This window comes from Streptomyces sp. NPDC048696, assembly GCF_043198895.1.
Taxonomy (GTDB): Bacteria; Actinomycetota; Actinomycetes; order Streptomycetales; family Streptomycetaceae; genus Streptomyces.
In genome coordinates this window covers 56,773-112,565 of the sequence record NZ_JBICVJ010000020.1, presented here as the reverse complement: position 1 = coordinate 112,565, position 55,793 = coordinate 56,773, and the positions used below count along the sequence as shown (strand labels likewise).

General features: G+C 70.0%; 53 protein-coding genes and 1 CRISPR repeat array (2 of these 54 only partly in view). Of the genes, 12 read left to right on the top strand and 41 right to left on the bottom strand.

Annotation, left to right across the window (positions count from 1 at the left end; genetic code table 11):
- A protein-coding gene (gene fahA, locus ACGFRG_RS31850) for a fumarylacetoacetase (protein WP_393269527.1) crosses the window boundary here: on the top strand, window positions 1–863 show its 3' portion. 361 nt of this gene lie to the left of the window's left edge; the window shows 863 of its 1,224 coding nt (coding positions 362–1,224); the start codon falls outside the window, past its left edge; it ends in the stop codon at window positions 861–863.
- 56 nt (window positions 864–919) lie between these two features.
- Here fahA and recQ read toward each other — a convergent pair whose 3' ends face one another.
- The 15 genes from recQ to ACGFRG_RS31775 all read right to left on the bottom strand — a co-directional run bounded on the left by recQ (window position 920) and on the right by ACGFRG_RS31775 (window position 19,247).
- On the bottom strand, window positions 920–2,827 hold the full coding sequence (gene recQ / locus ACGFRG_RS31845) for a DNA helicase RecQ (RefSeq protein ID WP_393269525.1): 1,908 nt from the start codon (window positions 2,825–2,827) through the stop codon (window positions 920–922).
- Between the two features lie 255 nt (window positions 2,828–3,082).
- A complete protein-coding gene (gene nuoN, locus ACGFRG_RS31840; RefSeq protein WP_361430911.1) occupies window positions 3,083–4,738 on the bottom strand; it encodes an NADH-quinone oxidoreductase subunit NuoN in 1,656 nt (551 codons plus the stop codon).
- The gene (locus tag ACGFRG_RS31835; RefSeq protein ID WP_361430912.1) at window positions 4,735–6,306 is read right to left on the bottom strand and encodes an NADH-quinone oxidoreductase subunit M; all 1,572 of its coding nucleotides are present in this window, start codon (window positions 6,304–6,306) and stop codon (window positions 4,735–4,737) included. The genes nuoN and ACGFRG_RS31835 overlap by 4 nt, the downstream gene beginning before the upstream one ends.
- 3 nt (window positions 6,307–6,309) lie before the next feature.
- Window positions 6,310–8,193, bottom strand: a complete 1,884-nt coding sequence (gene nuoL / locus ACGFRG_RS31830) for an NADH-quinone oxidoreductase subunit L (protein WP_393269520.1) — start codon at window positions 8,191–8,193, stop codon at window positions 6,310–6,312.
- Between the two features lie 14 nt (window positions 8,194–8,207).
- Complete coding sequence (gene nuoK / locus ACGFRG_RS31825; protein ID WP_361430914.1) at window positions 8,208–8,507, bottom strand: NADH-quinone oxidoreductase subunit NuoK; 300 nt, start codon at window positions 8,505–8,507, stop codon at window positions 8,208–8,210.
- On the bottom strand, window positions 8,504–9,316 hold the full coding sequence (locus ACGFRG_RS31820) for an NADH-quinone oxidoreductase subunit J (protein WP_393269559.1): 813 nt from the start codon (window positions 9,314–9,316) through the stop codon (window positions 8,504–8,506). The genes nuoK and ACGFRG_RS31820 overlap by 4 nt, the downstream gene beginning before the upstream one ends.
- Window positions 9,316–9,978: an NADH-quinone oxidoreductase subunit NuoI gene (gene nuoI, locus ACGFRG_RS31815; RefSeq protein WP_393269517.1), complete on the bottom strand. Its 663-nt coding sequence runs from the start codon at window positions 9,976–9,978 to the stop codon at window positions 9,316–9,318. Before nuoI ends, ACGFRG_RS31820 begins: the two co-directional genes overlap by 1 nt.
- Window positions 9,971–11,290 carry an NADH-quinone oxidoreductase subunit NuoH gene (nuoH, locus tag ACGFRG_RS31810; protein ID WP_393269556.1) on the bottom strand — a complete coding sequence of 440 codons (1,320 nt, stop codon included), beginning with the start codon at window positions 11,288–11,290 and terminating at the stop codon, window positions 9,971–9,973. Before nuoH ends, nuoI begins: the two co-directional genes overlap by 8 nt.
- 97 nt (window positions 11,291–11,387) lie before the next feature.
- Window positions 11,388–13,940: an NADH-quinone oxidoreductase subunit G gene (locus tag ACGFRG_RS31805; RefSeq protein ID WP_393269513.1), complete on the bottom strand. Its 2,553-nt coding sequence runs from the start codon at window positions 13,938–13,940 to the stop codon at window positions 11,388–11,390.
- Window positions 13,937–15,307, bottom strand: a complete 1,371-nt coding sequence (gene nuoF, locus ACGFRG_RS31800) for an NADH-quinone oxidoreductase subunit NuoF (protein WP_393269510.1) — start codon at window positions 15,305–15,307, stop codon at window positions 13,937–13,939. The genes ACGFRG_RS31805 and nuoF overlap by 4 nt, the downstream gene beginning before the upstream one ends.
- Window positions 15,307–16,200, bottom strand: a complete 894-nt coding sequence (gene nuoE, locus ACGFRG_RS31795; RefSeq protein WP_393269554.1) for an NADH-quinone oxidoreductase subunit NuoE — start codon at window positions 16,198–16,200, stop codon at window positions 15,307–15,309. Before nuoE ends, nuoF begins: the two co-directional genes overlap by 1 nt.
- Before the next feature lie 26 nt (window positions 16,201–16,226).
- Window positions 16,227–17,570: an NADH-quinone oxidoreductase subunit D gene (locus ACGFRG_RS31790; protein ID WP_361430920.1), complete on the bottom strand. Its 1,344-nt coding sequence runs from the start codon at window positions 17,568–17,570 to the stop codon at window positions 16,227–16,229.
- Window positions 17,570–18,319: an NADH-quinone oxidoreductase subunit C gene (locus ACGFRG_RS31785; RefSeq protein ID WP_393269506.1), complete on the bottom strand. Its 750-nt coding sequence runs from the start codon at window positions 18,317–18,319 to the stop codon at window positions 17,570–17,572. Before ACGFRG_RS31785 ends, ACGFRG_RS31790 begins: the two co-directional genes overlap by 1 nt.
- On the bottom strand, window positions 18,316–18,870 hold the full coding sequence (locus ACGFRG_RS31780; RefSeq protein WP_006382209.1) for an NADH-quinone oxidoreductase subunit B family protein: 555 nt from the start codon (window positions 18,868–18,870) through the stop codon (window positions 18,316–18,318). Before ACGFRG_RS31780 ends, ACGFRG_RS31785 begins: the two co-directional genes overlap by 4 nt.
- A gap of 17 nt (window positions 18,871–18,887) precedes the next feature.
- Window positions 18,888–19,247: an NADH-quinone oxidoreductase subunit A gene (locus ACGFRG_RS31775; RefSeq protein ID WP_007383963.1), complete on the bottom strand. Its 360-nt coding sequence runs from the start codon at window positions 19,245–19,247 to the stop codon at window positions 18,888–18,890.
- Window positions 19,248–20,075: 828 nt separating this feature from the next.
- On the opposite strand from ACGFRG_RS31775, the gene ACGFRG_RS31770 reads away from it, so the two are divergent.
- Window positions 20,076–20,894: a C40 family peptidase gene (locus ACGFRG_RS31770; protein ID WP_361430924.1), complete on the top strand. Its 819-nt coding sequence runs from the start codon at window positions 20,076–20,078 to the stop codon at window positions 20,892–20,894.
- 106 nt (window positions 20,895–21,000) lie between these two features.
- Here ACGFRG_RS31770 and ACGFRG_RS31765 read toward each other — a convergent pair whose 3' ends face one another.
- Entirely contained in the window at window positions 21,001–22,287 is a 1,287-nt protein-coding gene (locus ACGFRG_RS31765; RefSeq protein ID WP_361430926.1) for a geranylgeranyl reductase family protein, read from the bottom strand.
- Between the two features lie 100 nt (window positions 22,288–22,387).
- Between ACGFRG_RS31765 and ACGFRG_RS31760 the strand changes: the two genes are divergently transcribed.
- Complete coding sequence (locus ACGFRG_RS31760; RefSeq protein WP_361430927.1) at window positions 22,388–22,927, top strand: GNAT family N-acetyltransferase; 540 nt, start codon at window positions 22,388–22,390, stop codon at window positions 22,925–22,927.
- Between the two features lie 287 nt (window positions 22,928–23,214).
- Here ACGFRG_RS31760 and ACGFRG_RS31755 read toward each other — a convergent pair whose 3' ends face one another.
- From ACGFRG_RS31755 to ACGFRG_RS31735, 5 genes are all read right to left on the bottom strand, one after another.
- A complete protein-coding gene (locus ACGFRG_RS31755) occupies window positions 23,215–24,126 on the bottom strand; it encodes a glutaminase (RefSeq protein WP_361430928.1) in 912 nt (303 codons plus the stop codon).
- 19 nt (window positions 24,127–24,145) lie between these two features.
- Window positions 24,146–24,841, bottom strand: a complete 696-nt coding sequence (locus tag ACGFRG_RS31750; RefSeq protein ID WP_361430930.1) for a demethylmenaquinone methyltransferase — start codon at window positions 24,839–24,841, stop codon at window positions 24,146–24,148.
- A 134-nt stretch (window positions 24,842–24,975) separates the two neighbouring features.
- A complete protein-coding gene (locus ACGFRG_RS31745; RefSeq protein WP_361430931.1) occupies window positions 24,976–25,521 on the bottom strand; it encodes a hypothetical protein in 546 nt (181 codons plus the stop codon).
- 14 nt (window positions 25,522–25,535) lie between these two features.
- Complete coding sequence (mqnC, locus tag ACGFRG_RS31740) at window positions 25,536–26,735, bottom strand: cyclic dehypoxanthinyl futalosine synthase (protein ID WP_361430932.1); 1,200 nt, start codon at window positions 26,733–26,735, stop codon at window positions 25,536–25,538.
- Window positions 26,736–26,862: 127 nt separating this feature from the next.
- Window positions 26,863–28,596 (bottom strand): serine/threonine-protein kinase, encoded by a 1,734-nt coding sequence (locus ACGFRG_RS31735; RefSeq protein WP_393269499.1) that lies wholly within the window; start codon window positions 28,594–28,596, stop codon window positions 26,863–26,865.
- A gap of 220 nt (window positions 28,597–28,816) precedes the next feature.
- On the opposite strand from ACGFRG_RS31735, the gene ACGFRG_RS31730 reads away from it, so the two are divergent.
- Window positions 28,817–29,863 (top strand): alpha/beta hydrolase-fold protein, encoded by a 1,047-nt coding sequence (locus tag ACGFRG_RS31730; RefSeq protein ID WP_361430934.1) that lies wholly within the window; start codon window positions 28,817–28,819, stop codon window positions 29,861–29,863.
- A gap of 45 nt (window positions 29,864–29,908) precedes the next feature.
- On the opposite strand, the gene ACGFRG_RS31725 is transcribed toward ACGFRG_RS31730, so the two are convergent.
- On the bottom strand, window positions 29,909–30,757 hold the full coding sequence (locus ACGFRG_RS31725; protein ID WP_361430935.1) for a menaquinone biosynthesis protein: 849 nt from the start codon (window positions 30,755–30,757) through the stop codon (window positions 29,909–29,911).
- Between the two features lie 283 nt (window positions 30,758–31,040).
- Between ACGFRG_RS31725 and ACGFRG_RS31720 the strand changes: the two genes are divergently transcribed.
- Window positions 31,041–31,244: a cold-shock protein gene (locus ACGFRG_RS31720; RefSeq protein WP_003967102.1), complete on the top strand. Its 204-nt coding sequence runs from the start codon at window positions 31,041–31,043 to the stop codon at window positions 31,242–31,244.
- Between the two features lie 115 nt (window positions 31,245–31,359).
- On the opposite strand, the gene ACGFRG_RS31715 is transcribed toward ACGFRG_RS31720, so the two are convergent.
- Complete coding sequence (locus ACGFRG_RS31715; protein ID WP_393269495.1) at window positions 31,360–33,156, bottom strand: AMP-dependent synthetase/ligase; 1,797 nt, start codon at window positions 33,154–33,156, stop codon at window positions 31,360–31,362.
- A 95-nt stretch (window positions 33,157–33,251) separates the two neighbouring features.
- Here ACGFRG_RS31715 and ACGFRG_RS31710 point away from each other — a divergent pair, with 95 nt between their 5' ends.
- From ACGFRG_RS31710 to ACGFRG_RS31700, 3 genes are all read left to right on the top strand, one after another.
- Window positions 33,252–34,262 carry an AraC family transcriptional regulator gene (locus ACGFRG_RS31710; RefSeq protein ID WP_393269493.1) on the top strand — a complete coding sequence of 337 codons (1,011 nt, stop codon included), beginning with the start codon at window positions 33,252–33,254 and terminating at the stop codon, window positions 34,260–34,262.
- Between the two features lie 175 nt (window positions 34,263–34,437).
- On the top strand, window positions 34,438–35,592 hold the full coding sequence (locus tag ACGFRG_RS31705) for a lipase family protein (RefSeq protein WP_393269490.1): 1,155 nt from the start codon (window positions 34,438–34,440) through the stop codon (window positions 35,590–35,592).
- 260 nt (window positions 35,593–35,852) lie between these two features.
- Entirely contained in the window at window positions 35,853–36,788 is a 936-nt protein-coding gene (locus ACGFRG_RS31700) for an alpha/beta hydrolase (RefSeq protein WP_393269487.1), read from the top strand.
- A gap of 58 nt (window positions 36,789–36,846) precedes the next feature.
- Window positions 36,847–38,033: a CRISPR direct-repeat array (repeat unit 29 nt; unit sequence GGGACCACCCCCGCACGCGCGGGGACCAC).
- A gap of 228 nt (window positions 38,034–38,261) precedes the next feature.
- Here ACGFRG_RS31700 and ACGFRG_RS31695 read toward each other — a convergent pair.
- Window positions 38,262–38,681 (bottom strand): ATP-binding protein, encoded by a 420-nt coding sequence (locus tag ACGFRG_RS31695; protein ID WP_393269485.1) that lies wholly within the window; start codon window positions 38,679–38,681, stop codon window positions 38,262–38,264.
- Between the two features lie 120 nt (window positions 38,682–38,801).
- On the opposite strand from ACGFRG_RS31695, the gene ACGFRG_RS31690 reads away from it, so the two are divergent.
- On the top strand, window positions 38,802–39,659 hold the full coding sequence (locus ACGFRG_RS31690) for a helix-turn-helix domain-containing protein (RefSeq protein WP_393269482.1): 858 nt from the start codon (window positions 38,802–38,804) through the stop codon (window positions 39,657–39,659).
- Window positions 39,656–39,898, top strand: a complete 243-nt coding sequence (locus ACGFRG_RS31685) for a DUF397 domain-containing protein (protein WP_393269479.1) — start codon at window positions 39,656–39,658, stop codon at window positions 39,896–39,898. Before ACGFRG_RS31690 ends, ACGFRG_RS31685 begins: the two co-directional genes overlap by 4 nt.
- A gap of 62 nt (window positions 39,899–39,960) precedes the next feature.
- Here the strand turns inward: ACGFRG_RS31685 and ACGFRG_RS31680 are convergent, their stop codons facing one another.
- From ACGFRG_RS31680 to ACGFRG_RS31655, 6 genes are all read right to left on the bottom strand, one after another.
- Window positions 39,961–40,404: an RICIN domain-containing protein gene (locus ACGFRG_RS31680; protein WP_361430945.1), complete on the bottom strand. Its 444-nt coding sequence runs from the start codon at window positions 40,402–40,404 to the stop codon at window positions 39,961–39,963.
- 297 nt (window positions 40,405–40,701) lie between these two features.
- Window positions 40,702–41,370: a TetR/AcrR family transcriptional regulator gene (locus tag ACGFRG_RS31675; RefSeq protein WP_393269475.1), complete on the bottom strand. Its 669-nt coding sequence runs from the start codon at window positions 41,368–41,370 to the stop codon at window positions 40,702–40,704.
- A 133-nt stretch (window positions 41,371–41,503) separates the two neighbouring features.
- Complete coding sequence (locus tag ACGFRG_RS31670; protein WP_361430946.1) at window positions 41,504–41,800, bottom strand: DUF4229 domain-containing protein; 297 nt, start codon at window positions 41,798–41,800, stop codon at window positions 41,504–41,506.
- 64 nt (window positions 41,801–41,864) lie between these two features.
- Entirely contained in the window at window positions 41,865–42,389 is a 525-nt protein-coding gene (locus tag ACGFRG_RS31665; protein ID WP_361430948.1) for a GNAT family N-acetyltransferase, read from the bottom strand.
- A gap of 13 nt (window positions 42,390–42,402) precedes the next feature.
- On the bottom strand, window positions 42,403–43,581 hold the full coding sequence (mqnE, locus tag ACGFRG_RS31660) for an aminofutalosine synthase MqnE (protein WP_361430950.1): 1,179 nt from the start codon (window positions 43,579–43,581) through the stop codon (window positions 42,403–42,405).
- A gap of 54 nt (window positions 43,582–43,635) precedes the next feature.
- Window positions 43,636–44,085: an Lrp/AsnC family transcriptional regulator gene (locus ACGFRG_RS31655; protein WP_067160265.1), complete on the bottom strand. Its 450-nt coding sequence runs from the start codon at window positions 44,083–44,085 to the stop codon at window positions 43,636–43,638.
- Window positions 44,086–44,229: 144 nt separating this feature from the next.
- Between ACGFRG_RS31655 and ACGFRG_RS31650 the strand changes: the two genes are divergently transcribed.
- Window positions 44,230–44,355 (top strand): hypothetical protein, encoded by a 126-nt coding sequence (locus ACGFRG_RS31650; RefSeq protein WP_361430974.1) that lies wholly within the window; start codon window positions 44,230–44,232, stop codon window positions 44,353–44,355.
- On the opposite strand, the gene ACGFRG_RS31645 is transcribed toward ACGFRG_RS31650, so the two are convergent.
- The 3 genes from ACGFRG_RS31645 to ACGFRG_RS31635 are packed head-to-tail and all read right to left on the bottom strand — an operon-like array spanning window position 44,352 to window position 47,454.
- Window positions 44,352–45,059 carry a UbiX family flavin prenyltransferase gene (locus ACGFRG_RS31645; RefSeq protein WP_393269469.1) on the bottom strand — a complete coding sequence of 236 codons (708 nt, stop codon included), beginning with the start codon at window positions 45,057–45,059 and terminating at the stop codon, window positions 44,352–44,354. The two genes, ACGFRG_RS31650 and ACGFRG_RS31645, sit on opposite strands and share 4 nt — an antisense overlap.
- 38 nt (window positions 45,060–45,097) lie before the next feature.
- The gene (mqnP, locus tag ACGFRG_RS31640) at window positions 45,098–46,000 is read right to left on the bottom strand and encodes a menaquinone biosynthesis prenyltransferase MqnP (protein WP_393269467.1); all 903 of its coding nucleotides are present in this window, start codon (window positions 45,998–46,000) and stop codon (window positions 45,098–45,100) included.
- Complete coding sequence (locus ACGFRG_RS31635; protein ID WP_393269464.1) at window positions 46,000–47,454, bottom strand: menaquinone biosynthesis decarboxylase; 1,455 nt, start codon at window positions 47,452–47,454, stop codon at window positions 46,000–46,002. Before ACGFRG_RS31635 ends, mqnP begins: the two co-directional genes overlap by 1 nt.
- Window positions 47,455–47,543: 89 nt before the next feature.
- Here ACGFRG_RS31635 and ACGFRG_RS31630 point away from each other — a divergent pair, with 89 nt between their 5' ends.
- Window positions 47,544–47,828, top strand: coding sequence for a PLD nuclease N-terminal domain-containing protein (locus ACGFRG_RS31630; RefSeq protein WP_361430956.1), 285 nt, complete (start codon window positions 47,544–47,546; stop codon window positions 47,826–47,828).
- A 7-nt stretch (window positions 47,829–47,835) separates the two neighbouring features.
- Here ACGFRG_RS31630 and ACGFRG_RS31625 read toward each other — a convergent pair whose 3' ends face one another.
- The 8 genes from ACGFRG_RS31625 to hemL all read right to left on the bottom strand — a co-directional run.
- The gene (locus ACGFRG_RS31625; protein WP_361430972.1) at window positions 47,836–48,357 is read right to left on the bottom strand and encodes an SRPBCC domain-containing protein; all 522 of its coding nucleotides are present in this window, start codon (window positions 48,355–48,357) and stop codon (window positions 47,836–47,838) included.
- A gap of 84 nt (window positions 48,358–48,441) precedes the next feature.
- A complete protein-coding gene (gene ccsB, locus ACGFRG_RS31620) occupies window positions 48,442–49,536 on the bottom strand; it encodes a c-type cytochrome biogenesis protein CcsB (RefSeq protein WP_393269462.1) in 1,095 nt (364 codons plus the stop codon).
- Window positions 49,533–51,302, bottom strand: a complete 1,770-nt coding sequence (locus ACGFRG_RS31615) for a cytochrome c biogenesis protein ResB (RefSeq protein WP_361430958.1) — start codon at window positions 51,300–51,302, stop codon at window positions 49,533–49,535. Before ACGFRG_RS31615 ends, ccsB begins: the two co-directional genes overlap by 4 nt.
- 3 nt (window positions 51,303–51,305) lie before the next feature.
- The gene (locus tag ACGFRG_RS31610; protein ID WP_361430973.1) at window positions 51,306–52,043 is read right to left on the bottom strand and encodes a cytochrome c biogenesis protein CcdA; all 738 of its coding nucleotides are present in this window, start codon (window positions 52,041–52,043) and stop codon (window positions 51,306–51,308) included.
- 49 nt (window positions 52,044–52,092) lie between these two features.
- Complete coding sequence (locus tag ACGFRG_RS31605; RefSeq protein WP_393269459.1) at window positions 52,093–52,701, bottom strand: TlpA family protein disulfide reductase; 609 nt, start codon at window positions 52,699–52,701, stop codon at window positions 52,093–52,095.
- Window positions 52,702–52,846: 145 nt separating this feature from the next.
- Complete coding sequence (locus ACGFRG_RS31600; protein ID WP_361430962.1) at window positions 52,847–54,061, bottom strand: hypothetical protein; 1,215 nt, start codon at window positions 54,059–54,061, stop codon at window positions 52,847–52,849.
- Between the two features lie 367 nt (window positions 54,062–54,428).
- Window positions 54,429–55,121 (bottom strand): histidine phosphatase family protein, encoded by a 693-nt coding sequence (locus ACGFRG_RS31595; protein ID WP_393269456.1) that lies wholly within the window; start codon window positions 55,119–55,121, stop codon window positions 54,429–54,431.
- A protein-coding gene (gene hemL / locus ACGFRG_RS31590) for a glutamate-1-semialdehyde 2,1-aminomutase (RefSeq protein ID WP_361433955.1) crosses the window boundary here: on the bottom strand, window positions 55,118–55,793 show its 3' portion. 647 nt of this gene lie beyond the right edge of the window; 676 of the gene's 1,323 nt are visible here — the last part of the coding sequence; its start codon lies off the right edge, out of view; the stop codon is at window positions 55,118–55,120. The genes ACGFRG_RS31595 and hemL overlap by 4 nt, the downstream gene beginning before the upstream one ends.

Sequence of the window (55,793 nt, the reverse complement as noted above, 5' to 3'; positions counted from 1 at the left end):
ACTTCTACGCGAGCGAGCACCACGCCACCAACGTGGGCCGCATCTTCCGTCCGGACGGGGACGCGCTCACCCCCAACTGGAAGCATCTGCCCATCGGTTACCACGGCCGGTCGGGCACGATCGTGGTCTCCGGGACCGACGTCGTGCGTCCGCACGGCCAGCGCAAGGCGCCGAGCGACCCCGCGCCGGTCTTCGGGCCGTCGGTGAAGCTGGACATCGAGGCCGAGGTAGGCTTCGTGGTCGGCACCCCGTCCGAGCTCGGCCGGCCGGTGGAGCTCGGCGCCTTCGACGACCACGTCTTCGGCCTCTTCCTGCTGAACGACTGGTCGGCGCGGGACATCCAAGCGTGGGAGTACGTGCCGCTGGGCCCGTTCCTGGGCAAGTCGTTCGCCACCTCCGTATCGGCGTGGGTCACCCCGCTGGAGGCCCTGTCGGCGGCCCGGGTGGCGCCGCCGGCGCGTGACTTCCCGCTCCTGCCCTACCTCGACGACGCGGACGCCGAGGTGCCGGGCGGCTTCGACATCCGCATCGCCGTCGCGATCAACGGGCAGCTGGTGGCCGAGCCGCCGTTCGCGGGCATGTACTGGACCGCCGCCCAGCAACTCGCCCACATGACGGTGAACGGGGCGTCGCTGCGCACAGGCGACGTGTTCGGCTCGGGCACGGTCAGCGGCCCCGAGCGCGACCAGCGCGGCTCGCTGCTCGAACTCACCTGGAACGGTACGGAGCCGGTGGAACTGGCCGACGGCAAGCGCGCGTTCCTGGAGGACGGCGACGTCGTCACGATGACGGCGTGGGCACCGGGCGCGGACGGGGTGCGCGTGGGCCTCGGAGAGGTGACGGGCCGCATCGTGCAGGCCTAGCCGCATCGCCCAGGCTCAAGAGCCGCACGAGGGGGGCGCCGACCGGCGCCCCCCTGCTACTCCTGCTCCCCCAGCACCTCCAGCACGCCCTCCCCGTACGTCGCCAGCTTCTTCTCGCCCACTCCGGCGATCGTGCCCAGCTCCTCCACCGAGCCGGGGCGGGCGACCGCGATCTCCCGCAGGGTCGCGTCGTGGAAGATCACATACGCCGGGACGCCCTGCTCGCGGGCCTGCGCGGCCCGCCAGGCGCGCAGCGCCTCGAAAAGCGGGGCCGCCTCCTGCGGGAAGTCGGCCGGGGCCGCCTTCGCCTTGACGGCGCCCCGTGCGCGGGGCGCGCGCTCCGGCTTCGCCGGTTCCGAGCGCAACCTGACCTCGCGCTGGCGCCCCAGGACCTCCCCGCTCGTCTCCGTCAGGACCAGCGTCCCGTACTCCCCCTCCACCGCGACCAGCCCCTGGGCCAGCAACTGCCGCACCACGCCCCGCCATTGGGCCTCGGAGAGCTCTTCACCGATGCCGAAGACGGACAGCGCGTCATGGTCGAACTGGATGACCTTGGCCGTCTTGCGGCCGAGCAGGATGTCGATGACCTGGCCCGCCCCGAACTTCTGGCGCCGCTCGCGCTCCAGGCGGACGATCGTGGACAGCAGCTTCTGCGCCGCGACCGTGCCGTCCCATGTCTCCGGCGGGTTCAGGCAGGTGTCGCAGTTGCCGCAGTGCTCGGCGGTCGCCTCCTGGCCGAAGTAGCCGAGCAGCTGGGCGCGGCGGCAGTCGGCCGTCTCGCAGAGCGCCAGCATCGCGTCGAGGTGGGAGGCGGCCCGGCGCCGGAACGCCTCGTCGCCCTCGCCGCCCTGGATCAGCTTGCGCTGCTGGACCACGTCCTGCAGCCCGTACGCCATCCACGCCGTGGACGGCAGCCCGTCACGGCCCGCGCGGCCGGTCTCCTGGTAGTAGCCCTCGACGGACTTGGGCAGGTCGAGGTGGGCCACGAACCGTACGTCCGGCTTGTCGATGCCCATGCCGAACGCGATGGTCGCCACCACGACGAGGCCGTCCTCCCGCAGGAAGCGCGACTGGTGCACCGCGCGCGTCCCCGAGTCCAGACCGGCGTGGTACGGCACCGCCGCCACCCCGTTGTCGCACAGGTACTGGGCGGTCTTCTCCACCGACGCCCGGGACAGGCAGTACACGATGCCCGCGTCGCCCTCGTGCTCCTCCTTCAGGAAGGTGAGCAGCTGCTTCTTGGGGTCGTTCTTCGGCACGATCCGGTACTGGATGTTCGGCCGGTCGAAGCTCGCCTCGAAGTGGCGCGCGTGCGGCATGACGAGCCGGTCGGTGATCTCCCGGTGGGTGACCCGCGTGGCCGTCGCCGTCAGCGCGATGCGCGGCACGTCCGGCCAGCGCTCGCCCAGCAGCGAGAGCGCCAGGTAGTCGGGGCGGAAGTCGTGGCCCCACTGCGCCACGCAGTGCGCCTCGTCGATCGCGAAGACCGAGATCTTGGCCCGGGAGAGCAGATCGAGGGTGGCTTCCACGCGCAGCCGCTCGGGGGCGAGGTAGAGCAGGTCGAGCTCGCCCGCGAGCAGCTCCGCCTCCACCGTGCGGCGCTCGTCGAAGTCCTGCGTGGAGTTGATGAACCCGGCGCGCACGCCCAGCGCGCGCAGCGCGTCCACCTGGTCCTGCATAAGCGCGATCAGCGGCGAGACCACGACTCCCGTACCGGGTCTGACCAGGGCCGGGATCTGGTAGCAGAGCGACTTTCCGGCACCGGTCGGCATGAGCACCACGGCGTCCCCGCCGGCCACCACGTGCTCGATGACCGCGCCCTGGTCACCACGGAAGCTCTCGTACCCGAAAACCCGCCGCAGCGTCCGCAGCGCGTCGCTCTCGACCACCGCCGGGCCCGCCTGGGCCCCCGCTCCGGCCGCCGCCTCGCCCGCCATCTCGACCGTCCCGTCCGTCCCGTTCATCGCGCTCTCCCCCACCGTCGTCCTCGTAACTCCGCCACCCCTGCCACGATAGGGGCCCGGGCCGACACCCCCTGCCGCCGTCGCGTCAGATCACCCCCGATCGGGCACAAAACACCAGGTCAGAGTGGATGCAAAGTTATCCACAGGCAGTGCGGCACCGCGTCAACACCAGCGCGGGCCGCGACACGGGCCACGACACGGAAAGGCCCCGGCGCCGCACACCCGCGCCGGGGCCTTTCCGTACCGCTCGACCGGTTACCGCACGAAGACCCCCGCCTGGCTCGCCAGGTCCAGGAAGTACTGCGGCGCCACACCGAGGACCAGCGTCACCGCGACGCCGACCCCGATCGCCGTCGTCGTCAGCACCGACGGCACCGCCACGGTCGGCCCGTCCGCCTTCGGCTCGCTGAAGAACATCAGCACGATCACCCGGATGTAGAAGAACGCGGCGACCGCCGACGAGACCACACCGACCACGACCAGCGCGCCCGCGCCGCCCTCCGCAGCCGCCTTGAAGACGGCGAACTTCCCGGAGAACCCGGAGGTCAGCGGGATGCCCGCGAAGGCCAGCAGGAAGACCGCGAACGCCGCCGCCACCAGCGGTGACCGCCGCCCGAGCCCCGCCCACTTGGACAGGTGCGTCGCCTCGCCGCCCGCGTCCCGTACCAGCGTGACGACCGCGAAGGCACCGATCGTCACGAACGAGTACGCGCCCAGGTAGAACAGCACCGACGAGATGCCGTCCGCGTTGGTCGCGATCACACCGGCCAGGATGAACCCGGCGTGCGCGATCGAGGAGTACGCGAGGAGGCGCTTGATGTCGGTCTGGGTGATCGCGACGACCGCGCCGCCCAGCATGGTGATGATCGCGACGCCCCACATCACCGGCCGCCAGTCCCAGCGCATCCCGGGCAGCACCACATACAGCAGCCGCAGCAGCGCGCCGAAGGCCGCGACCTTGGTGGCGGCCGCCATGAAGCCGGTCACCGGGGTCGGCGCGCCCTGGTAGACGTCGGGCGTCCACATGTGGAACGGCACCGCGCCGACCTTGAAGAGCAGCCCCATGAGGATCATCGCGCCGCCGATGAGCAGCAGCGCGTCATTGCCCATGGTGCCCGCCAGCGCCGGGTCCACCGTCCGGACCGTGCCGTCGACGACGTCGGCGATCGTCGCGTACTGCACGGATCCCGCGTAGCCGTACAGGAGCGCGATGCCGAACAGCAGGAACGCCGACGAGAACGCGCCGAGCAGGAAGTACTTCACCGCCGCTTCCTGCGACATCAGCCGCTTGCGGCGGGCCAGCGCGCACAGCAGGTACAGCGGGAGAGAGAAGACCTCAAGCGCCACGAAGAGCGTCAGCAGGTCGTTCGCCGCCGGGAAGACCAGCATCCCGGAGATCGCGAAGAGCGCGAGCGGGAAGACCTCGGTGGTCGTGAACCCGGCTTTCACCGCGGCCTGTTCGCTGTCGCTGCCCGGTACGGAGGCGGCCTGCGCGGCGAACGAGTCCACCCGGTTGCCGTGCGCCTCGGGGTCGAGGCGGCGCTCGGCGAAGGTGAAGATCGCGACGATCGAGGCGAGGAGAATGGTGCCCTGGAGGAAGAGCGCCGGGCCGTCGACCGCGATCGCGCCCATCGCCGCGATGTGCGCCTTGGTCGTGCCGTATCCGCCGGCCGCCAGCGCCACGACCGCGGCGAAGGCGGCGGCGAGAGCGACGACGGCGAGGAACACCTGGACGTAGTAACGGCTCTTGCGCGGGACGAACGCCTCGACCAGTACGCCGAGGACGGCCGCGCCGACCACAATGAGCGTGGGCGCCAGCTGCGCGTACTCGATGTGCGGCGCCGGGATCTTGTGCACCTTGCCGTCGGCCGCCGTCGTCCACAGGCTGTGGACAGCTGTTGCTGTGCTCACTGGGCCGCCTCCACCACGGGCTTGGGGTCCTTCTTGTGTACGTCGGACATGGTGTGGCCCACCGCCGGGTTGACGATGTCGGTGAGCGGCTTCGGGTAGACGCCCAGGAAGACCAGGAGCGCGATCAGCGGGGCGACCACCAGGAGTTCACGGACCTTCAGGTCCGGCATGCCCTGCACCTCGGCCTTGACCGGGCCCGTCATCGTCCGCTGGTAGAGGACCAGGACGTACAGCGCGGCCAGCACGATGCCCAGGGTGGCGATGACGCCGATCGCCGGATAGCGGCTGAACGTGCCCACCAGGACCAGGAATTCACTGACGAAGGGCGCGAGCCCCGGCAGCGAGAGGGTGGCCAGACCGCCCACCAGGAACGTGCCCGCGAGCAGTGGCGCCACCTTCTGCACCCCGCCGTAGTCCGAGATCAGACGCGAACCGCGGCGCGAGATCAGGAAGCCCGCCACCAGCATCAGCGCGGCTGTCGAGATCCCGTGGTTGACCATGTAGAGCGTGGCGCCCGACTGGCCCTGGGTGGTCATCGCGAAGATGCCCATGACGATGAACCCGAAGTGCGAGATCGACGCGTACGCCACCAGGCGCTTGATGTCCCGCTGGCCGACCGCGAGCAGCGCCCCGTAGATGATGCTGATCACGGCGAGGACCAGGATCACCGGCGTCGCCCACTTCGACGCGTCGGGGAAGAGCTGGAGGCAGAAGCGGAGCATCGCGAAGGTGCCGACCTTGTCGACGACCGCCGTGATCAGCACGGCGACCGGGGCGGTCGCCTCGCCCATCGCGTTCGGCAGCCAGGTGTGCAGCGGCCACAGCGGGGCCTTCACCGCGAAGGCGAAGAAGAAGCCGAGGAACAGCAGCCGCTCGGTGTTGGTCGCCATGTCGAGCGAGCCGTTCGCGCGCGCTGCCGCGATCTCGTCCAGCGAGAACGTCCCGGCGACCACATAGAGGCCGATCACCGCCGCCAGCATGATCAGACCGCCGACCAGGTTGTACAGCAGGAACTTGACCGCCGCGTACGACCGTTGGGTGGCCGCCGCCTCGTCGCCGTGCTGATGGGCGCGGTCGCCGAAGCCGCCGATGAGGAAGTACATCGGGATCAGCATGGCTTCGAACAGGATGTAGAAGAGGAAGACGTCGGTGGCCTCGAAGGAGAGGATCACCATCGCCTCGACGGCGAGGATCAGGGCGAAGAAGCCCTGGGTGGGCCGCCAGCGGCTGCTGTGCGTCTCCAGGGGGTCGGCGTCGTGCCAGCCCGCCGCGATGATGAACGGGATCAGCAGTGCGGTGAGCGCGATCAGCGCCACCCCGATGCCGTCCACGCCCAGTTCGTAGCGGACTCCGAAGTCCTTGATCCAGGCGTGCGACTCGGTCAGCTGGTACCGGTCGCCGCCCGGCTCGAACCGTACGAGCTGGGCCGCGCCCAGCGCGAGCGTGCCGACCGAGACCAGCAGCGCCAGCCACTTGGCCGCGGTGCGCCGCTCGGCCGGGACGGCGGCGGTGGCGATCGCGCCGACCGCCGGCAGCGCCGCCGTCGCGGTAAGGAGGGGGAACGACATGTCTTACACCGCCCTCATCAGCAGGGTCGCGGCGATGAGCACCGCCGCACCTCCGAACATGGAGACCGCGTAACTGCGGGCGAAGCCGTTCTGCAGCCTGCGCAGCCGGCCCGAAAGACCGCCGACCCCCGCGGCGGTTCCGTTGACCACTCCGTCGACCAGGGTGTGGTCGACGTACACCAGCGAGCGCGTCAGGTGCTCGCCACCGCGGACCAGGACCACATGGTTGAAGTCGTCCTGGAGGAGGTCGCGGCGGGCGGCCCGGGTGAGCAGCGAGCCGCGCGGGGCGACGGCCGGGACCGGCCTGCGGCCGTACTGCGCGTACGCGATGCCGACGCCGATCAAAAGCACCACCGTCGTCGCCGCGGTGACCACGCCGGCGCTGACGGGCGAGTCGCCGTGGGAGAGGCTGGTGACCGGCTCCAGCCACTTCACGAACGACTCGTTGATGCTGAACAGGCCGCCCGCGAAGACCGATCCGAAGGCCAGCACGATCATCGGCAGCGTCATGGTGCGCGGCGACTCGTGCGGATGCACCTCGTCCTCGTTCCAGCGCTTCTCGCCGAAGAAGGTCATCAGCATCACGCGCGTCATGTAGTACGCGGTGATGGCCGCGCCGAGCAGGGTCACCGCGCCGAGGATCCAGCCCTCGGTGCCGCCCTTGGCGAACGCCGCCTCGATGATCTTGTCCTTGGACCAGAAGCCGGACAGGCCCGGGAAGCCGATGATGGCGAGGTAGCCGAGACCGAAGGTCACGAAGGTGACCGGCATGTACTTACGGAGGCCGCCGTACTTGCGCATGTCGACCTCGTCGTTCATGCCGTGCATCACGGAGCCCGCGCCGAGGAAGAGCCCGGCCTTGAAGAAGCCGTGGGTGACCAGGTGCATGATCGCGAAGGCGTAGCCGATGGGGCCGAGGCCGGTGGCGAGGATCATGTAGCCGATCTGCGACATGGTCGAGCCGGCCAACGCCTTCTTGATGTCGTCCTTCGCGCAACCGACGATCGCACCGAACAGGAGCGTGACCGCGCCGACGATCACCACCACCGTCTGGGTGTTCGGCACCGCGTTGAAGATCACGCCGGACCGGGTGATGAGGTAGACGCCCGCGGTCACCATCGTCGCCGCGTGGATCAGGGCCGAGACGGGGGTCGGGCCCTCCATCGCGTCGCCGAGCCAGGACTGCAGCGGCACCTGCGCCGACTTGCCGCACGCGGCCAGCAGCAGCATCACCCCGACGGCGGTGTTGCGGCCCCAGCCGGTCTCGCCGACCTGGTTGAAGACGGTCGAGAAGGCGAAGGAGCCCCAGGTGGTGAACATGACCATGATGGCGATCGAGAGGCCCATGTCGCCGACCCGGTTGACCAGGAACGCCTTCTTGGCGGCCGTCGCCGCGCTCGGCTTGTGCTGCCAGAAGCCGATGAGCAGGTAGGACGCCAGACCGACGCCCTCCCAACCGACGTACAGAAGGAGGTAGTTGTCGGCCAGGACCAGCAGCAGCATCGCCGCGAGGAACAGGTTGAGATAGCCGAAGAAGCGGCGGCGGTTCTCGTCGTGCTCCATGTAGCCGACCGAGTACAGGTGGATCAGCGTGCCCACACCCGTGATCAGCAGGACGAACGTCATCGACAGCTGGTCGAGCTGGAAGCCGACGTCGGCCTGGAAGCCCTCCACCGGGACCCAGCTGAACAGGTGCTTGTGCACCGCCCGGCTGTCGGTGGAGCGGCCGAGCATGTCGACGAAGAGCGCGACGCCGAGGCCGAACGACACGGCCGCGAGCAGCGTGCCCAGCCAGTGCCCCACGGCGTCGAGCCGACGCCCGCCGCACAGCAGTACGGCCGCTCCGAGCAGAGGCGCCGCGATGAGCAGCGCAATCAGGTTCTCCACGATTCAGCGACCCCTTACAGCTTCATCAGGCTGGCGTCGTCGACCGAGGCCGAGTGGCGGGAACGGAAGAGCGACACGATGATCGCGAGCCCGACGACGACTTCCGCGGCGGCGACGACCATCGTGAAGAACGCGATGATCTGGCCGTCGAGGTTGCCGTGCAGCCGGGAGAAGACCACGAACGCGAGGTTGCAGGCGTTGAGCATCAGCTCGACGCACATGAAGACCACGATCGCGTTCCGCCTGATCAGCACCCCGGCCGCGCCGATGGTGAACAACAGGGCGGACAGATAGAGGTAGTTGACGGGGTTCACTTCGTGGCCTCCTCTTCCCGGCCAAGACGCTCGGCGGAGCGCTGCTCCAGCGCCTTGAGGTCGCTCAGCGCCTCGCTGGACACATCGCGGATCTGGCCCCGGCCGCGCAGCGTCTGGTTGACGGTGAGCTCGGAGGTGCTGCCGTCGGGCAGCAGGCCCGCGACGTCCACCGCGTTGTGCCGGGCGTAGACGCCAGGGGCGGGCAGCGGCGGCAGGTGCCTGCCCTCGCGCACGCGCTGCTCGGAGCGCTCACGCTGGGTCTTGGCGCGCTCGGTGCGCTCGCGGTGCGTGAGCACCATCGCGCCGACCGCCGAGGTGATCAGCAGGGCGCCGGTGATCTCGAAGGCGAACACGTACTTGGTGAAGATGAGGGTGGCCAGACCCTCCACGTTGCCGCCCGAGTTGGCCTGGGAGAGGCCGTCGAAGTGCTTCAGGGAGGCGTTGGCGAGGCCCGAGATCAGGAGGACGCCGAAGCCGAGCCCGCAGACCGCGGCCCAGATCCGCTGCCCCTTGATGGTCTCCTTCAGCGAGTCGGCGGCGGTGACGCCGACCAGCATGACGACGAAGAGGAAGAGCATCATGATCGCGCCGGTGTAGACGACGACCTGGACGATGCCCAGGAAGTACGCCCCGTTGGCCAGGTAGAAGACCGCCAGGACGATCATCGTCCCGGCCAGCGACAGCGCGCTGTGCACGGCCTTCTTCATCAGTACGGTGCCCAGCGCGCCGATGACGGCGACCGTGCCCAGCACCCAGAACTGGAAGGCCTCCCCGGTGGAGGTGGTGGTGGCGGAGACGGCGAGCTGCATCACGCGTCCACCTCCTCGGGCTGCTCCCCGTTCGCGGGGTGCTCGGCGGTGGGCGGCTGCTCGCCCCTGGAGACGGCGACCTGGCGGACCGTGCCGGGCGCGGCCTCGGTGACCAGGCCCCGGTAGTAGTCGCCCTCCGTCATGCCCGGGTAGATGGCGTGCGGCGAGTCGACCATGCCCTCTTCGAGCCCGGCGAGCAGCTGCTCCTTGGTGTAGATCAGGTTCGCGCGGCTGGTGTCGGCCAGTTCGAACTCGTTGGTCATCGTCAGCGCGCGCGTGGGGCACGCCTCGATACACAGCCCGCACAGGATGCAGCGGGCGTAGTTGATCTGGTAGACGATGCCGTACCGCTCGCCCGGCGAGTAGCGCTCCTCGTCCTTGTTGTCCGCGCCCTCCACATAGATCGCGTCGGCCGGACAGGCCCAGGCGCACAACTCGCAGCCGACACACTTCTCCAGGCCGTCCGGATGCCGGTTCAGCTGGTGGCGCCCGTGGAAGCGGGGGGCCGTGGTCTTCTGCTGTTCCGGGTACTGCTCGGTCAGCCGCTTCCTGAACATGGCCTTGAAGGTCACGCCGAAGCCGGCCACCGGGTTCAGGAACTTGCCCTCGGACGAAGCCCCGGGCTCCCCCGAAGTCTCCGCCGGTTCCGATGACTTAGACACCCTCGTCCTCCCTTCCGTCACGGTCACTCTCAGTATCCGACCCACCACTGACAACGAGCTCCCGCTGATGGCGCGGGCGTCGCCTCGGCACCGGCGGAAGGGTCTGTCCGGGCAGTGGTGGCACCGGGAATCCGCCCGCCATCGGGTCGAAGGCGGCGGGCTCCTCCGCCGGTTCCTCGGCCTTGCGGCCCCGGAAGACATCGGCGACCAGGGAGATCAGCAGGACGGCGACGACCGCGCCCCCGACGTACAGCACGATCTTGGAGAAGTCGTGGCCTTCGTTGCGCAGCGCCCGCACGGTCGCGACCAGCATCAGCCAGACGACCGAGACCGGGATGAGGACCTTCCAGCCGAGCTTCATCAGCTGGTCGTAGCGGACACGGGGCAGCGTGCCGCGCAGCCAGATGAAGAAGAAGAGCAGCAGCTGGACCTTGATGACGAACCAGAGCATCGGCCACCAGCCGTGGTTGGCGCCCTCCCAGAAGGTGCTGATGGGCCACGGGGCCCGCCAGCCGCCCAGGAAGAGGGTGGTCGACACCGCCGAGACGGTGACCATGTTGACGTACTCGGCCAGCATGAAGAGCGCGAACTTGATCGACGAGTACTCGGTGTTGAAACCGCCGACCAGGTCGCCCTCGGACTCCGGCATGTCGAACGGGGCGCGGTTGGTCTCGCCCACCATGGTGACGACGTAGATGATGAAGGAGACCGGCAGCAGGATGATGTACCAGCGGTCGTGCTGCTGGGCGACGATCTCCGAGGTCGACATCGAGCCCGAGTAGAGGAAGACCGAGGCGAAGGCCGCGCCCATCGCGATCTCGTAAGAGATCATCTGCGCGCATGAGCGGAGCCCGCCGAGCAGCGGGTACGTCGAGCCGGACGACCAGCCCGCGAGCACGATCCCGTAGATGCCGACCGAGGCGCACGCGAGGATGTAGAGCATCGCGATCGGCAGGTCGGTCAGCTGCATCGTGGTGCGGTGCCCGAAGATCGACACCTCGTTGCCGGCCGGCCCGAAGGGGATCACGGCGATGGCCATGAAGGCCGGGATCGCGGCGACGATCGGGGCCAGGACGTAGACCACCTTGTCGGCCCGCTTGACGACGACGTCTTCCTTCAGCATCAGCTTGATGCCGTCGGCGAGCGACTGGAGCATGCCCCACGGCCCATGCCGGTTGGGGCCGATGCGCAACTGCATCCAGGCGACGACCTTGCGCTCCCACACGATCGAGAACAGCACGGTCACCATCAGGAACGCGAAGCAGAACACGGCCTTGAGGGCGATGAGCCACCAGGGGTCGCGGCCGAACATCGAGAGGTCCTCGGCCGCGAGGAAGGTCGGGGTCACGCTCGCACCTCCGGTACGTGGACGGCGGCGCCCGGTGCCGCGGGGCGGACGGGGAAGTCGGTCACGGCTGCACCTCCGGTGCGGCGGTGGCGGCGTCCTGCGCCGCCGGGCCGATACGGACGACCTGGCCCGGGACCGCGCCCGTGTCCGCGAGGACGCCGGCGCCGGTCGAGTTGAGCGGCAGCCACACCACCCGGTCGGGCATCTCGGTGACCTTCAGCGGCAGCCGGAGCGCGCCCGCGCCGCCGCTCACCTCAAGGAGGTCGCCGTCCTTGACGCCGGTCTCGGCCGCCGTCGCCGCCGAGAGCCGGGCGACGGCCGCGTGCCGGGTCCCGGCCAGCGCCTCGTCGCCCTCCTGGAGGGTGCCCCGGTCGAGCAGCAGCCGGTGGCCCGCGAGGACCGCCTCGCCCTCGGCGGGCCGGGGAAGGGACGGTTGTTGGGGCCAGGCGAAGCCTGTCGACGAGGGGTGGTGCCCGGGTGACGGGCGGGCCTCCAGAGGTTCGGTGGCGCGCGGCCCGTCCCAGTGGCCCAGGCGCTGCAGCTCCGCGCGCGCGGAGCGGTTGTCCGGGAGCGCGAAGTGCACGTCCATGGCGTCCGCCAGCATGTGCAGCACGCGCGCGTCGGTGGGCGCCAGGCGCCGGGTCATCTGCTCGGGCTTGAGCGCGGCCTCGAACATCCGGGCCCGGCCCTCCCAGTTGAGGAAGAAGCCGGACTTCTCGGCGACGGCCGCGACCGGGAAGACCACGTCCGCGTGCTCGGTGACCGCGCTCGGGCGCAGCTCCAGGGAGACCACGAACGCCCCGGCGAGCGCTTCACGCGCGCGTGCCGCGTCCGGCAGATCGGCCGGGTCGACGCCCGCGACGAGCAGCGCCCCGAGCTCCCCGGTGGCCGCGGCCTCCACGATCTGGCTGGTGTCCCGGCCGAAGCGGTGCGGGAGTTCGCGTACGCCCCAGACGGCGGCGACCTCCTCACGCGCGCGTGGATCGGTCGCCGGGCGCCCGCCCGGCAGCAGCGCCGCGAGCGCGCCCGCCTCGATCGCGCCCCGCTCACCGGCCCGGCGCGGGATCCACGCCAGCTCCGCGCCGGTCGCGGCCGCCGTGCGGACGGCGGCGGTCAGCGCGCCGGGAACGGCCGCGAGCCGTTCGCCGACGACGATGACGGAGCCGGTGGCGCGCAGCGCCTCGGCGGCGGCCGAGCCGTCCCCGTCCAGGCCGACCCCGCCCGCCAGCGCGTCCAGCCACTCGGTCTCGGTGCCGGGGGCCGCGGGCAGCAGCGTGCCGCCCGCCTTCTCCAGGCCCCGGGTGAGGTGGGTGGCGAGCGAGTAGGTGCGCTGGCCGTGCTTGCGCCAGGCCTTGCGCAGCCGCAGGAAGACGCCCGGCGCCTCCTCCTCGGCCTCGAATCCGACGAGCAGCACCGCCGGCGCCTTCTCCAGCGCGGTGTACGTGACGCCCTCGCCGGTGAGGTGGCCGCGCCCGGCGACCCTGGCCGCCAGGAAGTCGGCCTCCTCGGCGGAGTGCACGCGCGCGCGGAAGTCGATGTCGTTGGTGTCGAGGGCGATCCGCGCGAACTTGGCGTACGCGTAGGAGTCCTCGACGGTCAGCCGCCCGCCCGTGAGCACCCCGGCCCGGCCCCGGGCCGCCATCAGCCCGGCCGCGGCCGCCTCCAGCGCCTCGGGCCAGGAGGCGGGCCTCAGCTCACCGTCGGCCTCGCGGATCAGAGGTGTCGTCAGACGGTTGGGCTGCTGGGCGTACCGGAAGGCGAACCGGCCCTTGTCGCACAGCCATTCCTCGTTGACCTCGGGATCGTTGGCCGCGAGCCGCCGCATCACCTTGCCGCGCCGGTGGTCGGTACGGGTCGCGCAGCCGCCCGCGCAGTGCTCGCACACCGACGGCGAGGACACCAGGTCGAACGGGCGGGAGCGGAACCGGTAGGCCGCCGAGGTCAGCGCGCCGACCGGGCAGATCTGGATGGTGTTCCCGGAGAAGTACGACTCGAACGGGTCGCCCTCGCCGGTGCCGACCTGCTGGAGCGCGCCGCGCTCCAGGAGCTCGATCATCGGGTCGCCCGCGATCTGCTCGGAGAACCGGGTGCACCGCGCGCACAGCACGCACCGCTCGCGGTCGAGCAGCACCTGTGTGGAGATCGGCACCGGCTTCTCGTAGGTGCGCTTGTGGCCCTCGAAGCGTGTGTCCGGGTCGCCGACCTGCATCGACTGGTTCTGCAGCGGGCACTCGCCGCCCTTGTCGCAGACCGGGCAGTCCAGCGGGTGGTTGATGAGCAGCAGCTCCATCACCCCGCGCTGGGACTTCTCGGCGACCGGCGAGGTCAGCTGCGACTTCACCACCATGCCGTCGGTGCAGGTGATGGTGCAGGACGCCATCGGCTTGCGCTGGCCCTCCACCTCCACGATGCACTGGCGGCAGGCGCCGACCGGGTCGAGCAGCGGGTGGTCGCAGAACCGGGGGATCTCGATGCCCAGCTTCTCGGCGGCCCGGATCACCAGCGTGCCCTTGGGGACGCTGATCTCGATGCCGTCGATGGTCAGCGAGACCAGGTCCTCGGGCGGCACCGCCGCCTCTGAGCCGCCGGAGGGAGCGCCAGTGGTCACCGTCATGCGTTCACCTCCGTGGTGCGGTGGGGGCCGTCGGCCCACAGGGTCGACCTGGCCGGGTCGAAGGGGCAGCCCTTGCCGTTGATGTGCTGCTCGTACTCCTCGCGGAAGTACTTGAGCGAGGAGAAGATAGGGGCGGCCGCGCCGTCGCCGAGCGCGCAGAACGACTTGCCGTTGATGTTGTCGGCGATGTCGTTGAGCTTGTCGAGGTCGCCCATCGCGCCCTTGCCCGCCTCGATGTCGCGCAGCAACTGCACCAGCCAGTACGTGCCTTCGCGGCACGGCGTGCACTTGCCGCAGGACTCGTGGGCGTAGAACTCGGTCCAGCGGGTGACCGCCCGCACCACGCAGGTCGTCTCGTCGAAGCACTGCAGCGCCTTGGTGCCCAGCATCGAGCCGGCCGCGCCGACGCCCTCGTAGTCCAGCGGCACGTCCAGGTGCTCGTCGGTGAACATCGGGGTCGAAGAGCCGCCCGGGGTCCAGAACTTGAGCCGGTGGCCCGGGCGCATCCCGCCGCTCATGTCGAGGAGCTGGCGCAGCGTGATGCCGAGCGGGGCCTCGAACTGGCCGGGGTTGGCGACGTGCCCGCTGAGCGAATACAGCGTGAAGCCCGGGGACTTCTCGCTTCCCATCGACTTGAACCAGTCTTTTCCGCGATTCAGGATCGCGGGAACGCTGGCGATGGACTCGACGTTGTTGACAACAGTGGGGCACGCGTAGAGACCGGCGACCGCGGGGAAAGGGGGACGCAGCCGGGGCTGACCGCGACGGCCTTCCAAGGAGTCCAGCAGGGCGGTCTCCTCACCACAGATGTACGCGCCCGCGCCCGCGTGCACCGTGATGTCGAGGTCGACGCCGCTGCCGAGGATGTCCTTGCCGAGGTAGCCCGCCGCGTAGGCCTCCCGCACGGCCTCGTGCAGCCTCCGCAGTACGGGGACGACTTCCCCGCGCAGATAGATGAACGCATGCGACGACCTGATCGCGTAACAGGCGATCACCATGCCCTCGATGAGGCTATGCGGGTTGGCGAACAGGAGCGGGATGTCCTTGCAGGTCCCGGGCTCCGACTCGTCGGCGTTGACAACTAGATAGTGCGGCTTGCCATCGCCCTGCGGGATGAACTGCCACTTCATGCCCGTGGGGAACCCCGCGCCGCCCCGGCCGCGCAGACCGGAGTCCTTCACATACGCGATGAGGTCGTCCGGTGACATGGCCAGCGCCTTGCGCAGCCCCTCATAGCCGTCGTGCCGACGGTAGGTCTCCAGGGTCCAGGATTCGGGCTGGTCCCAGAAGGCCGACAGCACGGGTGCCAGCAGCTTCTCGGAGCTGCTTCCGTTCCCGTTCCCACTCAGTTCGGCTGCCAAGGTCATCACTCCCCCTCCTCGTCGACCGGGCCCGCCGGGTGCGCGGGGTCGGACGCAGAGGTCTGGTGCGAGGTGTTCGGTGTCCCGGAGGGACTCGTTGAGGGGCGGTGGTCGGGTGACGGGGGGGCATGCGAGCTCAAGTGCTGGGAACCGGGCTGGGGTTCATCGCGCGGGGCTGCTTTACCGGTGCCTTCCTCGCGGGGCCCCTCGCCACGGGGGTGGACCACGCGCGCGTGCGGGGCCTCGCCACGGGCCAGGCGCAGCCCCACCAGCGAGGCCGGGCCCGCGCCCCCGCTCGCCGCGACGGCGCCGGGACGCTCGTCGGGGAAGCCGGCCAGGATCCGGGCCGTCTCCTTGTAGGTGCACAGGGGCGCGCCCCGGGTCGGCTCCACCGGCCTGCCCGCGCGCAGGTCGTCGACGAGGCGCTTGGCCGACTCGGGGGTCTGGTTGTCGAAGAACTCCCAGTTGACCATCACCACGGGCGCGAAGTCGCAGGCGGCGTTGCACTCGATGTGTTCGAGGGTGACCTTGCCGTCGGCGGTCGTCTCGTCGTTGCCGACGCCGAGATGGCGCTTGAGCTCGTCGAAGATGGCGTCCCCGCCCATCACCGCGCACAGGGTGTTGGTGCAGACGCCGACCTGGTAGTCGCCGGAGGGCTTGCGCCGGTACATCGTGTAGAAGGTGGCCACCGCTGTGACCTCGGCCGTGGTCAGGTCCAGCATCTCGGCGCAGAAGCGCATCCCGGTGCGGGTGACGTGTCCTTCTTCCGACTGCACGAGGTGCAGCAGCGGCAGCAGCGCGGAGCGGCTGTCGGGGTAGCGGGAGATGACGTCCTTGGCGTCCGCCTCCAGCCGGGCCCGGACGTCGGCCGGGAAGTCGGGCGCGGGCAGCTGGGGCATGCCCAGGCTCGTCGGGGTGCTCTCGGTCACCGGTCGACGCCTCCCATCACGGGGTCGATGGACGCCACGGCCACGATGACGTCGGCGACCTGGCCGCCCTCGCACATCGCCGCCATGGCCTGGAGATTGGTGAAGGACGGGTCGCGGAAGTGGACCCGGTAGGGGCGGGTGCCCCCGTCGCTGACGACATGCACCCCGAGCTCGCCCTTGGGCGACTCGACGGCCGCGTACGCCTGGCCGACGGGGACCCGGAAGCCCTCGGTGACCAGCTTGAAGTGGTGGATCAGGGACTCCATGGAGGTGCCCATGATCTTCTTGATGTGGTCCAGGGAGTTGCCGAGCCCGTCCGGGCCGAGGGCGAGCTGGGCGGGCCAGGCGATCTTCTTGTCGGCGACCATGACCGGCCCGGGCTCCAGCCGGTCCAGGCACTGCTCCACGACCCTGAGCGACTGGCGCATCTCCTCCAGGCGGACCAGGAAGCGGCCGTAGGCGTCGCAGGAGTCGGCGGTGGGGACGTCGAAGTCGTAGGTCTCGTAGCCGCAGTACGGGTCGGTCCTGCGCAGGTCGTGGGGCAGGCCCGCGGCGCGGAGAATCGGTCCTGTCGCGCCGAGCGCCATGCAGCCGGTCAGGTCGAGGTAACCGACGTCCTGCATACGGGCCTTGAAGATCGGGTTGCCGGTGGCGAGCTTGTCGTACTCCGGCAGGTTCCGCTTCATCGTCTTCAGGAACTCGCGGAGCTGGTCCATCGCGCCCGGGGGCAGGTCCTGGGCGAGGCCGCCGGGCCGGATGAACGCGTGGTTCATCCGCAGACCGGTGATCAGCTCGTAGATGTCGAGGATGAGTTCACGATCACGGAAGCCGTAGATCATGATCGTGGTGGCGCCGAGCTCCATGCCGCCGGTGGCGATGCAGACCAGGTGCGAGGAGAGCCGGTTCAGCTCCATCAGCAGGACGCGGATGACCGAGGCCCGGTCCGGGATCTGGTCGGTGATGCCGAGTAGCCGCTCCACGCCCAGGCAGTACGCCGTCTCGTTGAAGAACGACGTCAGATAGTCCATGCGCGTGACGAAGGTGGTGCCCTGCGTCCAGGTGCGGAACTCCAGGTTCTTCTCGATGCCGGTGTGCAGATAGCCGATGCCGCAGCGGGCCTCGGTGACCGTCTCGCCGTCGATCTCCAGGATGAGGCGGAGCACGCCGTGGGTGGAGGGGTGCTGGGGGCCCATGTTGACGACGATGCGCTCGTCGTCGGCGCGGGCCGCGGTCCGTACGACCTCGTCCCAGTCGCCGCCGGTGACTGTATATACAGTCCCCTCGGTGGTCTCCCGGCCGGATGCGGCCGAGGCGCGGGGGGCTTCGCTGGACGTGTTCATCAGCTGTACGACCTCCGCTGGTCCGGAGCCGGGATCTGGGCGCCCTTGTACTCGACGGGGATGCCGCCGAGGGGGTAGTCCTTGCGCTGCGGGAAGCCCTGCCAGTCGTCCGGCATCATGATCCGGGTGAGGGCGGGGTGGCCGTCGAAGACCAGACCGAAGAAGTCGTAGGTCTCGCGCTCATGCCAGTCGTTGGTCGGATAGACCGCGACCAGGGACGGCACGTGCGGGTCGCTGTCCGGGGCGGTGACCTCAAGCCGGATCAGCCGGCCGTGGGTGAGCGAGCGCAGATGGTAGACGGCGTGCAGCTCGCGGCCCTTGTCGCCCGGGAAGTGGACGCCGCTGACGCCCGTACAGAGCTCGAAGCGCAGGGCCGGGTCGTCGCGCAGGGTGCGGGCCACCTGGACGAGGTGCTCGCGCGCGATGTGGAAGGTGAGCTCGCCGCGGTCGACGACGGTCTTCTCGATGGCGTTGCCGGGGAGCAGGTCCTGCTCCTCCAGAGCGCCTTCGAGTTCGTCGGCCACCTCGTCGAACCAGCCGCCGTAGGGGCGGGAGGCGGCGCCGGGCATGGCCACGGTGCGCACCAGGCCGCCGTAGCCGCTGGTGTCGCCGCCGTTGGCCGCGCCGAACATGCCCTTGCGTACGCCGATGACGTCGCCGGTGTCCTCGCGCTGGGCCGGCAGTCCCCCGTTCTGGCCCGGGGTTTCGGGAGTGCCCGGTGTCCCGGGGGTCTTGGGAGTGTCGCTCACCGCAGCAGCCCCTTCATCTCGATGGTGGGGAGTGCCTTGAGGGCGGCTTCCTCGGCCTCGCGGGCCGCTTCCTCCGCGTTCACACCGAGCTTGGAGCTCTGGATCTTCTGGTGGAGCTTGAGGATCGCGTCGATCAGCATCTCGGGCCGGGGCGGGCAACCGGGCAAATAGATGTCGACCGGAACAATGTGGTCGACACCCTGCACAATCGCGTAATTGTTGAACATTCCGCCCGACGAGGCGCACACGCCCATGGAGATGACCCACTTGGGGTTCGGCATCTGGTCGTAGACCTGCCGCAGGACCGGCGCCATCTTCTGGCTGACCCGGCCCGCCACGATCATCAGGTCGGCCTGGCGCGGCGAGCCGCGGAAGACCTCCATACCGAAGCGGGCCAGGTCGTACCGGCCCGCTCCGGTCGTCATCATCTCGATGGCACAGCAGGCCAGACCGAAGGTGGCGGGGAAGACGGACGCCTTGCGCACCCAGCCCGCGGCCTGTTCGACGGTGGTCAGCAGAAACCCGCTCGGCAGTTTCTCTTCGAGTCCCATAGGTGCCCCTCAGCCCCTCAGTCCCATTCCAGGCCGCCGCGCCGCCACACATACGCGTAGGCGACGAACACGGTGAGCACGAAGAGCAGCATCTCCACGAGCCCGAAAACCCCCAGGGCGTCGAAGGTGACGGCCCAGGGGTAGAGGAAGACGATCTCGATGTCGAAGACGATGAAGAGCATCGCCGTCAGGTAGTACTTGATGGGGAAGCGGCCGCCTCCGGCCGGCGTGGGAGTCGGTTCGATGCCGCACTCGTACGCCTCAAGTTTCGCCCGGTTATACCTTTTTGGGCCGATAAGCGTGGCCATGACCACGGAGAAGATCGCAAACCCTGCCCCGAGGGCGCCGAGCACAAGGATGGGCGCGTAGGCATTCACGCTCCTCGCTCCTTCCAGTCGTCCTTGACCGTTGGACCGCACAGCGGGCGCCGCTGCCACCCCCCTCGCCACGCGAAGCTCGCGTCGCTACGCGAAGATCGCGCACATGTGAGGCAGTTCACAAGCCCGACTGCACCGCATCCTATGCCCGGCGGTCTGTGATCTGCGACACGGGGTACGCCAACGGCTTTGTGATCTCCACCACCTGACGAAGGATCATGAAGTCGGATGAGCAGTGATCTTCACACCTGAAGCGCCCGAGTGATCACAAGGCGTAGCATCCGCGCTTGTTACCGCTGGTCACAAGGGGTGGGGCACTATCAAGACATGAGCCCTACAGGCAAATTGGCGATGGACTCGTTCGAGTGGTAAGGGATCGCGGCTCACTCATGCGGGTGAAGTGTTCGCCGGAGGGTGGACCTGTGCACGCGTTCACGAACTCCGGATCGGCTTGAACCAACTCCGGGATCGGTCGGCCCGTCACGCCATCGGCTCCCCATCGCTCCCCCATCACCCCACATCGATCCCCCCGTCGATCACGGACCGATTACGGGACGGCCGAGGGGCGGATACGAAGTGACCTGCGTCACACCATTTGGTCACCGGATAAACCGGGCTTGGCCAATGGTGTGAACGGATGGTAGGCGACGGGCAATTCGGACCTTTTATAAAAACCACATGATCACAGCCATGATCGCGTCTGCCCGGATTGCCCGTTACGGCGTCAATAAAGGCGCAGAGGAAGCGGATTCAGCCGTTCCCGGCGCAACTGTGGCGCAGCACACGTTTCTTGAAGGGAACCGCGAACCCCTGATAGCGGTTGTTCTCATGTCCCACACCGCTCACATACCCAGCCACCGGAAGCCCCGCCGAAGCGCCTCGAAGCTCGCGCTCCGGGCCGGAGTTGCCGGTGGCGTCCTCAGCACCCTCGCGGTGGCCGGTGCCACTGGACCGGCGCAGGCCGCCGAGCCGGTGACCGAGACCATCGAGATGCCCACGCTCACGTCCGGGCTCGCCACCACCGCCGCCGCGTCCGCCGAGGCCACCCAGCAGGTCGCCAACGACCTCCAGCTGCGGGCCCAGCAGAACGAGGCCGCCTCCAGCGCCGCCAAGGTCGCCAAGAAGGCCAAGGCCGACGCTGACGCCAAGGCCGAGGCGGAGAAGAAGGCGAAGGCCGAGGCCGACGCCAAGGCGAAGGCGGACGCCGCCGATCGCGCCTCCCGCTCCTCGGAGCGCACCACGCTCAGCGCGTCGACCGGCAGCAGCAGCTCCACCGTGTCCTCGACCGCCACGGGCTCCGCCGCCTCCATCGTGAACTTCGCGCTCGCCCAGGTCGGCAAGGCGTACGTCTCGGGTGCCACGGGCTCCAGCGCGTACGACTGCTCCGGCCTCGTGCAGGCCGCGTACCGCCAGGTGGGCGTCGACCTCCCGCGCGTCTCGCAGGACCAGTCGGCCACCGGCCGCCAGGTCTCGCTGTCCAACCTGCAGCCCGGCGACGTCCTCTACTGGGGCAGCTCGGGCTCGGCGTACCACGTGGCGATCTACGTGGGCGGCGGCAAGTTCGTGGGCGCGCAGAACTCTTCGACCGGTGTGGTCGAGCGCAGCCTGGACTGGGACCAGCCCACGGGCGCGGTCCGCATTCTCTGACGCGTACGCATATAGCAGGCGTAACAGGCAGAAACAGACATACAGCTGAGGGGCCGTCACCCGCTCGGGGGGTGACGGCCCTCAGCTACTGCCGGTTGCAGGCGGGTCAGGCCTTCGGGGCCACCTTGGAGAGGCCGTTGATGATGCGGTCCATCGCGTCGCCGCCCGTGGGGTCGGTGAGGTTGGCGAGCATCTTCAGGGTGAACTTCATCAGGACCGGGTGCGTGAGGCCGCGCTGGGTGGCGATCTTCATGACCTTCGGGTTGCCGATGAGCTTCACGAAGGCACGGCCGAGCGTGTAGTAGCCGCCGTACGTGTCCTTGAGGATCTTCGGGTAGTTGTGCAGCGCCAGTTCGCGCTGGGCCGGGGTCGCGCGGGCGTGGGCCTGGACGATGACGTCCGCGGCGATCTGGCCCGACTCCATGGCGTACGCGATGCCCTCGCCGTTGAACGGGTTGACCAGGCCGCCCGCGTCACCGACGAGCAGCAGGCCCTTGGTGTAGTGCGGCTGGCGGTTGAAGGCCATGGGGAGGGCGGCGCCGCGGATGGGGCCGGTCATGTTCTCCTCCGTGTAGCCCCAGTCGGCGGGCATGGAGGCGCACCAGGCCTTCAGGACCTCGCGCCAGTCGAGCTCCTTGAAGGAGGCGGAGGTGTTGAGGACGCCGAGGCCGACGTTGGAGGTGCCGTCGCCCATGCCGAAGATCCAGCCGTAGCCGGGCAGCAGCCGGTCCTCGCCCGGGCCGCGCCGGTCCCACAGCTCCAGCCAGGACTCCAGGTAGTCGTCGTCGTGGCGGGGCGAGTGGAAGTACGTCCGCACGGCGACGCCCATCGGGCGGTCCTCGCGGCGGTGCAGGCCCATGGCGAGGGAGAGCCGGGTGGAGTTGCCGTCGGCGGCGACCACCAGGGGGGCGTGGAAGGTGACTTCGCGCTTCTCCTCGCCGAGCTTGGCGTGGACGCCGGTGATACGGCCCGTGCGGTCGTCGATGATGGGCGCGCCGACGTTGCAGCGCTCGTGCAGGCGCGCGCCCGCCTTCTGGGCCTGGCGGGCCAGCTGCTCGTCGAAGTCGTCGCGCTTGCGGACGAGTCCGTAGTCGGGATAGCTGGCGAGGTCCGGCCAGTCCAGCTGGAGGCGGACGCCGCCGCCGATGATCCGCAGGCCCTTGTTGCGCAGCCAGCCGGCCTCTTCGGAGATGTCGATGCCCATCGCCACCAGCTGCTTGGTGGCACGCGGGGTCAGCCCGTCGCCGCACACCTTCTCGCGCGGGAAGGCGGTCTTCTCCAGCAGCAGTACGTCGAGTCCGGCCTTGGCCAGGTAGTACGCGGTGGTCGACCCGGCGGGGCCGGCCCCGACGACGATCACATCCGCGGTGTGTTCGGAGAGGGGCTCGGTCACAGCGGGTTCTCCCGAAGACTCGATTTTGCGTGCCGGAAAGCACAGGACATGTGCAGTCTATGGGTGGTTGTTGATCGACTTCGCGAAGGGTTGCCCCGCCATGAGCTCCACTGACTCCACCGCTGGTTCCGCCGAGGAGAAGTCCCTGCCCGTCGTACGGCTGCGGGTGCCGACCGAGGAGGACGCGTACGCGTGGCACGAGGTGTTCGACGATCCGGAGGTCATGGAGTTCCACGGGGGCGCGTCCGCGGAGCTTTCGGTGTACGACGAGCTGACGGCGCGCCAGCGCAAGCACGACGCGGAGCGGGGGTTCTGTCTGTGGACCCTCCTCGACGAGGACGACCGGGTGATCGGCTTCACCGGGGCGCAGCCGTGGCCGCACGCGTGGGGGCCGGTGGGGGAGGTCGAGATCGGCTGGCGGCTCGCCCGTTCGGCCTGGGGCCGGGGGTACGCGACGACCGCGGCGAGACTTGCCGTCGAACGTGTACGGGCTGCCGGGGTCGACCATGTCGTGGCCATGGTCGACTCCCGGAACGCGCGGTCCGTGGCCGTGACGCGGCGGTTGGGGATGACGCTGGCGGAGACGTTCACGACGCCGGTGGGTGGGCGGGAGGGGTACTGCTTCCGGCTGTCGCTGTAAGCGGCGTTGATGCTCACCTGCGGGCCGGTGGGGGCGGAGCCCCGGGGGGCGTGCGGTTCGTCTGCGGACCGGTGGGGGCTGGTCGCGCAGTTCCCCGCGCCCCTAAACACCGGGGGGTGGACGTGTTCCAGCCAACCTGACGCCCGGCCCCCCAGGGGCGCGAGGCTGTGTCGATTTGCGGCTCCGCCGCGGTGGGGGTCCCCCCTGTTCGAGCGGAGTCGAGAACTTGGGGGAGCGATCAGCCCCCACCGGCCCGCAGACCAATGGCCCCCAGGACGGGCGCGCCGTCAGAAGACCGACAAGCCGGTCAGGGTGGTGAAACGATCCAGCGCCGCCACACCCGCCACCGAGTTGCCCCGCGCGTCCAGGCCCGGGCACCACACGCACAGCGTGCAGTGGCCCGGGACGACCGCGACGATGCCGCCGCCCACGCCGCTCTTGCCGGGCAGGCCCACCCGGTACGCGAAGTCACCGGCGGCGTCGTACGTCCCGCACGTCATCATCACCGCGTTGATCTGCTTCGCCTCGCTCCGGGTCAGCAGCCGGGAGCCGTCGGCGCGCAGCCCGTGGCGGGCCAGGAAGCGCGCCGCGAGCGCCAGGTCCTCGCAGCTCATCTCGATCGCGCACTGCCAGAAGTAGTGGTCGAGGAGCGTGGGGACGTCGTTGGCGATGTTGCCGTACGAGGCCATGAAGTGGGCGAGCGCCGCGTTGCGGTCGCCGTGCGCGGACTCGGACTCGGCCACGTCCGCGTCGAAGGCGAGGTCCGGGTTGCCGGTCTCCTCCTTCAGGAACTCCAGGATCTCGCTGCTCGCGTCCCCGGTCAGCGTCTGGAGCCGGTCGGTGACGACGAGCGCGCCCGCGTTGATGAACGGATTGCGCGGAATGCCGTTCTCGTACTCCAACTGCACGAGGGAGTTGAACGGGTTGCCCGAGGGCTCGCGGCCGACGTGGTCCCAGAGGCTGTCGCCGCCGCGCGCGAGCGCGAGGGCGAGCGTGAAGACCTTGGTGATCGACTGCGCGGAGAACGGCCGCTGCCAGTCCCCCACTCCGTACACCTTGCCGTCGAGGTCGGCGACGGCCATGCCGAAGCGCGACGGGTCGACGTCGGCGAGGGCGGGGATGTACGCGGCGGGGGTGCCGCTGCCGACGAGGGGCGCGACGTCCTCGGCGATGCGTTCCAGGACGGCCTGGTAGTCCACGGTGCTGCTGCCCGCCCGGCTACTGGGGCTTGTAGCCGCGGTGCAGGGCCACGACGCCGCCGGTGAGATTGCGCCAGGCGACCTTCGACCAGCCGGCCCGCTGGAGCTTCGCGGCGAGTTCGCTCTGGTCGGGCCAGGCGCGGATGGACTCGGCGAGATAGACGTACGCGTCGGGGTTCGACGAGACGGCCGTCGCGACCGGGGGCAGCGCGCGCATCAGGTACTCGGTGTAGACCGTACGGAACGGCTTCCAGGTCGGGTGCGAGAACTCGCAGATGACGACGCGGCCGCCGGGGCGGGTGACGCGGAGGAGCTCGCGCAGGGCGGCGTCCGTGTCCTGCACGTTGCGCAGGCCGAAGGAGATGGTGACGGCGTCGAAGGTGTCGTCCTTGAACGGCAGCTTCGTGGCGTCGCCGGCGGTGAGGGGGAGGTGCGGGTGGCGCGCCTTGCCGACCTTCAGCATCCCGATGGAGAAGTCGCAGGGGACGACGTACGCGCCGGTCGCGGCGAACGGGAGCGACGACGTGGCCGTTCCCGCCGCGAGGTCGAGGACCTTCTGCGCCGGGCGCGCGTCGACCGCCTTCGCGACCTCCTTGCGCCAGAGGCGGGCCTGGCCGAGGGAGAGCACGTCGTTGGTGAGGTCGTAGTTCGCGGCGACGTCGTCGAACATCGAGGCGACTTCGTGCGGCTGCTTGTCCAGGGATGCGCGGGTCACTCCCTCATTGTGCCCCCGGGGCTCCGCCCCGCCGCCCACGCCCCCCGTGTTGCCCTGCGGGCGTGCTGTTTCGCCTGCGGACCGTGCTGGGTTGCTCGCGCAGTTCCCCACCGGACCGCAGACGCACAAACACCTCAACGCGCCCGGTACACCAGCCGACCGTCCAGCACCGCCACCACGCACATCCCCCCGTCGAAGACCGCGAACCGGGCCGGCCCGCCCACCCGCAGGGGTGGCAAGGGGCTGCCCGCGTCCAGGGACGGCACCCCGGACGGGGCGGGCTCAGACGGGGGCAGCACCGCCAGCCCCGACCGCCGCACCGCCTCCACCACAGAACGCGACCGCAACTCCCCCGCCACCGCCAAAACCCCCCGCGCCAGCAACCGCTGCACCCCGCGCCGAGCGCTCCCGCCCCGCCGCGCCTCGTCGAGGGGGAAGTCCGGGTCGAGGATCGGCGAGGTACCGAGCTCGTCGGCCTCGCGCGGGTCCGGGTGATAGGCGCGTTCGAGCAGCTCGGGCCCGTACGGATTGACCAGGCCGGGGCGGAGCGCCCCGGGCCAGCGCCGCACCCGCGCGGCGGGATACGCGGCCGCCAACTCCTCGTACGCCCCGATCGCCGCCACCACCGCGCCCTCGACCACGACGGCCTCCCCCACGGCCGGGGCGTGAAGCGTCAACACGTGAAGGCCGGGCCCTAGTTGGAGGCCAGCAGCTTCAGCTCGGGGTGCGCTGTGCCGCCCTCGATCGCCGTCGAAGAGATGTGGGACATGACCCGCTCGTCGACCGGGTCGTTCGCCGGGTCGTCGTGGACCAGCAGGTGCTCGTACGTCGTCGCGCGCTGCGCCGGGACGCGGCCCGCCTTGCGGATCAGCTCGATGATCTCCATGCGGTTGGAGCGGTGCTTGGCGCCCGCCGAGGAGACGACGTTCTCCTCCAGCATGATCGAGCCCAGGTCGTCCGCGCCGTAGTGCAGCGACAGCTGGCCCGCCTCCTTGCCGACGGTCAGCCAGGAGCCCTGGATGTGGGCGACGTTGTCGAGGAAGAGCCGCGCGATCGAGATCATCCGCAGGTACTCGAAGACGCTCGCCTGCGTACGGCCCTTGAGGTGGTTGTTCTCGGGCTGGTACGTGTACGGGATGAAGGCCCGGAAGCCGCCCGTCCGGTCCTGTACGTCGCGGATCATCCGCAGGTGCTCGATGCGCTCGGCGTTCGTCTCGCCGGTGCCCATCAGCATCGTGGAGGTCGACTCGACGCCGAGGCCGTGCGCCGTCTCCATGATCTCCAGCCAGCGCTCGCCGCTCTCCTTCAGCGGCGCGATCGCCTTGCGCGGCCGCTCGGGCAGCAGCTCGGCGCCCGCGCCCGCGAAGGAGTCGAGACCGGCCGCGTGGATACGGGTGATGGCCTCCTCGACCGACACCCCGGAGATCCGGGCCATGTGCTCGACCTCGGACGCGCCGAGGGAGTGGATGACCAGCTGCGGGAAGGCCTGCTTGATGGCGCTGAAGTGCTTCTCGTAGTACTCGACGCCGTAGTCCGGGTGGTGGCCGCCCTGGAACATGATCTGGGTGCCGCCCAGTTCGACGGTCTCCGCGCAGCGGCGCAGGATGTCGTCGAGGTCGCGCGTCCAGCCCTTCTTGGTGTCCTTGGGGGCCGCGTAGAAGGCGCAGAACTTGCACGCCGTGACGCACACGTTGGTGTAGTTGATGTTGCGCTCGATGATGTACGTCGCGATGTGCTCGGTCCCGGCGTACCGGCGGCGGCGCACCGCGTCGGCGGCGGCGCCCAGCGCGTGCAGCGGGGCGGAGCGGTAGAGGTCGAGGGCCTCTTCGGGGGTGATGCGCCCACCCGCCGCGGCACGGTCGAGGACGGACTGAAGCTCGGCCTTCTCAGTCACCGGAGTGTCCCTTTCGGCGGGGTTCGGACGGACCGCGCCAGCCTACGCCAGCACGTCGGCACGGCCTCGGTCCGGGTGGCCGAGCCCTTACTTCTCGACACTTCTCGACCGGCCCCCGCTTCTTCACCTACTTCTTCTTCACCAGCGTCGCGTACGGCTTGCCCGCGCCCTCCTCCTGGGATTCGTACTTGAGGGTGCCGTCCGCGTTGCGCGTGAAGACCAGCGTGGCCGTGCCGCTGGTGCACAGGCCCGCCATGCCCGGCCGGGACGGGTCCGTACGCTCCTCGATCGTCACCTTGTCCGCCGTGGCGGACACCAGCTTGCCGATCCCGAAGCACTCCACGGTCGTACCGATGACGGTGATCTTGGACGAGGTGAGCACCACGTCCCTGTCCTTGGAGCCCGGCGAGAACACCGCCGTCAGATCGCCGTGCGGCTGCCCGGTCGACGACTCGGTCATCGGGCCCTGCCAGGTCCCCCAGAACGCCTGCGGCAGCTCGGACACCGATCCGCTGCTGTCCCCGGACGACGAGCTCGACGGACGCGGAGTGCCCGAGGAGGCCGAGCCGCTGGCCTTGTCACTGCCGCCGCCGCGCCCCGGCAACAGGTCGAAGACGAACGCGCCCCCGACCGTCACCGCCGCCAGCGCGCCCGCGACCGCGAGCGCCACCGTGCAGCTGACTCGCCGCCCGCGCCCCCGCTCGACCGGCTCGACCGCCGTGCCCATGGAGAGGGAGACGCGGGGCGGCGCGGCGGGCGGCTCGGGCGTACGCGGCCCGGGCACGGCGTCGGCGATCCCCGCCCCCGTACCGCCAGCAGCCACCCCGTTCCCGTACGCGTACGAGCCACCGCTCTGCGACGCGACCGGCGCACCGGCCCCGTACGACGCGTCCGGCGGGCCGAACACCCCCACCGACGGGCTGCTGAACGCCACCGGGCCCGGGGCGTCCGTGGCCGGAGCCTCCGGTTCCAGATCCAGCAGCCGCACCGCCGACCGGCTCACCTCCTCCACCAGCGCCCCCGGCAGCCAGCCGGTCGCGACCAGGGCGGCGGCGCCCGCGGGGGCCAGGGACCGGGCGAGTTCGGCGGGGGCGGGGCGGTCCGCCGCGGTCTTGGCCAGGCACGCGGCCACCGCCGCCCGCAGCTCGCCGCCGAGTCCACCGCCCAGCTCCGGCTCCTCGTGCACCACCTTGTAGAGGAGGGCGGCCGAGGAGTCGCCCGGGAACGGCGGCGCGCCCGTGGCCGCGTACGCGAGCACCGCGCCCAGCGAGAACACGTCGGCCGCCCCGGTGACGCCCTTGCCCAGGATCTGCTCGGGCGACATATAGCCCGGGGACCCGATGGAGACACCGGACGCGGTGAGCGAGGCCGTGCCGTCCGTGGCGCGGGCGATGCCGAAGTCGATCAGCCGGGGCCCGTCCAGCGTGAGCAGCACATTGGAGGGCTTCACGTCCCGGTGGACCAGGCCGAGCGCGTGCACCGCCGCCAGCGCCTCCGCGAGCCCGGCGCCCAGCGCGCGCACCGCGTGCTCGGGCAGCGGGCCGTGCGCGGTGACCGCCTGGGCGAGCGAGGGGCCCGCGACATAGCCGGTGGCCACCCACGGGACCGCCGCCTCGGGGTCGGCGTCCAGGACCGGCGCGGTCCAGGCGCCGCCGACCCGCCGGGCCGCCTCCACCTCGTGGCGGAAGCGGGCCCGGAACTGCTCGTCGAGCGCGAAGTGCGGGTGGACGACCTTGACCGCGACCGTACGACCACCGGCGCTGCGGCCCAGATAGACGCGGCCCATGCCGCCCGCGCCGAGCCTGCCGAGCAGCCGGTAGGCGCCGATGGTGCGCGGTTCGCCCGCTTCGAGCGGCTGCATCGCGATCTGCTCCCCCAAGGAGGCCCCGACCGAGAGACCAGGGCCGTCAAGTACGGTCGAACAGCAGCGTAGAGGGCGACGTGGGCGGGATCACTGGCTCGTGTCGGATCCGAGACGTACGGCGGCGAACCGTATCGAACTCTTGGCCGTCTCTCCCTGCGGAGATCGCACGAGAAACGCACACTTGGCCTGTAAGCGACAAAACACCTCGGAGCACCGTATGAATCGCCGTCCCGCCGCGCTCATAGCCGCCGCCGTCCTCGGCTCGGTCGTGCTGCTCACCGGCTGCTCGGACGAGGGCAAGCCGGTCAGCTTCGACGGTGGCAGCTCGTCCCCGGCGGCACCGCCCAAGGGCGGCGGCAGCAAGGCGCCGCAGACGCCGCAGGACAAGAACGCCTCCGAGGTCAGCGCCAAGACGCTGCTGCCGACCGGCCCCAAGGCCACGTTCACCACGCAGAACACGCTGGAGGACGGCACCAAGATCGGCGTGACCACGCTGGTCGGCAAGAAGTCGGGCTTCACCGGCAAGGTGTGGGTGTGGGCGCCGAAGCAGTACTTCGACCCCAAGTACGCCCAGAGCGGCTTCCCGGTGCTCATAGCCCTGCCGGGCGGAAACGGTTACCCCAAGAACTACTGGATGGGCACCGACCTCAAGCTGCAGAGCAGCATCACCGAGTGGTCGAAGGAGGGCAAGAGCGTCCCGTTCGTCGTGGTGATGCCGGTCCTCAACCCGGACGCGAAGTACTACTACGACGGCAGCGACATCCCGGGCCACCCCAAGATGGGCACCTGGATGACCGAGGACGTGCCGGACTTCGTGAAGGCGAACTTCCGCACCTTCAAGTCCCGTGACGGCTGGGCGTTCATGGGCTCGTCCTCCGGCGGCTTCGTCGGCCTGAAGTCGGTGCTCAAGCGCCCCGACCAGTTCCGGGCCGTGATCGCCTCGGGCCCCGACACCGTGCCGGACTCCCCGCTGTGGGCCGGCCACGAGGCCGAGAAGCAGGCGAACAACCCCGAGAAGCTGGCCCAGGCCCTGATCGACAGCAACGGCCCCGAGGTCGACCTCGCCTTCCAGATCGGCACCAAGGAAGGCGGCATGGCGAATCTGAAGGGGTTCATCGACCGCTACGGCAAGGGCCCGGTCAAGACCCATCTCCAGGTCATCCAGGGCGGCAAGCACAACGCCCACACGTACATCAAGGGGATGGGCGACGGGACCATGCAGTGGATCAGCCAGCACCTGATGGCCCCGATCCCGTCGTCCTGACGCTTTCCGGCACCGCCTTCCGGCAACCGGCTTTCAGCGACCCGGTTACGCGCCGAGCAGCGCGACCGCCACGTCCGCCGGGAACCCGGTGGTCGGGCCGGTCCGGCGGGCGAACTCCCGTACGCCCTCCAGCTGCGCGGCGCCGAACCGGAAGTCCAGCGTCGTGAAGTAGCGCTCCAGGAGCTCCGCGTCGAAGACCTCCCAGCGGGCGGCCTGCTCGGCGACCTTGGTGACCTCCTCCAGGGAGAGGTCGCGGGAGGCCAGGAACGCCTCGTGGACCTCGCGCACCACCTTCGGCTCGCGGGCCAGGTAGTCCTTGCGGGTCGCCCACACGGCGAAGACGAACGGCAGGCCCGTCCACTGCTTCCACATGGTGCCCAGGTCGTGGACCTCAAGGCCCAGCCGCGGGGCGTCGTGCAGGGAGGCGCGCAGCGCGGCGTCCCCGATCAGCACCGCCGCGTCCGCCTCCTGCATCATCAGGCCGAGGTCGGGCGGGCACGAGTAGTAGTCGGGCGCGACGCCGTACCGCTCGGCGAGCAGGAGCTGTGCCAGGCGTACGGAGGTGCGCGAGGTGGAGCCGAGCGCCACCCGGGCGCCGTCGAGCCGGTCCAGCGGCACCTGGGAGACGATCACGCAGGACATGACGGGCCCGTCACAACCGACCGCGAGGTCGGGAAACGCCACCAGGTCGTCCGCGTTGCGCAGGAACTCCACGAGGGTGATCGGGGCGATGTCCAGATCGCCGCGGACCAGCTGCTCGCTGAGCTTCTCGGGGCTGTCCTTGGTGAGTTCCAGATCAAGGAGGGTGCCCGTACGGGCGAGGCCCCAGTACAGCGGCAGACAGTTGAGGAACTGGATGTGCCCGACCCGTGGCCGGGTGGTTGTTTGGTCCACATCGCGAGACTAGACCTGTCTGTTTTGTCCAGCTACGGCGGCCCTCCGACGGCTCTCCGGCGGCTCTCCCCGTCAGCGCTCCGAGGGGGCCATCAAACGTCCGGGTGACGTGATCTTTCCCTCTACCGCACCCCCGATCCTGCGTGCTACGCTCCTCGCAAGTTGCAGTTTGGTTTCCCTTGCAGTACAGAGCCTGCGGAGCATGTAACCCGCAGGCTTTTGTAGTTTTCAGACTTGTTTGCAGGTTCTGGAGCAGGGCAACCCTTTGGCCCAAGGAGGGCTTATGGCTACCGGAACCGTCAAGTGGTTCAACGCTGAAAAGGGCTTCGGCTTCATCGCCCAGGACGGCGGCGGCCCGGATGTCTTCGTCCACTACTCCGCGATCAACGCGTCTGGCTTCCGCTCCCTTGAGGAGAACCAGGTCGTGAACTTCGACGTCACGCAGGGTCCGAAGGGCCCGCAGGCGGAGAACGTCACCCCGGCCTAGTTGCCCGGGTCGGCGATCGCTGACTAGCAGTACCCAAGGAGCCCTTTCCCGTACGGCGACGTACGGGAAAGGGCTCCTGCCTTTGTGCCCGCCGGGGCGCATCGATTACTCACGATTACTCGTACAGTCGTTCTATTTCTGCCGCGTACCGTTCCGCCACCGCCCGGCGGCGGACCTTGAGCGTCGGGGTCAGCACCCCGCTCTCGATCGTGAAGTCCTCGTCCAGGACCGCGAAGGCGCGGATGCGGGCCGGGCGGGAGACGCGCGCGTTGGCCTCGTCGACGGCCTCCTGGACCAGGGCCCGTACGGCGGCCGCGTCCTTCCCCGCGACCTCCTCCGGCTCGACGGTGATCAGCGCGACCGGGTACGGGCGGCGGTCGCCGATCATCACCGCGTGCGAGACGAACCGCGAGCGCTCGATCGCGAGCTCGACCTCGGACGGGGTGAGGTTCTTCCCGGCGGACGTGATGATCAGGTCCTTCTTGCGGCCGGTGATGGTCAGGAAGCCGTCGTGGTCCAGGGCGCCCAGGTCCCCGGTGTGCAGCCAGCCGTCCGCGTCCAGCGCCTCGGCGGTGCCGGCCGGGTCGGCGTGATAGCCGGAGAAGACGTTCGCCCCGCGCGCCAGCACCTCGCCGTCCCCGGCGATCCGCACCTCGCACCCCTCGACCGGCCGCCCGACCGTCCCGTACCGCACGGCGCCCGGGTGGTTCAGCGTGATCACCCCGGCCGACTCGGTCATCCCGTACCCCTCGAAGACCGCGATGCCGGTGGCCCGCAGGAAGTCGAGGACGGCGGGGGCGATGGGGGCGCCGCCGGTGAGCGCCCAGCGCAGCCGTCCTCCGAACGCGGCCCGGACCAGCGCGAACAGCTCCTTGTCGGCGGCGGCGTGCGCCTCGCGCAGCTCGGGCGGCAGCTCGCCGTCGGCGGCGAGCACCCCGATCCGTACGGCCTCCTCGAAGCGGGCCCTGCCGTCCGGCCGGCTCTCCGCGAGCGCCAGGACGCTCTGGTGCACCTTCTCGAACAGCCTTGGTACGGAGGGGAGGTGGGTCGGCTGCGCCTCGGCCAGCTCCTTCACGACGTCCTCGACCCGGCCGCCGAAGTAGCAGAGTTCACCGCCGTAGAGGAGCGTGGAGAACTGGATGAGCTGGGCGAGGAGGTGGGCGAGGGGGAGGTAGAGATACGTTCGGTCGCCCGGGCCGCCCTCGGTGAGCGGGAGCGTGGCGTCCTGGACCGCGCCCAGGTTGGCGTGGGTGAGGCGGCAGCCCTTCGGGGGGCCGGTGGTGCCTGATGTGTAGACCAGGGTCGCGGGGTCCTCCGGGCGGACGGCTTTCTGGGTGGCCAGGAGGTGGTCAAGGGGTGCGTTGGCCCCTTCCCCCAGTACCGCCCAGGCGGGCGAGGGCTTCGCTTTCGGCTGCGGGTCGGTGGGGGCTTGTCGCGCAGTTCCCCGCGCCCCTGTAGGGCCTCCGGTAGCGCACAGCAAACGCAACTCCCCCAGACGCGGGAGACGGGGTCTCAGCGCTTCGACGCACGCCGCCTGCCGCTCGTCCTCGCACAGCACCACCCTCGCCCCCGAGTCCTTCAGGACCCACTCCACCTCCTCCTCACCCGCCGTCGGATAGATCGGGACGACCACCGCGCCCGCCGCGAGGCAGGCGAGGTGGGCGTACGTCCACTCGGGGCGGGTCTCGGCGAGGATGGCGACCCGGTCGCCGGGGCGGACGCCCAGCCCCAGCAGGGCGCGGGCCGTGCGGCGGACCGTGTCGCGGAGGTCCGTGTACGAGAGGGAGGTCCAGGTGCCGTCCGCCGCGCGGAACCGCAGGGCCGGGTGGGACGCGTACCGTTCCCCCACCCACTCCGCGAACAGGGCCAGCGTCCGGGGACGTCGTGCGCTCGGTTCCGTCGTGTCCGTCATATACCCGACGGTAACGACGGGCTTCGGTCGCGTGGGATGACAGGAAACGTCACCCCGGCTGACCGCAACGCTCAATCCCGCTACGGTCGTCGACCATGGGCAAGGGGACGATCACCGTGCACCATGTACGCGCCGTGCTGCGCGGCGCCGAGCGGCGCGGCGTCGACACCGTGCCGCTGCTCCAGGCCGCAGGCATCCCTCTGTCGCTCCTCGGCGACGACCGGGCGCGGGTGACGCCCGCCCAGTTCGCGCTCCTGTTCCGGGCGTTGTACCGGGCGACGGGCGACGAGTTCCTGGGCCTCGGCACGGCCCCGAGCCGCCCCGGCACCTTCGCCATGATGTGTTACGCGTCGCTGGCCTGCCGCGATCTGGGGGCGGCGATGCGGCGCGGGATCATGTTCTACGGCCTGTTCCCGGGCGGACCGAGGCTGACGCTCACCGGCGACGACGCCGGGGAGGCGGTCTTCACCGTCCGGGGCGACCTCGGCGGACGGGACCCGGACCACTTCCTCACCGAGTGCCTGCTGATCATCACTCACCGGCTGTGCAGCTGGCTGGTGGGCCGCCGCATCCCGCTGCTGCGGGCGTCGTTCGGCTATCCGCCGCCCCCGCACCAGGACGAGTACCCGTCGCTGTTCGGCTGCCCGGTCCGGTTCGGGGACGCGCGTACGGAGGCGGTGTTCGACGCGCGCTGGCTGACCGCGCCGCTCGTACGGGACGAGGCGGCGCTTGAGCAGATGCTGCGGCGCGCACCCTTCGAGCTGCTGAGCCGCCGGGCGTACGGGACGACGGTGGCCGAGCAGGTCCACCGCGACCTCGCCCGGGTCCTCCAGGACTCCCCGAGGCTGCCGTCCCTGGACGCCACGGCGGCCCGGCTCGCCCTCTCCCCGGCCACCCTGCGCCGCCGACTCCAGCAGGAGGGGACGTCGTTCCAGCAGCTCAAGGACGCGGTGCGGCGGGACGCGGCGATCGCGGGCCTGGCGGAGGGGCGCGAGCCGATCGCGGACCTGGCGGCGCGGCTCGGCTTCTCCGAGGACACGTCGTTCCACCGGGCGTTCCGCCGCTGGACGGGAACGACGCCGGGGGCGTATCGGCTGGGCCGGTGAAGGTGAGCGGAGCAGTACGGCTTCGGGTGCGGCTGGGCCGGTGAAGGGTGGGCGGTACGGCTTCAGGTGCGGCTGGGCCAGTGAAGGTGAGCGGTACGGTCAGCTCCGCACCTACTGACCGGTCACTACTGTCTCCCCAACTGCCCCCACCCCCCAGCACGTTGGGAGAGCCGCAATGCCCATCCGAACCAGAGTCGCCGGTGCGCTGACCGCCGGGCTCCTCCTCTCGGCAGCCACCCCCACGGCGTACGCGGCCGAGACGGACACCGCCACGCACCCCGGGGACGTGGTCACGTCCGCCCCCGCCGAGTTCCACCCGCTCCCCGGCCAGTGGACCAACACCCGTGCCTGGCACATCACTTACCGCTCGACGACCGCCAAGGGCGGCCCGAACGTCGTGTCCGGCACGGTGATCGTCCCGAACGACGGCCGCACCGGCCCGCGCCCGCTGGTGACGTACGCGGTCGGCACCGTCGGCATGGGCGACTCGTGCGCGCCGAGCGCGGGATTCCCGTACGGGACGACCGTGGAGGCCACCCTCATCAACCAGATCGTGCAACGCGGCTGGGCGGTCGCGGTGACCGACTACGAGGGCCTGGGCACGCCCGGGGACCACACGTACACGGTCGGCCGGGCCGAGGGCACGGCCATGCTCGACGCGGCCCGCGCGGCCCAGCACCTCGGCGTCCCCGGCGTGGACGCCAACTCCCCGGTGGGGATCATGGGTTACTCCCAGGGCGGCCAGGCCAGCAGCTGGGCGGCCGAACTGCACGACTCGTACGCACCCGAGCTCAAGGTCAAGGGCACGGCGACCGGCGGCGTCCCGGCCGACCTGCTGAAGGTCGCGAAGGCCGACGACGGCGGCCTCGGCTCGGGCCTGATCTTCATGGCGGCGGCGGGCCAGAACGCGGCGTTCCCGGAGCTGAACCTGGACGCGTACCTGAACCCGGCGGGCAAGGCACTGGTCAACTACTTCCGCACGAACTGCGTAGCGATCGACTCGATCGTGGGCTCCTTCAAGAAGATCACCGACCTGACGGTCAAGAACCCCCTGGAACAGCCGGACTGGCAGGCCCGCCTGAACGAGTCCCACCTGGGCACCCACGCCCCCGACGCCCCGGTGTACCTGTACCACGGGACCCTGGACGAGCTGATCCCGTACGACGTGGGCCAGGCCCTGCGGGCGGATTGGTGCGCAAGGGGCGCGAACGTCTCCTGGCACGCGCTCCCGCTGCTCGGCCACATCGGCGGGGTGACGGTGGGGGCGCTGCCGGCGGCGGACTGGCTGGCGGACCAGTTCGCGGGGCGGGGGACGGGGGGCAACTGTTAGGTACGGGGTGCGCCAAGGGGGCGCGGGCCTGTGGGTGACCGCTCGGCACCGGGTGCCTTAAGGGGCGCGGGGCTGTGTCGATTTGCGGCTCCGCCGCGTGGGCGCGAGCAACCCAGCACGGTCCGCACCCTCAAGAGGGTTAAGGGGCGCGGGGAACTGCGCAACCAGCCACAGACAGCCCGCACCCAAACGACCGCATCCAGCGAACCGGCGGCGCGGCCCCGATGCGCAAGGACGGCGAAGGGGTCCATCCTGGCACCATGCCGATGGACCCCGAGATTGCGGCCCTGCTGAAGCAGTACGGCGTAGACGGCCCCGCGCCCGCCGAGCCGCCCACGGTCGCAGACATGCGCGCGGGCAACCGGACACTGTCGCTGGCCGTGGCCCCGGATCCACCGATCGCGGTGGGCGAGGTCGGGGACGACCGCATCGCGGGCGTACCCGTACGTACGTACCGCCCGGAGACCCCCGCCCCGGCGGCCCCCACCGTGGTCTTCTTCCACGGCGGCGGCTTCGTCGTCGGCGACCTGGACACCCACGACGGCGTCTGCCGCAGACTGTGCCGGGACCTCGGCGCGGTCGTGGTGAGCGTCGGCTACCGCCTGGCCCCCGAGTTCCCGTTCCCGTCCGGCTTCGACGACTGCGTGGCGGTGACGAGCCATGTGGCCGAGGCGATCGGCGAGTACGGCGGCGGAGTACTGGGCGTGGCGGGCGACAGCGCGGGCGGTGGTCTGGCCGCCGGAGTGGCGCTGGCCTTCCGGGACGAGGGCCGCCCGCTGGCGGCGCAGCTCCTGGCGTACCCGTCCACGGACCTGAGCCCCGGCCGCAGCCACGCGTCCCTGACGGAGAACGCCACGGGCTACCTCCTGACGACGGCCGAGGTGGAGAACGACATCGCCCTCTACCTGGGCGAGATGCGAGCCGCCGCCGACTTCCCCCCGGCGTCCCCGCTCCTGGCCACCAGCCACGCGGACCTGGCGCCGGCGGTGATCGGCTGCGGCGAGTACGACCCGCTACGGGACGAGGGCCTGGCGTACGCGGACGCGCTGGCGGCGGCGGGCGTAACGGTCCACAAACACCGCTACCCCGGCCTGATCCACGGCTTCCTCAACTTCGCCGCCCGCTCGAAGGCGGCGGACGCGGCGGTGACGGAGATGTTCCGGGAGTACGGCGAACTGCTGGCGCGCAGCGGCTGATACGCGCCGGCGCCGGGCGGTCGATTCGGCCGTTGGGGTGGTGGCGGGTGGTGTGGGCGGGATCAGCCCTGCGGGCGCGGGGACCACTGCCGGGCCTGCCCGTTGCGCTTCCCGATCAGGAGGCCACCCCCGCGTGCGCGGGGACCACTCCGGCCCCCGGATGGCGGCGTGATGTCACCGGGACCAACCCCGCGTGCGCGGGGACCATTGCCTCGCTCGCCTGTGGCGCATCCCGATCAGAGGGTCACCCCCGCGTGCGCGGGGACCACTCGGCGTCCACCTGGGTGCTCACCGAACAGCCGGGACCACCCCCGCGTGCGCGGGGACCACATGTCCAGGCTGGGCTGGGCGTTGGTGAGGTAGGGACCACCCCCGCACGCGCGGGGACCACGTCTCCAGCATGCTGTGGACGCTGGAGAACTCGGGACCACCCCCGCACGCGCGGGGACCACGCCCCTGGGTGGCGTCGTCCATACCCCGGGCCGGGACCACCCCCGCACGCGCGGGGACCACAGGAAGTCCCCGCAGCCGCTGGTGGTGTCGATGGGACCACCCCCGCACGCGCGGGGACCACGTGTCGAGACCGCCGGCCGCGTCCTGGCCCTGGGGACCACCCCCGCACGCGCGGGGACCACTGCCAACAGGACCACGAGCACGCCAAGCACCGGGGACCACCCCCGCACGCGCGGGGACCACGTGACTGCGTCGACGTCGCTGTCGGTGCAGGCGGGACCACCCCCGCACGCGCGGGGACCACGCCCCGCATGACGGTGCGGGCGCCCACCGTCCGGGACCACCCCCGCACGCGCGGGGACCACATGGACGATGACAGCGACGTGTAGAACCAGTCGGGACCACCCCCGCACGCGCGGGGACCACTTCCAGCGGCCGGCGATCCCGCCCGTCGAGGAGGGACCACCCCCGCACGCGCGGGGACCACGTAGTCGTGGAACTCCAGGTCGACACGGGCCAGGGACCACCCCCGCACGCGCGGGGACCACCGCTCCCTGACCCGGCAGAGCGGCGACAACCGGGGACCACCCCCGCACGCGCGGGGACCACCGCGTAGTGGGCTGGCAGCTTGAGAGGGCCGGGGGACCACCCCCGCACGCGCGGGGACCACGGCGCCACGGGCACCGCACAGGCGGACGCGCCGGGACCACCCCCGCACGCGCGGGGACCACCGAGCCCGAGCCAGAACCCGTTGCGCAATTCGGGGACCACCCCCGCACGCGCGGGGACCACGGGCGTGACCTGGTGTTTTAGGTCGACCCAGCCCCGTTTTTGCTTACTTTCATGGATTGCGGCATAAGCCCCATCCCGCCCGAATCCCCCTGGAACCAGCCCCGGACGTGGGTCATCAGGCTAATGGGCGAAGGGGGCCGCTGGCCCGCGTAACCGCAATCTGCCTGCATCTCCGCAAGATCACCAGGCCTCAACAGCCCACCCCACGCCGCCACTTCGCCCCACCCCCTACACCCCCACCTCCGCCCAAACCGTCTTCCCCGGCACCCGCTCCTCCACCCCCCACGCCATCGCCAGCGCCGCCACCAGCAGCAGCCCCCGGCCCGACTCCGCGCAGCCGCCCACCGCCTCCGGATTCGGACGGCTCGGGAGGCGTTCGGCCCTGGTGTCCGTGACCTCGATGCGGAGTACCGTGCCGAGTACGAGCCGGAGTTCGAACTCGCGGCCCGGTACGTGGCCGTGCAGCACCGCGTTCGCCGCCAGCTCCGCGACGACCAGTGCGGCCGCGTCGGAGCGCTCGCTCCCATGCGGGACGCCCCACGCGTCCAACTGCCCCAGCGCCACCTTCCGGGCACTGCTCGCACCCCGGCGCGTACTGCTGAAACGCCGTACGAACTCCGTTGCGGGGGTGGTGATTTGTGAATTCATGTCACCGAGCGTGACCAGGTGTGCGTACGCTGAACAGGGGCGTCGGCGCGCCACCGTTTTCCTGTACGGGTACGGCCTCCGCTCTGTACGAGTCATCGGCCGTGACCACGGAGGCACCCCATGGACCGGGAAGAACGACCGGAGTCGGCGATCGAGGAAGACGGCACGTCGGAGCTGTTCATCGCCATCGGCGAGCAGCTGAAGGTGCTGCGCATCCGGGCCGGGCTGACCCAGCGGGAGTTCGGCAAGCTGGTCGGGTACACCGAGGGCCAGATCTCCGCCCTGGAGCGAGGCGTACGCATCCCCCAGCCGGACTTCCTCGACCGCGCCGACGAAATCCTCAACGCGGGTGGGGTGTTGATCGCGGCTAAGCGAGCGATCGAGAAGGCCCAGGCGAAGGCCCGGGTGCGGCATCCCGGCTGGTTCCGCGACTACGCGAACGCGGAGGCCCAGGCCGTCTCACTTCACGACTACAGCACGCAGGCGGTGCCTGGACTGCTGCAGACCGAGGCGTACGCGCGGGCCATCTTCACCCACCGACGGCCACTGCTGGACGAAACGACCATCGAGAAGCGGGTCACGGACCGGCTGGCCCGACAGCAACTCTTCGAGCGCTGGCCCGCCCCGACCTCCAGTTTCGTCGTGGAACAGTCCGCGCTGAATCGGCCGACGGGCGGCCAGGATGTCATGAAGGGCCAACTGCGGCAGCTTCTCCGTATCGGGAGCCTGCGAACCGTTGAGCTTCAAGTGATGCCGACAGAGTGCGACAACCACCCCAGCCAGGATGGGTCGTTCATCCTGCTGACGCCCAAGGGGCGCCCACAGGTGGCGTACGTGGAGATCTACGGGCACCCCCGACTGATCACCGACCACGACGAAGTCGGCGTGTTCGCTGACCGCTATGGGATCATCCGGGCGCAGGCTCTCACCCCACGGGAGTCTCTGTCCCTGATCGAGAAGATGCTGGGAGAGCGATGAACACCGAGCAGCTCCACTGGTTCAAGAGCAGTTACAGCAGCGGCGAAGGCGGCGCCTGCATAGAAGTCGCCTACGACTGGCGCAAGTCGAGCTACAGCACCGGCGAGGGCGGTGACTGCGTTGAGGTTGCCGCCCACCCGTCCGCCATCCACATCCGCGACTCAAAGAACACCCCCGGCCCCGAAATCAGCGTCGCCCCCACCGCCTGGGCCACATTCATCACCTACGCCACGCACTAAAACAAATAAAGCGGCTACGCCGATCGATAATCGGCGTAGCCGCAATCTCATCCGTCACACGCTCACACGTTCTCGAACCGCCACTTCTGGTTCTCGCGGCCTTCCCACGGCTCAATGGTCAGCTGGGTCTTCTCCGTCTCCTGGCGCAGGGTCACCACGCCGTCCATGTACGGGAAGTGGATGCGGTACTGGCCGCCGCCGACCGGCTCGATCGACCACTGCTGCGGGTACGGCTGCGTGGCGACGAGGGGCGGGAAGATCTTGATCAGGCTCTGGGCGAAGAAGATTTCGCCGAATTCTCCGCCGTGGAGCTTGCTCTTCAGGTGGTACACGTTGCCCGGGAAGAACTCGATCTCCCACTGCTGGTTGTCACCCTTGTGGTACGGGTAACCGATGATGGGCGTGTTGGGCTCGGTGCGGGCGTCGCGGACGTCGATGACGCGGTCGTCGAACGCGACGTTCTTGATCACGTACAGACCCGGGGTCAGAATGAAGCTCTCGGCCATGAATCCTCCTTGGCTACCAGGGACGGATGTTGATCGAGCGAGCGCCCTCAACCTAATCCGGGCCGACGCCTCCCGTAACGGGGACTTCCAGTCGTGCGCCGGAATTCATCATGGCCGGGGTGTGATGGAAATTCCCGTTCGCCTTCGCCCTGAATTCGGCCCTCGCTGGCCTATTAGTACCTTCCCCGGCCCGGAATACCGGGCCCCGTCGCCGCTCACCCCCGTCAAGGCAACGGAAGCGGAACGCCCGACCCTCCCACCACCTTCAGCCGAAGAAGCCCGGCGCCTTCTCAGCGCTCAGCCGCTCACCGCACCCGAACCCCACCGCTCCCCCTCCCGCAACCGCCCGAGCCCCACCCATGCGAAGTTCATCAGCGTCGCCGCCGCTTCCTTCGCCGAGACTTCGGGCGTCGCGTTCGCCCAGTCCGCCAGGGACTCCGCCGCGCCGACCAGCGCCTGGGCGAGCCCGGACACGTCACGGGACGCCAACTCCGGCTCCTCGCGCGCCTCGCGGGCCGTCGCGGCAATCAGGGTCGTCACGAACGTCACGATCTCCTCGCGCATCACCGTGACCTCGGCGGCGAACGGCTCGCCGTGCGTACGGGCCTGGCGGTGCAGTACCGCCCAGCCGTCCGGGTTCTCGGCGGTGTGGAGGAAGAAGGCCCGCAGGCCCGCCCAGAGGCGCGCGTCGGCGGGGGCGTCCGGCTCGGCCCCGGCCCGTACCGCTGTCACCAGCGCGCGGGACTCCCGCCGGATCACGGCGGTGAAGAGCTCTTCCTTGGAGTTGAGGTAGAGATAGACGAGCGGCTTGGAGACGCCTGCTACCTCGGCGATCTCGTCCATCGAGGCAGCCCGGTACCCGCGCTGCCCGAAGATCCGTACCGCCGCGTCCAGCATCTGCTGCTCGCGCACGGCCCGCGGCATCCGCTTGGCCTTCCCGGTGCTCCCCGTGCTCCCCGCACCCATCTGTCCGCATCCTCCCCGGCGCAGCCGTCCTGCTCCCGGGCAAGGGTAAGTGCGGGGGAAGTCGGGCCTGTTACACGGGCCAGGAGGGCCAGGAGGGTTACGAGGGCGACCGGGCCCCGGAAAACAGCGCTCGCTACTGCGTCACGCCGTCTTCCTGCGTGCGGTTCGCCTCCAGCTTGGCCTTCGCCGACTCCACCTTGGTGACGATCTGCGCCGACATCTCGTCGCGCTGCTTGCGCAGCAGCACGAAGCTCAGCGGGGCGGAGAGGACCAGGGCGAGCAGCACGACCCAGATGGCGTTGGCGTCGCCCAGACCGGCGGGCATGATCCCGAAGTGGACGAGGGCCGCCACGAAGACCATGCAGCCGACGAAGACGGCGATGCGCATCGCGGTGTACCGGACGGTTGCGCTCGGCTTGGCGATGTTCACGGCTGACCTTCTCTCTGGGTGCGGGCTTCAGCTGTCCGTCCAGTGAAGCATGTCCCCTATTGGATCAATTCAGCGGGAGCAGCATGACGATGTCGTCGCGGTCGTCCCCGGGTGCGACACGGATCGCGCCGGGCACCCGCCCGACCTCCTTGTAGCCGCAGGACGCGTAGAACCGCTCCAGACCGAGCCCGCCCCGGCAGGTCAGGCGTATCGCCTCGACGCCGTCGAAGGAGCGGGCGGCGTCGGCCACGGCCGCCATCAGCTGCTGCCCGTACCCCTTGCCCTGGTGGCGGGGGTGGACCATGACCGTGTACGCCCAGATCCAGTGCCGCATCAGGTAGTGCGTATTCGAGACCAGGAACGTGGTCGCGGCGACTGCCCCGTCCTCGTCGTGGCCGACCAGGAGCCGGACCCGGCCCTCGGCCATCCCCGTCAGGTGCTTGAGCAGCTCAGGGCGTACGTCCTCGGCCGAGACCGGCGGCACGAAGCCGACCGCTCCCCCGGCGTTGGACACGTCGGCCCACAGCTCCAGCACCCCGTCGCGCAGCTCGGGGGTGACGGAGGGGTCGAGCTCGAATGTCAGCGCCATGGTCTGGGGGGCCTCAGATCCGCATCGCCTGCGGCGACTCGCGCAGCGCCGGGTCCGGGCCGTCGTACTCGCGGATGATCTCGTACCGGGTGTTGCGCTCGACCGGGCGGAACCCGGCCTCGCGGATCAGGTCGAGCAGGTCGTCACGGGTCAGCTTGTTGGGCGTGCCGTAGTTGTCCGCGTCGTGCGTGATCTTGTATTCGACGACCGAGCCGTCCATGTCGTCGGCGCCGTGCTGGAGCGCGAGCTGGGTGGTCTGCAGACCGTGCATCACCCAGAAGCACTTGACGTGCGGCACGTTGTCGAAGAGGAGACGGGAGACCGCGAAGGTCTTGAGTGCCTCCGCGCCCGTCGCCATCGTGGTGCGCGCCTGGAGCTTGTTGCGGACCTTGCCATCCTGCATGTCCACGAAGTCGTGCTGGTAGCGCAGCGGGATGAAGACCTGGAACCCGCCGGTCTCGTCCTGGAGCTCGCGCAGGCGCAGCACGTGGTCGACGCGGTGCCGGGGCTCCTCGATGTGGCCGTACAGCATCGTCGAGGGGGTCTTGAGACCCTTCTCGTGGGCGAGGCGGTGGATCCGCGACCAGTCCTCCCAGTGGGTGTTGTGGTCGACGATGTGCTGGCGGACCTCCCAGTCGAAGATCTCGGCGCCGCCGCCGGTGAGCGATTCCAGCCCGGCGTCGATGAGCTCGTCCAGGATCTCGCTCGCGCTCAGACCCGAGATCGTCTCGAAGTGGTGGATCTCGGTCGCCGTGAACGCCTTCAGGCCGACGTTCGGCAGCGCCTCCTTGAGGGCCTTGAGCGAGCGCGGGTAGTAGCGCCAGGGCAGCGTCGGGTGGAGCCCGTTGACGATGTGCAGCTCGGTGAGGTTCTCGTTCTCCATCGCCTTGGCGAGGCGGACGGCCTCCTCGATGCGCATGGTGTACGCGTCCTTCTCGCCCGGCTTGCGCTGGAACGAGCAGTACGCGCACGACGCGGTGCACACGTTCGTCATGTTGAGGTGCCGGTTGACGTTGAAGTGGACGACGTCACCGTTCTTGCGGGTGCGCACCTCGTGCGCGAGGCCGCCGAGCCAGGCCAGGTCGTCCGACTCGTAGAGCGCGACGCCGTCCTCGCGGGACAGCCGCTCACCGGCCCGGACCTTCGCCTCCAGCTCGCGCTTGAAGCCCACATCGGCGATGGACGCGGTCATGCGGCGGCCTCCCAAATATCTCCGTACACAGCCTCACCCACGTTACGCCCCCGCTTACTCGGGCAATTCGCCGACCCGGTTCTCCCACTTGGTGGAGAGGACGATCGTCGTACGGGTCCGCGAGACGCCCTTGGTGGAGCCGAGGCGGCGGATGGTCTTCTCCAGTCCGTCGACGTCCGAGGCGCGGATCTTGAGCATGTACGAGTCGTCGCCCGCGATGAACCAGCAGTCCTCGATCTCCTCCAGGTCGCGCAGCCGGCGGGCCACGTCCTCGTGGTCGGCGGCGTCGGAGAGCGAGATGCCGATGAGGGCGGTCACGCCGAGGCCGAGGGATGCGGCGTTGACGGTGGCGCGGTAGCCGGTGATCACCCCGGCCGCCTCAAGACGGTTGATGCGGTCGGTGACGCTGGGCCCGGAGAGGCCGACGAGCCGGCCGAGCTCGGCGTAGGAGGCCCTGCCGTTCTCCCGCAGGGCCTGGATGAGCTGCCTGTCCACGGCGTCCATATGCCTGAAGCCTTCCATTGTTCAGCAATCCCGCGAGTTTAGGTGTAGAATCTAAGGTACACAGGGTCGAGGCCCTGCGAATCATTCAGCTGCTTGCATCATTTTCCAGCAGATCAAAGACGATCTTTCAGGAGTGTCGACACCGTGTACACGATCGAGATGGCCTACGCCCGTATGCGCGAGCTTCAGGACCTGGCCAACCGCTCGCGTGCCCACCAGCCCACCGCGACTCAGCGCCGCGCCACCAAGCGCGCCGCCAAGAAGCGCTAACCGGGCGGCCGAGATCCCCCGAGCTCTCCCTCCCAACGGCGGTACAAGCTGTGCGGCACGCCTGCCGCGTCCAGCACCCGCCCCGCGACGAAGTCCACCAGATCCTGGATGTGCGTCGCCCCCGCGTAGAACGCCGGAGAGGCGGGCAGCACCACTGCGCCCGCCTCGTCCAGCGTCACCAGGTGCTTGAGGGTCTGCCCGTTCAGAGGCGTCTCGCGCACCGCGACCACCAGCTTGCGCCGCTCCTTGAGCGTCACGCTCGCGGCCCGCTGCAACAGGTCCTTCGAGAGCCCCAGCGCCACCCCGGCCACCGACGCCGTACTGGCGGGCACGATCAGCATCCCCCGCACGGCATACGAACCGGACGACGGCCCGGCGCCGAGATCCCCGGCGCTCCAGTACCGCACGCCGTCCAGGCGGGCACCGCCCACGTCGAAGGTCCCCGGCTTCCCGTCCGCCCCCCGCGTCAGCCACTTCGCGAGATCGTCGCGCCAGTGCGCGTCACGGAAGGCGATCCCCGTCTCGTCGAGCAGGGTCAGCCGCGCGGCCCGCGACACCACGAGGTCCACGCTCTCGCCCGCGTCGATCAGCCCGCGCAGCACGGCCGCCGCGTACGGCGTCCCGGACGCGCCGGACACCCCGACGACCCAGGGCGTACGGGCACCCCGCTCTTCTCGCTGACCGTGTATGTTCACCTGCTCCACGTGTCCGAGCCTATCCGGCGGCACGGGGGCGGGAGCGGTCACACCGAGAGCCCGCGGACCAGCAGGTCGAGGAGCGCGCAGACGAACAGCGAGATCCCGATGAAACCGTTGGTGGTGAAGAACGCCCGGTTGAGGCGGGACAGGTCGTGCGGCTTGACGATCGTGTGCTCGTAGAGGAACGCCGCCGCCACGATCACCAGGCCGATCCAGAAGAACGCCCCGGCGTCGGTCGCCAGCGCGTACCAGACCAGCAGGGCCGTGGTGATGACATGGCAGACGCGCGCGCCGTACAGCGCGGCCGGGACGCCGAAGCGGGCCGGTACCGACTTCACGCCGTCGGCGCGGTCGGCCTGGACGTCCTGGCTGCCGAAGATCAGGTCGAACCCGCCGATCCAGACGCCGACGGCGAGCCCGAGGATCACCGCGTCCCCGGACCACTCGCCGGTGACGGCGAGCCAGGCGCCGACCGGCCCCATCGCCTGGGCGAACCCCAGGATCGCGTGCGGGAAGTCGGTGAACCGCTTCCCGTACGGATAGACGACCATCGGGATCACCGCGACCGGCGCCAGCGCCAGACAGAGCGGGTTGAGCAGCGCGGCCGCCCCGAGGAAGACCACCACGGCGATCAGCGCACCGGTCCAGGCGGAGCGCACCGACACCGCGCCGGTGACCAACTCGCGGTTGGCGGTACGGGGGTTACGGGCGTCGATCTCGCGGTCGATGATCCGGTTGCAGGCCATCGCGAAGGTGCGCAGGCCCACCATGGCGACGGTGACCAGGAGCAGCTTGGCCCAGTGGATCTTCTCGTCCAGCTGGAACATCGCGGTCAGCGCGGCGATGTAGGCGAAGGGCAGCGCGAAGACCGAGTGCTCGATCATGACCAGGCGCAGGAAGGCCCTGGTGCGGCCCGGCTGCGGGACCGCTGCTGCGGAAGCACTCATCACTTGAGCCCGTACTCCTTCCAGCGGCGGTCGACCTTCGCCGCCGTGTCCGGGTCCGACTCGACCATGTGCGGCCAGCCGCCGTCCCGGGTGTAGCCCTCCTCGGGCCACTTCGCCGTCGCGTCGATGCCCGCCTTGCCGCCCCAGAACTGCTGGTACGAGGCGTGGTCGAGGTGGTCGACCGGGCCTTCCACCACGGTGAGGTCACGGGCGTAGTCGGTGTTGCCGAAGGCGCGCCAGGACACCTCGTGCAGGTTGTGGACGTCGCAGTCGGCGTCCACGATCACGATCAGCTTCGTCAGCGACATCATGTGCGCGCCCCAGATCGCGTGCATCACCTTCTGCGCGTGCTTGGGGTACTTCTTGTCGATCGAGACGATCGCGCAGTTGTGGAAGCCGCCCGACTCCGGCAGGTGGTAGTCCACGATGTCCGGGACGATGATCTTGAGCAGCGGCAGGAAGAACCGCTCGGTGGCGCGGCCCAGCGGGCCGTCCTCGGTCGGCGGGCGGCCCACCACGATCGACTGGATCAGCGGGCGCTTGCGCATCGTCACGCAGTCGATGGTCAGCGCCGGGAACGGCTCCTGCGGGGTGTAGAACCCGGTGTGGTCGCCGAACGGGCCCTCGGGCAGCATCTGCCCCGGCTCCAGCCAGCCCTCGATGACGACCTCGGCGTTGGCCGGGACCTGGAGCGGCACGGTCTTGCAGTCGACCATCTCGATCCGCTTGCCCTGGATGAACCCGGCGAACAGGTACTCGTCGATGTCCCCGGGCAGCGGCGCGGTCGAGGCGTACGTCACGGCGGGCGGGCAGCCGAAGGCGATGGCGACCGGCAGCCGCTCGCCCTTCTTGGCCGCCACCGCGTAGTGGTTGCGGCTGTCCTTGTGGATCTGCCAGTGCATGCCGATGGTGCGCTTGTCGTGGCGCTGGAGGCGGTAGAGCCCGAGGTTGCGCACGCCGGTCTCGGGGTGCTTGGTGTGGGTGAGGCCCAGGTTGAAGAACGAGCCGCCGTCCTCAGGCCAGGTGAACAGCGCGGGCAGCTGGTCGAGGTCGACGTCGTCGCCGGTGAGGACGACCTCCTGGACAGGGGCCTCCTTCACCTTCTTCGGCGGTACGTGGACCATCGAGCCGAGCTTGCCGAACGCCTCGCGCACCCCCACGAAGCCCTGCGGGAGCTCGGGCTTGAGCAGCCCGCCGATCTTCTCGCTGATCTCTTCGTACGCCTTGAGGCCGAGCGCCTTCAGCAGGCGCCGGTCGGTCCCGTACACGTTCATCGCGAGCGGCATCGAGGCGCCCTTGACGTTCTCGAAGAGAAGCGCCGGGCCGCCCGCCTTGTTGACCCGGTCGACGATCTCCCCGACCTCCAGGTACGGGTCGACTTCGGCCTTGATGCGGATGAGGTCGCCCTCGCGCTCCAGCGCGCGGAGCAGCGAGCGGAGATCGTCGTAAGCCATGGGGTCAAGTATCGGGCACCGGTTACCCTGGGCCGGTCACCGGGGCCACCCCAAGCCCCGCCGCCGTTCCCTGGGGGGACCACCCGAACATGCTCAGGTATCTGCCGTTCCTGCTGGTCCTGGCGCTGTGGATCTACGCGTTCATCGACTGCCTCAACACCCCGGAGAACGAGGTGCGCGGCCTGCCCAAGGTCGTGTGGGTCATCGTGATCCTGCTCTTCGGCGAGGTCCTGCTCGGCCCCGTCGCCTGGCTGATCGCGGGCCGGCCGCGGCGCACGGCCCCGCGGCGCGGCGGCTGGACGGCGCCGGACGACAACCCGGAGTTCCTGGCGTCGCTGAACAGGCGCGACGAGGACGATCCGAAGGGCCGCTAGCGGCGCGTCAGTGGGCCACCGCGGTCCGCTCGTACGTCTCGCGCAGCTCGCGCCAGCGTTCCGGGGACCAGGTCGACCAGTCCTTGGGGCGGCCCGCGAGCGCGTCCGCCAGGAACTCGAAGTGCTGGTGCCAGCCCGCGAGGCAGTCCAGGCGCAGGGAGTCCTCGCCCGGGAACTCGTTGGTGAAGCGGAGGACCGTGGCCGTGGGGCCCGCGGGCTCCAGGTGGAAGCGGATGCGGCCGTGCAGGTCCACCGTGTACTCGGCGACGCGCTCCGGGAACCAGGCCGTGACCTGCCCGGAGTGGACGGCCGAGGCGTCGCCGGGGTCCGCGTTCAGCCAGCGCAGCGTCACCGCGCCGCCGAGGCGCGGCTCCAGTACGTCGGCGGCACACAGCCAGCCGGGCAGGCCCTCGGGGGTGGCGACGGCGGCCCAGACCCGGGTCCGCGGGTGCGGAAGATGGAGCTCGTAGCGCAGGAGCCAGGCGCCTTCGTGGGGCTCGCTGGTGCCATGAGGGATCACGTCCGTCATGTGCGTCATGCCACCAGTGTCACCCGGGCCGGGCCCGAACGCCTGTGCTGGCGGTCGGGCCCGGCCCGGTGCGGTTCGGTGCGGTCAGACTCCCGCGTACGAGTGCTTGCCGTTCACGAAGATGTTGACGCCGTAGTAGTTGAAGAGCCAGCAACCGAAGGCGATCAGCGCCAGCGTCGCCGCCTTGCGGCCCTTCCAGCCCGCCGTGGCGCGCGCGTGCAGATAGCAGGCGTAGGCCACCCAGGTGATGAAGGACCAGACCTCCTTGGGGTCCCAGCCCCAGTAGCGGCCCCACGCGTCACCGGCCCAGATCGAGCCCGCGATGATCGTGAACGTCCACAGCGGGAAGACCGCCGCGTTGACGCGGTACCCGAACTTGTCGAGCGAGGCGGCCGAGGGCAGCCGCTCCATGACCGAGGTGGCGAACCTGCCCGGCGTGCCGCCCGCCACCAGCTTCGCCTCGTACCGGTCCCGGAAGAGGTAGAGCAGGGTGGCGACGCCGCCGACGTAGAAGACCGCGCCGCAGAAGATCGCGGTGGAGACGTGGATCCACAGCCAGTACGAGTGCAGCGCGGGCACCAGCTGGTCGCTCGCGGTGTAGAGGACCGTGACGGCGAGGCCGAGGTCCAGCAGGACCGAGGTGACCAGCGGCAGGCCGAGCCAGCGCACTTCCTTCTTCATCGCCAGCAGCCCGAGGTACACACCGACGGCCATCGTGGAGAAGGTGATGTTGAACTCGTACATGTTGCCCCACGGCGCCCGCTGCACGGAGAGCGCGCGGGCGAGGACGCCGCCGAACTCGACGAGGAACGCGAGGACGGTGAAGGACACCGCGATACGGCCGTAGAGGTCGCCCTTGGCATCGCCGCCGGCGGCGCCGGGGCCGTCCGGCACGTCACGGTTGCCGACCGCGGAGCGGGTGACGACCTTGGGGCGCTCCAGGACCGCGGTGCCGCCGCCCTTCTTGGCGACCTGCACCTTCACCGTGCCGGAGCCGGTCTCGGCGGCGTCGGCGCCCGCGGTGAGCGCGGCCGCCGTGCGGGCGACCTTGCTGCGGCTGCCCAGGATCCACTCCGCCATGTGCGCGAAGAACGCCAGCAGGTAGACCGCCATCGCGGAGTAGATCAGGTAGTTGCTGGTGTGCGCGAGGTTCTCGTTGGTGGTGGCGGCGAGGTTCACTTCTCGGCCCCTTCGGAGTTGGCAGGTACAGCAGCCTTGTCCTCGGCGGGCTCAGCTGCGGGATCGGGCGCGGTCGGCGCCTCGGGGATGAGCGTGACCGCGAGATCGGCCAGCTCCTCGGGGAGCCTGGCGGACTCGCTGCGTCCCAGGCCCGCCATCTCGACGACGGTGACGCCGTCCTTGCCGGTGACGGCCCGGACCCAGATCCGGCGCCGCTGGATGAACAGCGAGCCGGCCAGGCCCGCGATGGCGAGGATCGCGCCGGTCAGCGCGAGCTCGTTGCCCGGCTGCTGCGAGATCTGGAAGCTCGCCCACTGCTTGATGTCCTTGTCGAAGGTGATCGACCCGGCACCGTCGGGCAGCTCCAGGGACTCGCCGGGCAGCAGGGTCTTCTTGAGCACCTTGCCGTCGGGGTCCTTGAACGGCTTCATCTTGTCGGTGTCCAGCTGGTACACGTTCTGCGGCAGCCCGGAGTTGACGCCGAGGCTGCCGTGGTACGCGCCGACGTTGAGCACCGGGAAGTCCAGCGCGGGGAACTGGGAGAACATCGTCCCGTTGCCCTTGCCGCCGTAGGTCGGCACGAAGAACGCGGCGAAGCCGAGCTGGTCCCACTTGCCCTTGGCGTCGGTGTAGCCGTCGTACACCTTGATGGCGCCGCTGGAGGAGATGTTGTTGTCGATCGGCAGCAGCGGCACCGAGCCGTGGAAGACGACCTTGCCGCGCCCGTCCTTGACGGTGACCGTCGGCGCGTAGCCGTGGGCGAGGAGGTAGACCTTCGAGCCGTCGACGATCAGCGGCTTGTTGACCTCGATGTCCTTCTTCTTCGGCTTGCCGTCGGCGCCCTCGGTGTACGTGACGTGGGCGACGAACTCGCGCGCGGTGCCGCGGTTGGGCCCGTTGCGCTCGTACGTGGCGTCGAAGCGGTCCAGGGTGAAGCTGAAGGGCGCCAGGTCGTCGCTCTTGAAGAGCGAGCCGGACTTGAAGTCGTCGTACTGGGTGAGGGTGTTGGAGAACCCGTCGCCCTGGACGATCAGCTTGCCGCCCTCGGACTTGAAGAGCTGGCCGACGGCGAACGCCACCAGGATCAGGATCAGCGAGACATGGAAGATCAGGTTCCCGGCCTCGCGGAGGTAGCCCTTCTCGGCGGCGACCGCGTCGCCGACCACGTGCGTACGGAAGCGGCGCTTCTTCAGCATCGCGGCCGCGGCCTCGCGGACCTGCTCCGGGTCGGCCTCGGTGCGCCATGTCGTGTACGCGGGCAGCCGGGTCAGCGTCCGGGGCGCGCCCGGCGGGCGGCCGCGCAGCTGGCCGATGAACTGCCAGGTGCGCGGGACGATGCAGCCGATCAGCGAGACGAACAGCAGGATGTAGATCGCGGAGAACCACACCGAGCTGTAGACGTGGAACATGCCGAGCTTCTCGTAGATCGGCGACAGCGTGGTGTGCCGCTTCTCGAAGTCGGCGACCTTCAGCTCGTCCACCCGGGTCTGCGGGATGAGCGAGCCGGGGATCGAGCCGAGCGAGAGCAGCAGCAGGAGCAGCAGCGCGATCCGCATCGAGGTGAGCTGACGCCACAGCCAGCGGACCCAGCCGATCACGCCGATGCCGACGGGGCCGTTGGACAGCTCCTCGGACGGGGCCGTGGAGAGCTGCGCGCCGGCCTCGCCGAGATCGTGCTCGGCGCCCTCCCGCGCCCGGTCCTTCGCCCCGCCCGATTCCGGGTCCTGCTCCGACGCCCGCTCCGGGGCCGCTTCGGTCCTACTCATGTATCAGACACCCACCTGGAAGCCGTTGGACCACACCTGCACCTGCTGGATGAGCTCCGCCCAGGCACCGGTGAGCAGCAGCAGACCGGTGGCGATCATCATGCCGCCGCCGGTCCGCATCACCCACACGTAGTGCCGCTTCACCCAGCCGAAGGCGCCGAGGGCCTTGCGGAAGGCGACCGCCGCCAGCACGAACGGCAGTCCGAGACCGACGCAGTACGCGACGGTCAGTATGGCCCCGCGACCGGCGCTCGCCTGGTCCATCGCCAGGACGTTCACCGAGGTGAGCGTCGGGCCGAGGCACGGCGTCCAGCCGACGCCGAACAGGGCGCCGAGTATCGGCGCGCCCGCCAGACCGCTCACCGGCCGCTTGTGGAACCGGAATTCGCGCTGCGTCAGCCAGGGCATCAGGCCCATGAAGAAGACGCCCATCAAGATCATGAGCACGCCCAGGATCTTGGAGATCGTGTCGTTGTACTCCTGGAGCGTCTGGCCGAAGAAGCCGAACAGCGCGCCGCCGGAGACGAAGACGGCGGTGAACCCGAGGACGAACAGACTCGCCCCGGCGACCATCCGGCCGCGCTTGGCCTCCGCGAGGTCGGTGCCGGTGACCCCGGTCACGTAACTCAGATAGCCCGGCACCAGCGGCAGGACGCACGGCGAGAAGAACGAGATGAGACCGCCGAGCACGGCGACCGGCAGGGCGACGAGCAGGGCCCCGCTCAGGACCGTGTCGTTCATGCCGGGCGTCGACTGGGCGGCCAGTGCGGTCAGGGACGCGTCCACGAGATCACTTCTCCGCGATCAGCGGGTCGATCATCTGGTGGAGCTTCGTGTCGTCGAGGGCCATCAGCGCCCGGGCCGCGATCTTCCCGTTCCGGTCCAGCACGATCGTGGACGGAATGGCCTGCGGATTCAGACTTCCCTTCGGGAAGCGGAGAATGAGCTTGCCGATCGGGTCGTAGAAGCTCGGGTATTCGGCGTCGAATTGCTTCTCGAACGCGACCGCCGGGCCCTTGTCGGTGTCGCGGGTATTGATTCCCACGAACTCGACGCCCTTCGCCTTGACGTCCTTGGCGACCTTGGCGAGATACGGGGCCTCGGCCCGGCAGGGCGCGCACCACGAGCCCCACACATTCAGGACGACGACCTTGCCCTTGAGGTCGGCGACGTCGAGCTGCTTGCCGTCGACGGTCTCGCCGGACAGGTCCGGGGCGGCGTGCCGGTCGCCCTTGGCGACGGTCGAGATGCCACCGGTTCCGGTGACGAACTTGGTGTCGCCCGAGCCGCCGGACGTACCACCGGAGCCGCACGACGTCAGGGTCATTGCACCGGCGGCCGCGGCGGCCGTGACCAGGAGGAAGGCGCGACGGCGGGGATGGGCAGGACTCACGGACATGTGAAAAGTTTCGCATGACCGTTTGGGGGATCTTGGGCGCCCCCCTGGGTGCCCGTAAAGACCCTTGTCAAGGCCGCCTAAGAAGTCATGCCCACCGCGCCGCACGCCGCGCCGGGTGCCTGGTCAGGCCGCGCCGGGTGCCCGGTCAGGCTGCCTTGAGGAACGCGTTCCAGCCGCCCGCGGGCTTCTGGCCGACCCCGAGCGAGCGCAGCTTCTCCAGCACCTTCGGGTCCTGGACGTCGAGCCAGTCGCAGTACTGCCGGAACGAGACCAGGCGTACGTCCTGCTTGCCCGCCATTCCCTTCAGGGCCTCCTCGACGGCGTCCATGTAGATGCCGCCGTTCCACTGCTCGAAGTGGTTGCCTATGTAGAAGGGGGCTCGATTCGTCTCGTACGCGCGCTTGAATCCGGCGAGATACGCCTCGGTGGCCTGCTTGCGCCAGCCCGGATAGTTGGCCGGCGGCGCCTTGGTCGAATTCTTCGACTGGTTGGCGAGAATGTTGTAGTCCATCGAGAGGACCGAGAAGGAGTGCCCCGGGAACGGTATCTCCTGGAGCGGCAGGTCCCACAGGCCGTGGCGCTTGACCGGCCAGACCTGGGTGCCGCCGGGCGAGGAGGCGTCGTAGCGCCAGCCGAGCTTCTGCGCGGTCGGCAGCAGGTTGTCCTGGCCGAGCAGACAGGGGGTGCGGCCGCCGACCAGCTCGCGCTTGTAGTCGAAGGGCAGCGGGTCCTCGTCGGTCAGACCGGTGTTGGTCTTCCAGTTGGTGACGAACGACATCGCCTGGTCGATCTCGCTCTGCCACTGGGCCGCCGTCCAGTTGGCGACGGTGCCGTGGCCGGAGCAGAAGTGGCCGTTGAAGTGCGTGCCTATCTCATGGCCCTCGTTCCAGGCCCGGCGCACGTTCTGGAGGGTCGCCTTGAGGTGGTCGTCGCTGAGGTAGCCGATGTCCGAGGCGCCGACGTTGTTGTTCGGCGGGTGGTAGAGCCGCTTCTTCGACTCGGGCAGCAGATACAGCCCCGAGAGGAAGAAGGTCATCGAGGCGCCGTGGTTCTTGGCGAGGTCGAGGAAGCGGGGGAAGAGGCCGTTGCCGACCTCGCCCGCGCCGTCCCAGGAGAAGACCACGAACTGCGGTGGGGTCTGGCCGGGTTCGAGGGGGACGGGCTTGGGGGGCTGGTGCGGCTGCTTGCCGGTGTCGGCGGTGGACCCATCGCCGATCAGCTTGGCATCGGGCTTCTTGGCGGCGCCGTCCTTGCCCGAGCCGCTGCCCGAACCGTCCTTGCCGCCGCACCCGGCGATACCGGCCGCGGCTGCGGCACCCAATCCTAGGCCGAGCATTCCCCTTCGACTGAAATTGCGCATTCCGTCCGTCCCCATCGCACTCGTCGTCCTCGGCGCCCACACCGGCCACGGCCGGGCGGACAACAGGTGAGATGCGGCGGGGGCCGCGATGGTTCCGGACAGTCGTACAAATCTTCGTAAATCGTACGGGTCGTCAGAATCCGTACGCGGGGGGTGGTTGTGCGGGTGTGCGCTGGCCGCGCGGAATTTTCCCCACCCCGCCCCTTCCCGAAAGCCCTGGGCGGGCGGCCGGGTTCTTCGTCCGCGGGCCGGTGGGGGCTGGTCGCGCAGTTCCCCGCGCCCCTTGGATGGGCCCTTCGGGCCCTCCTGTAGGGGCGCGGGGAACTGCGCGAGCAACCCAGCACGGTCCGCAGACGAATACCCCGGCTCAGGCGCCGAAGGCTTTCGCCTTCCCCTTCACCGGCTTCGCGCCAGCGAGCAGGTGCGAAGGGACCAGATCGCGCGCGGGCTCGCTGTAGCCCACCGAGACGATCTTGTCGCCCTGGTACGTGAACGTCGTCAGCGAGGCCAGCGTGCACTGCCGCTTGCGCGGGTCGTGCCACAGCCGGCGCCGCTCCACGAACGACCGCACGGTCCAGATCGGCAGCTGATGGCTGACCAGAACCGCCTCATGCCCACGGGCCGCGTCACGCGCCGCGTCCAGCGCGCCCATCATCCGGACGACCTGCTCCACGTACGGCTCGCCCCAGGACGGCCGGAACGGGTTGGTCAGGTGCTTCCAGTTCGCGGGCTTGCGCAGGGCGCCGTCGCCGACGCCGAACGTCTTGCCCTCGAAGACGTTGCCCGCCTCGATCAGCCGCGCGTCGGTGGCGAGGTCGAGCCCGTGCGCCTTGGCGATCGGGGTGGCGGTCTCCTGCGCGCGCTCCAGCGGGGACGCGACGACGTGCGTGATGTCGCGGCCCGCCAGGTGCTCGGCGACCCGGTCGGCCATCTGCCGCCCGAGCTCGGAGAGGTGGTACCCGGCCCGGCGCCCGTAGAGCACGCCGTCCGGGTTGTGCACCTCGCCGTGGCGCATCAGGTGGACGACGGTGATCTCGGCGGAGCTGTCGTTGACGGTCATGCGGTGGCCTCCGCTGCGGCACGGGCGGCGACGGGCAGCGCGGCCGCGATGCGCTCGATCGCCCGCTCGTCGTGGGCGGTCGAGACGAACCAGGACTCGAAGGCGGACGGCGGCAGGTAGACGCCGTTCGCGAGCATGGCGTGGAAGAACGCGTTGAAGCGGAAGGCTTCCTGCGCCCGGGCGTCGTCGTAGTTCCGTACCTCTTCGTCGGTGAAGAAGACGGAGAACATGTTGCTGGCGGTCTGGAGGCGGTGGGCGACGCCCTCCTTGGCGAGCGCGGCAGTGACCAGGCCCTGGATCTCCTTCGAGACCGCGTCGACCTTGGCGTACGCGGCGTCGTCGAGCAGCCGCAGCTGCGCGAGACCGGCGGCGGTGGCGACCGGGTTCCCGGAGAGCGTGCCGGCCTGGTAGACGGGACCGGCGGGCGCGAGGTGGCCCATCACGTCGGCGCGGCCGCCGAAGGCCGCGGCCGGGAAGCCGCCGCCCATGACCTTGCCGAAGGTCATGAGGTCGGGCTTCACGCCGTCGACGCCGTACCAGCCCGCCTTGCTGGTCCGGAAGCCGGTCATGACCTCGTCGGAGATGTACAGCGCGCCGTTCTTGGCACAGGCGGCCTTGAGCCCCGCGTTGAAGCCGTCGGCGGGCGGGACGACGCCCATGTTGCCGGGCGAG

Excerpts from the sequence above, each read along its gene's own strand:
- recQ (WP_393269525.1), bottom strand. The coding sequence starts at position 2,827 with ATGAACGGGACGGACGGGACGGTCGAGATGGCGGGCGAGGCGGCGGCC.
- ACGFRG_RS31835 (WP_361430912.1), bottom strand. The coding sequence starts at position 6,306 with ATGTCGTTCCCCCTCCTTACCGCGACGGCGGCGCTGCCGGCGGTCGGC.
- ACGFRG_RS31820 (WP_393269559.1), bottom strand. The coding sequence starts at position 9,316 with ATGCAGCTCGCCGTCTCCGCCACCACCACCTCCACCGGGGAGGCCTTC.
- nuoH (WP_393269556.1), bottom strand. The coding sequence starts at position 11,290 with ATGTTCGGCCGCGACCCCTGGTGGCTCATCGCCCTCAAGGCCGTGTTC.
- ACGFRG_RS31805 (WP_393269513.1), bottom strand. The coding sequence starts at position 13,940 with ATGACGGTGACCACTGGCGCTCCCTCCGGCGGCTCAGAGGCGGCGGTG.
- nuoF (WP_393269510.1), bottom strand. The coding sequence starts at position 15,307 with ATGACCTTGGCAGCCGAACTGAGTGGGAACGGGAACGGAAGCAGCTCC.
- nuoE (WP_393269554.1), bottom strand. The coding sequence starts at position 16,200 with ATGCCCCAGCTGCCCGCGCCCGACTTCCCGGCCGACGTCCGGGCCCGG.
- ACGFRG_RS31790 (WP_361430920.1), bottom strand. The coding sequence starts at position 17,570 with ATGAACACGTCCAGCGAAGCCCCCCGCGCCTCGGCCGCATCCGGCCGG.
- ACGFRG_RS31780 (WP_006382209.1), bottom strand. The coding sequence starts at position 18,870 with ATGGGACTCGAAGAGAAACTGCCGAGCGGGTTTCTGCTGACCACCGTC.
- ACGFRG_RS31770 (WP_361430924.1), top strand. The coding sequence starts at position 20,076 with ATGTCCCACACCGCTCACATACCCAGCCACCGGAAGCCCCGCCGAAGC.
- ACGFRG_RS31760 (WP_361430927.1), top strand. The coding sequence starts at position 22,388 with ATGAGCTCCACTGACTCCACCGCTGGTTCCGCCGAGGAGAAGTCCCTG.
- ACGFRG_RS31735 (WP_393269499.1), bottom strand. The coding sequence starts at position 28,596 with ATGCAGCCGCTCGAAGCGGGCGAACCGCGCACCATCGGCGCCTACCGG.
- ACGFRG_RS31730 (WP_361430934.1), top strand. The coding sequence starts at position 28,817 with ATGAATCGCCGTCCCGCCGCGCTCATAGCCGCCGCCGTCCTCGGCTCG.
- ACGFRG_RS31720 (WP_003967102.1), top strand. The coding sequence starts at position 31,041 with ATGGCTACCGGAACCGTCAAGTGGTTCAACGCTGAAAAGGGCTTCGGC.
- ACGFRG_RS31715 (WP_393269495.1), bottom strand. The coding sequence starts at position 33,156 with ATGACGGACACGACGGAACCGAGCGCACGACGTCCCCGGACGCTGGCC.
- ACGFRG_RS31710 (WP_393269493.1), top strand. The coding sequence starts at position 33,252 with ATGGGCAAGGGGACGATCACCGTGCACCATGTACGCGCCGTGCTGCGC.
- ACGFRG_RS31705 (WP_393269490.1), top strand. The coding sequence starts at position 34,438 with ATGCCCATCCGAACCAGAGTCGCCGGTGCGCTGACCGCCGGGCTCCTC.
- ACGFRG_RS31700 (WP_393269487.1), top strand. The coding sequence starts at position 35,853 with ATGCCGATGGACCCCGAGATTGCGGCCCTGCTGAAGCAGTACGGCGTA.
- ACGFRG_RS31695 (WP_393269485.1), bottom strand. The coding sequence starts at position 38,681 with ATGAATTCACAAATCACCACCCCCGCAACGGAGTTCGTACGGCGTTTC.
- ACGFRG_RS31690 (WP_393269482.1), top strand. The coding sequence starts at position 38,802 with ATGGACCGGGAAGAACGACCGGAGTCGGCGATCGAGGAAGACGGCACG.
- ACGFRG_RS31685 (WP_393269479.1), top strand. The coding sequence starts at position 39,656 with ATGAACACCGAGCAGCTCCACTGGTTCAAGAGCAGTTACAGCAGCGGC.
- ACGFRG_RS31680 (WP_361430945.1), bottom strand. The coding sequence starts at position 40,404 with ATGGCCGAGAGCTTCATTCTGACCCCGGGTCTGTACGTGATCAAGAAC.
- ACGFRG_RS31675 (WP_393269475.1), bottom strand. The coding sequence starts at position 41,370 with ATGGGTGCGGGGAGCACGGGGAGCACCGGGAAGGCCAAGCGGATGCCG.
- ACGFRG_RS31665 (WP_361430948.1), bottom strand. The coding sequence starts at position 42,389 with ATGGCGCTGACATTCGAGCTCGACCCCTCCGTCACCCCCGAGCTGCGC.
- mqnE (WP_361430950.1), bottom strand. The coding sequence starts at position 43,581 with ATGACCGCGTCCATCGCCGATGTGGGCTTCAAGCGCGAGCTGGAGGCG.
- ACGFRG_RS31655 (WP_067160265.1), bottom strand. The coding sequence starts at position 44,085 with ATGGACGCCGTGGACAGGCAGCTCATCCAGGCCCTGCGGGAGAACGGC.
- mqnP (WP_393269467.1), bottom strand. The coding sequence starts at position 46,000 with ATGAGTGCTTCCGCAGCAGCGGTCCCGCAGCCGGGCCGCACCAGGGCC.
- ACGFRG_RS31635 (WP_393269464.1), bottom strand. The coding sequence starts at position 47,454 with ATGGCTTACGACGATCTCCGCTCGCTGCTCCGCGCGCTGGAGCGCGAG.
- ACGFRG_RS31630 (WP_361430956.1), top strand. The coding sequence starts at position 47,544 with ATGCTCAGGTATCTGCCGTTCCTGCTGGTCCTGGCGCTGTGGATCTAC.
- ACGFRG_RS31625 (WP_361430972.1), bottom strand. The coding sequence starts at position 48,357 with ATGACGGACGTGATCCCTCATGGCACCAGCGAGCCCCACGAAGGCGCC.
- ACGFRG_RS31615 (WP_361430958.1), bottom strand. The coding sequence starts at position 51,302 with ATGAGTAGGACCGAAGCGGCCCCGGAGCGGGCGTCGGAGCAGGACCCG.
- ACGFRG_RS31610 (WP_361430973.1), bottom strand. The coding sequence starts at position 52,043 with ATGAACGACACGGTCCTGAGCGGGGCCCTGCTCGTCGCCCTGCCGGTC.
- ACGFRG_RS31605 (WP_393269459.1), bottom strand. The coding sequence starts at position 52,701 with ATGTCCGTGAGTCCTGCCCATCCCCGCCGTCGCGCCTTCCTCCTGGTC.
- ACGFRG_RS31600 (WP_361430962.1), bottom strand. The coding sequence starts at position 54,061 with ATGCGCAATTTCAGTCGAAGGGGAATGCTCGGCCTAGGATTGGGTGCC.
- ACGFRG_RS31595 (WP_393269456.1), bottom strand. The coding sequence starts at position 55,121 with ATGACCGTCAACGACAGCTCCGCCGAGATCACCGTCGTCCACCTGATG.